Annotated in this window: 56 protein-coding genes (2 of these 56 running past the window's edge); 24 read left to right on the top strand and 32 right to left on the bottom strand. The window is 65.9% G+C overall.

The window, feature by feature from the left end:
• Positions 1 to 607 carry the 3' portion of an SDR family oxidoreductase gene (locus tag ABFX29_RS12515; protein WP_152229004.1) on the top strand. Its footprint begins 110 nt before the window's first position, so only the last 607 of its 717 coding nucleotides appear in the window; its start codon lies off the left edge, out of view; the stop codon is at positions 605 to 607.
• Between the two features lie 33 nt (positions 608 to 640).
• On the opposite strand, the gene ABFX29_RS12520 is transcribed toward ABFX29_RS12515, so the two are convergent.
• The 6 genes from ABFX29_RS12520 to ABFX29_RS12545 all read right to left on the bottom strand — a co-directional run bounded on the left by ABFX29_RS12520 (position 641) and on the right by ABFX29_RS12545 (position 5345).
• Entirely contained in the window at positions 641 to 1435 is a 795-nt protein-coding gene (locus ABFX29_RS12520; protein ID WP_152229003.1) for an NAD(P)H-dependent oxidoreductase, read from the bottom strand.
• A 1-nt stretch (position 1436) separates the two neighbouring features.
• Positions 1437 to 2051, bottom strand: coding sequence for a TetR/AcrR family transcriptional regulator (locus ABFX29_RS12525; RefSeq protein ID WP_152229002.1), 615 nt, complete (start codon positions 2049 to 2051; stop codon positions 1437 to 1439).
• A gap of 102 nt (positions 2052 to 2153) precedes the next feature.
• On the bottom strand, positions 2154 to 2948 hold the full coding sequence (locus ABFX29_RS12530; RefSeq protein ID WP_152229001.1) for a hypothetical protein: 795 nt from the start codon (positions 2946 to 2948) through the stop codon (positions 2154 to 2156).
• Between the two features lie 71 nt (positions 2949 to 3019).
• Entirely contained in the window at positions 3020 to 4177 is a 1158-nt protein-coding gene (locus ABFX29_RS12535) for a N(5)-(carboxyethyl)ornithine synthase (RefSeq protein ID WP_152229000.1), read from the bottom strand.
• Positions 4174 to 4320: a hypothetical protein gene (locus ABFX29_RS12540; protein ID WP_170287796.1), complete on the bottom strand. Its 147-nt coding sequence runs from the start codon at positions 4318 to 4320 to the stop codon at positions 4174 to 4176. Before ABFX29_RS12540 ends, ABFX29_RS12535 begins: the two co-directional genes overlap by 4 nt.
• Positions 4321 to 4379: 59 nt before the next feature.
• Complete coding sequence (locus ABFX29_RS12545) at positions 4380 to 5345, bottom strand: helix-turn-helix transcriptional regulator (protein WP_152228999.1); 966 nt, start codon at positions 5343 to 5345, stop codon at positions 4380 to 4382.
• Between the two features lie 99 nt (positions 5346 to 5444).
• Between ABFX29_RS12545 and ABFX29_RS12550 the strand changes: the two genes are divergently transcribed.
• The 3 genes from ABFX29_RS12550 (at position 5445) to ABFX29_RS12560 (ending at position 7891) form a co-directional block, all read left to right on the top strand.
• Positions 5445 to 5912, top strand: a complete 468-nt coding sequence (locus tag ABFX29_RS12550) for a VOC family protein (RefSeq protein WP_152228998.1) — start codon at positions 5445 to 5447, stop codon at positions 5910 to 5912.
• Between the two features lie 137 nt (positions 5913 to 6049).
• A complete protein-coding gene (locus ABFX29_RS12555) occupies positions 6050 to 6751 on the top strand; it encodes an EAL domain-containing protein (protein ID WP_246167660.1) in 702 nt (233 codons plus the stop codon).
• A gap of 213 nt (positions 6752 to 6964) precedes the next feature.
• Positions 6965 to 7891 carry a lantibiotic dehydratase C-terminal domain-containing protein gene (locus tag ABFX29_RS12560; RefSeq protein ID WP_170287795.1) on the top strand — a complete coding sequence of 309 codons (927 nt, stop codon included), beginning with the start codon at positions 6965 to 6967 and terminating at the stop codon, positions 7889 to 7891.
• Between the two features lie 67 nt (positions 7892 to 7958).
• Here the strand turns inward: ABFX29_RS12560 and ABFX29_RS12565 are convergent, their stop codons facing one another.
• The 3 genes from ABFX29_RS12565 to ABFX29_RS12575 form a co-directional block, all read right to left on the bottom strand.
• Positions 7959 to 8087 (bottom strand): hypothetical protein, encoded by a 129-nt coding sequence (locus ABFX29_RS12565; protein ID WP_275124643.1) that lies wholly within the window; start codon positions 8085 to 8087, stop codon positions 7959 to 7961.
• 103 nt (positions 8088 to 8190) lie between these two features.
• A complete protein-coding gene (locus ABFX29_RS12570) occupies positions 8191 to 9264 on the bottom strand; it encodes a DNA polymerase IV (RefSeq protein ID WP_487046981.1) in 1074 nt (357 codons plus the stop codon).
• 65 nt (positions 9265 to 9329) lie between these two features.
• On the bottom strand, positions 9330 to 10883 hold the full coding sequence (locus ABFX29_RS12575; RefSeq protein WP_246167658.1) for an LTA synthase family protein: 1554 nt from the start codon (positions 10881 to 10883) through the stop codon (positions 9330 to 9332).
• Between the two features lie 237 nt (positions 10884 to 11120).
• Here ABFX29_RS12575 and ABFX29_RS12580 point away from each other — a divergent pair, with 237 nt between their 5' ends.
• Together ABFX29_RS12580 and ABFX29_RS12585 are read left to right on the top strand one after the other, a co-directional pair.
• A complete protein-coding gene (locus ABFX29_RS12580) occupies positions 11121 to 12143 on the top strand; it encodes an NADPH:quinone reductase (RefSeq protein ID WP_152228995.1) in 1023 nt (340 codons plus the stop codon).
• 190 nt (positions 12144 to 12333) lie between these two features.
• Positions 12334 to 12501 carry a hypothetical protein gene (locus ABFX29_RS12585; RefSeq protein ID WP_170287794.1) on the top strand — a complete coding sequence of 56 codons (168 nt, stop codon included), beginning with the start codon at positions 12334 to 12336 and terminating at the stop codon, positions 12499 to 12501.
• On the opposite strand, the gene ABFX29_RS12590 is transcribed toward ABFX29_RS12585, so the two are convergent.
• Positions 12489 to 13694, bottom strand: a complete 1206-nt coding sequence (locus ABFX29_RS12590) for a hypothetical protein (RefSeq protein ID WP_152228994.1) — start codon at positions 13692 to 13694, stop codon at positions 12489 to 12491. The two genes, ABFX29_RS12585 and ABFX29_RS12590, sit on opposite strands and share 13 nt — an antisense overlap.
• A 63-nt stretch (positions 13695 to 13757) precedes the next feature.
• On the opposite strand from ABFX29_RS12590, the gene ABFX29_RS12595 reads away from it, so the two are divergent.
• The 5 genes from ABFX29_RS12595 (at position 13758) to ABFX29_RS12615 (ending at position 18693) form a co-directional block, all read left to right on the top strand.
• On the top strand, positions 13758 to 14216 hold the full coding sequence (locus tag ABFX29_RS12595) for a hypothetical protein (RefSeq protein WP_152228993.1): 459 nt from the start codon (positions 13758 to 13760) through the stop codon (positions 14214 to 14216).
• Between the two features lie 32 nt (positions 14217 to 14248).
• Positions 14249 to 14689: a helix-turn-helix transcriptional regulator gene (locus tag ABFX29_RS12600; RefSeq protein WP_152228992.1), complete on the top strand. Its 441-nt coding sequence runs from the start codon at positions 14249 to 14251 to the stop codon at positions 14687 to 14689.
• A gap of 14 nt (positions 14690 to 14703) precedes the next feature.
• On the top strand, positions 14704 to 15111 hold the full coding sequence (locus ABFX29_RS12605) for a VOC family protein (RefSeq protein ID WP_152228991.1): 408 nt from the start codon (positions 14704 to 14706) through the stop codon (positions 15109 to 15111).
• A 41-nt stretch (positions 15112 to 15152) separates the two neighbouring features.
• Positions 15153 to 15758: a class I SAM-dependent methyltransferase gene (locus ABFX29_RS12610; protein WP_152228990.1), complete on the top strand. Its 606-nt coding sequence runs from the start codon at positions 15153 to 15155 to the stop codon at positions 15756 to 15758.
• 910 nt (positions 15759 to 16668) lie between these two features.
• Entirely contained in the window at positions 16669 to 18693 is a 2025-nt protein-coding gene (locus tag ABFX29_RS12615) for a sialidase family protein (protein ID WP_152228989.1), read from the top strand.
• A 102-nt stretch (positions 18694 to 18795) separates the two neighbouring features.
• Here the strand turns inward: ABFX29_RS12615 and tatA are convergent, their stop codons facing one another.
• From tatA to ABFX29_RS12660, 9 genes are all read right to left on the bottom strand, one after another.
• The gene (gene tatA, locus ABFX29_RS12620; protein WP_152228988.1) at positions 18796 to 19104 is read right to left on the bottom strand and encodes a Sec-independent protein translocase subunit TatA; all 309 of its coding nucleotides are present in this window, start codon (positions 19102 to 19104) and stop codon (positions 18796 to 18798) included.
• On the bottom strand, positions 19101 to 20087 hold the full coding sequence (locus tag ABFX29_RS12625) for an alpha/beta hydrolase (protein WP_170287793.1): 987 nt from the start codon (positions 20085 to 20087) through the stop codon (positions 19101 to 19103). Before ABFX29_RS12625 ends, tatA begins: the two co-directional genes overlap by 4 nt.
• Positions 20084 to 20758 carry an N-acetylmannosamine-6-phosphate 2-epimerase gene (locus tag ABFX29_RS12630; RefSeq protein WP_152228986.1) on the bottom strand — a complete coding sequence of 225 codons (675 nt, stop codon included), beginning with the start codon at positions 20756 to 20758 and terminating at the stop codon, positions 20084 to 20086. The genes ABFX29_RS12625 and ABFX29_RS12630 overlap by 4 nt, the downstream gene beginning before the upstream one ends.
• Positions 20751 to 21707 (bottom strand): ROK family protein, encoded by a 957-nt coding sequence (locus tag ABFX29_RS12635; RefSeq protein WP_152228985.1) that lies wholly within the window; start codon positions 21705 to 21707, stop codon positions 20751 to 20753. Before ABFX29_RS12635 ends, ABFX29_RS12630 begins: the two co-directional genes overlap by 8 nt.
• Positions 21708 to 21712: 5 nt before the next feature.
• On the bottom strand, positions 21713 to 22645 hold the full coding sequence (locus ABFX29_RS12640; RefSeq protein ID WP_152228984.1) for a dihydrodipicolinate synthase family protein: 933 nt from the start codon (positions 22643 to 22645) through the stop codon (positions 21713 to 21715).
• 27 nt (positions 22646 to 22672) lie between these two features.
• The gene (locus ABFX29_RS12645; RefSeq protein WP_152228983.1) at positions 22673 to 23482 is read right to left on the bottom strand and encodes an ATP-binding cassette domain-containing protein; all 810 of its coding nucleotides are present in this window, start codon (positions 23480 to 23482) and stop codon (positions 22673 to 22675) included.
• Positions 23479 to 25599 carry a dipeptide/oligopeptide/nickel ABC transporter permease/ATP-binding protein gene (locus tag ABFX29_RS12650; RefSeq protein WP_152228982.1) on the bottom strand — a complete coding sequence of 707 codons (2121 nt, stop codon included), beginning with the start codon at positions 25597 to 25599 and terminating at the stop codon, positions 23479 to 23481. The genes ABFX29_RS12645 and ABFX29_RS12650 overlap by 4 nt, the downstream gene beginning before the upstream one ends.
• Before the next feature lie 2 nt (positions 25600 to 25601).
• Positions 25602 to 26561 (bottom strand): ABC transporter permease, encoded by a 960-nt coding sequence (locus ABFX29_RS12655; protein ID WP_152228981.1) that lies wholly within the window; start codon positions 26559 to 26561, stop codon positions 25602 to 25604.
• Positions 26562 to 26640: 79 nt separating this feature from the next.
• Positions 26641 to 28251, bottom strand: a complete 1611-nt coding sequence (locus ABFX29_RS12660) for an ABC transporter substrate-binding protein (protein WP_200907666.1) — start codon at positions 28249 to 28251, stop codon at positions 26641 to 26643.
• A gap of 207 nt (positions 28252 to 28458) precedes the next feature.
• Here ABFX29_RS12660 and ABFX29_RS12665 point away from each other — a divergent pair, with 207 nt between their 5' ends.
• The 3 genes from ABFX29_RS12665 to ABFX29_RS12675 are packed head-to-tail and all read left to right on the top strand — an operon-like array spanning position 28459 to position 31173.
• Complete coding sequence (locus tag ABFX29_RS12665; RefSeq protein ID WP_152228980.1) at positions 28459 to 29193, top strand: FadR/GntR family transcriptional regulator; 735 nt, start codon at positions 28459 to 28461, stop codon at positions 29191 to 29193.
• Complete coding sequence (locus ABFX29_RS12670) at positions 29190 to 29933, top strand: glucosamine-6-phosphate deaminase (protein ID WP_235472151.1); 744 nt, start codon at positions 29190 to 29192, stop codon at positions 29931 to 29933. The genes ABFX29_RS12665 and ABFX29_RS12670 overlap by 4 nt, the downstream gene beginning before the upstream one ends.
• A gap of 16 nt (positions 29934 to 29949) precedes the next feature.
• Positions 29950 to 31173, top strand: coding sequence for an N-acetylglucosamine-6-phosphate deacetylase (locus tag ABFX29_RS12675; protein ID WP_055243144.1), 1224 nt, complete (start codon positions 29950 to 29952; stop codon positions 31171 to 31173).
• Between the two features lie 40 nt (positions 31174 to 31213).
• Here ABFX29_RS12675 and ABFX29_RS12680 read toward each other — a convergent pair whose 3' ends face one another.
• Positions 31214 to 31501, bottom strand: a complete 288-nt coding sequence (locus tag ABFX29_RS12680) for a DUF1905 domain-containing protein (protein WP_055243146.1) — start codon at positions 31499 to 31501, stop codon at positions 31214 to 31216.
• Between the two features lie 110 nt (positions 31502 to 31611).
• Positions 31612 to 32103 (bottom strand): GNAT family N-acetyltransferase, encoded by a 492-nt coding sequence (locus ABFX29_RS12685; RefSeq protein ID WP_055243148.1) that lies wholly within the window; start codon positions 32101 to 32103, stop codon positions 31612 to 31614.
• A 37-nt stretch (positions 32104 to 32140) separates the two neighbouring features.
• Between ABFX29_RS12685 and ABFX29_RS12690 the strand changes: the two genes are divergently transcribed.
• Complete coding sequence (locus ABFX29_RS12690) at positions 32141 to 32935, top strand: alpha/beta fold hydrolase (RefSeq protein ID WP_055243150.1); 795 nt, start codon at positions 32141 to 32143, stop codon at positions 32933 to 32935.
• 77 nt (positions 32936 to 33012) lie between these two features.
• On the opposite strand, the gene ABFX29_RS12695 is transcribed toward ABFX29_RS12690, so the two are convergent.
• Together ABFX29_RS12695 and ABFX29_RS12700 are read right to left on the bottom strand one after the other, a co-directional pair.
• The gene (locus tag ABFX29_RS12695; protein WP_055243152.1) at positions 33013 to 34047 is read right to left on the bottom strand and encodes an isopenicillin N synthase family dioxygenase; all 1035 of its coding nucleotides are present in this window, start codon (positions 34045 to 34047) and stop codon (positions 33013 to 33015) included.
• A gap of 337 nt (positions 34048 to 34384) precedes the next feature.
• On the bottom strand, positions 34385 to 35278 hold the full coding sequence (locus tag ABFX29_RS12700; protein WP_152228979.1) for a Cof-type HAD-IIB family hydrolase: 894 nt from the start codon (positions 35276 to 35278) through the stop codon (positions 34385 to 34387).
• A 116-nt stretch (positions 35279 to 35394) separates the two neighbouring features.
• On the opposite strand from ABFX29_RS12700, the gene ABFX29_RS12705 reads away from it, so the two are divergent.
• Entirely contained in the window at positions 35395 to 35694 is a 300-nt protein-coding gene (locus ABFX29_RS12705; protein ID WP_066299736.1) for a type II toxin-antitoxin system VapB family antitoxin, read from the top strand.
• Positions 35687 to 36367 (top strand): LytR C-terminal domain-containing protein, encoded by a 681-nt coding sequence (locus ABFX29_RS12710; RefSeq protein ID WP_152228978.1) that lies wholly within the window; start codon positions 35687 to 35689, stop codon positions 36365 to 36367. The genes ABFX29_RS12705 and ABFX29_RS12710 overlap by 8 nt, the downstream gene beginning before the upstream one ends.
• On the opposite strand, the gene ABFX29_RS12715 is transcribed toward ABFX29_RS12710, so the two are convergent.
• Complete coding sequence (locus ABFX29_RS12715; RefSeq protein WP_152228977.1) at positions 36364 to 37071, bottom strand: DsbA family oxidoreductase; 708 nt, start codon at positions 37069 to 37071, stop codon at positions 36364 to 36366. The two genes, ABFX29_RS12710 and ABFX29_RS12715, sit on opposite strands and share 4 nt — an antisense overlap.
• 95 nt (positions 37072 to 37166) lie before the next feature.
• Between ABFX29_RS12715 and ABFX29_RS12720 the strand changes: the two genes are divergently transcribed.
• Positions 37167 to 37538 carry a VOC family protein gene (locus ABFX29_RS12720; RefSeq protein WP_152228976.1) on the top strand — a complete coding sequence of 124 codons (372 nt, stop codon included), beginning with the start codon at positions 37167 to 37169 and terminating at the stop codon, positions 37536 to 37538.
• Here the strand turns inward: ABFX29_RS12720 and ABFX29_RS12725 are convergent.
• The 3 genes from ABFX29_RS12725 to aceA form a co-directional block, all read right to left on the bottom strand.
• Positions 37535 to 38968 (bottom strand): amino acid permease, encoded by a 1434-nt coding sequence (locus ABFX29_RS12725; protein WP_152228975.1) that lies wholly within the window; start codon positions 38966 to 38968, stop codon positions 37535 to 37537. The two genes, ABFX29_RS12720 and ABFX29_RS12725, sit on opposite strands and share 4 nt — an antisense overlap.
• A gap of 166 nt (positions 38969 to 39134) precedes the next feature.
• Positions 39135 to 40769, bottom strand: a complete 1635-nt coding sequence (aceB, locus tag ABFX29_RS12730) for a malate synthase A (protein WP_152228974.1) — start codon at positions 40767 to 40769, stop codon at positions 39135 to 39137.
• A 130-nt stretch (positions 40770 to 40899) separates the two neighbouring features.
• Entirely contained in the window at positions 40900 to 42207 is a 1308-nt protein-coding gene (gene aceA / locus ABFX29_RS12735) for an isocitrate lyase (protein ID WP_152228973.1), read from the bottom strand.
• Positions 42208 to 42355: 148 nt separating this feature from the next.
• Between aceA and ABFX29_RS12740 the strand changes: the two genes are divergently transcribed.
• Both ABFX29_RS12740 and ABFX29_RS12745 read left to right on the top strand, forming a co-directional pair.
• Entirely contained in the window at positions 42356 to 43852 is a 1497-nt protein-coding gene (locus ABFX29_RS12740) for a helix-turn-helix transcriptional regulator (protein WP_211372414.1), read from the top strand.
• 96 nt (positions 43853 to 43948) lie between these two features.
• Positions 43949 to 45022, top strand: a complete 1074-nt coding sequence (locus ABFX29_RS12745; protein ID WP_152228972.1) for an SDR family oxidoreductase — start codon at positions 43949 to 43951, stop codon at positions 45020 to 45022.
• A 116-nt stretch (positions 45023 to 45138) separates the two neighbouring features.
• On the opposite strand, the gene map is transcribed toward ABFX29_RS12745, so the two are convergent.
• Positions 45139 to 45915, bottom strand: coding sequence for a type I methionyl aminopeptidase (gene map / locus ABFX29_RS12750; protein ID WP_152228971.1), 777 nt, complete (start codon positions 45913 to 45915; stop codon positions 45139 to 45141).
• A gap of 69 nt (positions 45916 to 45984) precedes the next feature.
• Between map and ABFX29_RS12755 the strand changes: the two genes are divergently transcribed.
• The 3 genes from ABFX29_RS12755 (at position 45985) to ABFX29_RS12765 (ending at position 49074) form a co-directional block, all read left to right on the top strand.
• Positions 45985 to 46872, top strand: coding sequence for an Fpg/Nei family DNA glycosylase (locus tag ABFX29_RS12755; protein ID WP_152228970.1), 888 nt, complete (start codon positions 45985 to 45987; stop codon positions 46870 to 46872).
• Between the two features lie 152 nt (positions 46873 to 47024).
• A complete protein-coding gene (locus ABFX29_RS12760) occupies positions 47025 to 48425 on the top strand; it encodes a purine-cytosine permease family protein (protein ID WP_152228969.1) in 1401 nt (466 codons plus the stop codon).
• 7 nt (positions 48426 to 48432) lie between these two features.
• Positions 48433 to 49074 (top strand): cyclase family protein, encoded by a 642-nt coding sequence (locus ABFX29_RS12765; protein ID WP_246167656.1) that lies wholly within the window; start codon positions 48433 to 48435, stop codon positions 49072 to 49074.
• A 72-nt stretch (positions 49075 to 49146) separates the two neighbouring features.
• Here ABFX29_RS12765 and ABFX29_RS12770 read toward each other — a convergent pair whose 3' ends face one another.
• The 4 genes from ABFX29_RS12770 to ABFX29_RS12785 form a co-directional block, all read right to left on the bottom strand.
• Positions 49147 to 52740, bottom strand: a complete 3594-nt coding sequence (locus ABFX29_RS12770; protein ID WP_246167654.1) for a S8 family peptidase — start codon at positions 52738 to 52740, stop codon at positions 49147 to 49149.
• Between the two features lie 432 nt (positions 52741 to 53172).
• On the bottom strand, positions 53173 to 54000 hold the full coding sequence (thiD, locus tag ABFX29_RS12775; RefSeq protein WP_152228967.1) for a bifunctional hydroxymethylpyrimidine kinase/phosphomethylpyrimidine kinase: 828 nt from the start codon (positions 53998 to 54000) through the stop codon (positions 53173 to 53175).
• 61 nt (positions 54001 to 54061) lie between these two features.
• Positions 54062 to 54544: a hypothetical protein gene (locus tag ABFX29_RS12780; protein WP_152228966.1), complete on the bottom strand. Its 483-nt coding sequence runs from the start codon at positions 54542 to 54544 to the stop codon at positions 54062 to 54064.
• Positions 54537 to 55217: a TetR/AcrR family transcriptional regulator gene (locus tag ABFX29_RS12785; protein ID WP_152228965.1), complete on the bottom strand. Its 681-nt coding sequence runs from the start codon at positions 55215 to 55217 to the stop codon at positions 54537 to 54539. The genes ABFX29_RS12780 and ABFX29_RS12785 overlap by 8 nt, the downstream gene beginning before the upstream one ends.
• Positions 55218 to 55405: 188 nt before the next feature.
• Here ABFX29_RS12785 and ABFX29_RS12790 point away from each other — a divergent pair, with 188 nt between their 5' ends.
• Positions 55406 to 55773, top strand: the 5' end (the start) of a protein-coding gene (locus ABFX29_RS12790; protein ID WP_152228964.1) for a queuosine precursor transporter. It continues 373 nt past the right edge of the window; only the first 368 of its 741 coding nucleotides appear in the window; its start codon is at positions 55406 to 55408; its stop codon lies beyond the right edge, outside the window.

The following is a 55773-nucleotide window of genomic DNA, read 5'->3' on the forward strand; positions in this document are numbered from 1 at the left end:
TGAGGTGCGGCGGGACGACGCCGTCAAGAAGCTGCGTGCCGCGGATCTAGATGCGGTGGGGGTATCCCTCGACGTCACGTCCGATGCCAGCGTGGCTGCGGCTGCCTCGGTCATCGAAGAGAAGGCCGGACGGCTCGATGTTCTCATCAACAACGCCGGCATTTCCGGACGAACCGACTCCGGAGCGCAGGATCCAACAACCCTTGACCTGGGCGTGCTGCACACGGTGCTGGACACCAACGTCTTCGGAGCGGTGAGGGTGACCAACTCAATGCTGCCCCTGCTGCGCCGCGCTGCCTCGCCGCGAATCGTCAACATGTCCAGCAACATGGGCTCGCTGGCCCTTCAAACGGGGCCCATCCTGGCTGCCTACGCGCCGTCGAAGTCAATGCTGAACAGCATCACGACGCAGTACGCCCGCGCCTTCTCCGGCTCGAACATCATCATCAATGCTGCCTGTCCCGGCTACGTGGCCACCGACTTCACTGGATTCAACGCCCCGCGCACAGCCGAGCAAGGGGCCGCGATTGCACTGCACCTCGCGACCCTCCCGGACGACGGCCCCCGCGGCGGCTTCTTCGACGACGGCGGTGCCGTGCCCTGGTGACCCCGCCACGCGGCTGAGGTCCGTGACAACCGGTCAATCGGCCCGGTGAATCCCCAGATCAGTGCGGCCGGGATGGAGATCGGCGCGCAGGGCACGGGTGCCGCGGTAGTCGCCGCCGCGCAGGCTCCGGAAGCGGCGGGGCGTCTCCGAGTCCAGGGCGTCCAGCCGCTCCCGAAGCCGCTTCACCTCCTGGTCCACCTGCGTGGAATCCAGGGCATCGGCGTCGTACACCACATGCAGGTCCAGGACCTCGACGCCCGTGTACCAGAGCACTCCGTGGGTGAGGGGGAAGAGCAGTGACTCCAGGTCGCCGCTGATGCCCCGCGGGCCAATCGACCGTTCGTCTTCCCCGGCGGTCACCAGGACGAGTGCCTTTCGCCCGGCGAGCCCGCCGTCGCCGTACCGCCGGGGCACGCCGAACTCCGGATCCAGGTCCCCGTAAGCGAACTGGTCGGTGAGCACGCGGTCGAACCAGCCCTTCAGGATCGCCGGGGGACCGTACCACCAGAGCGGAAACTGCAGGACGAGCAGCTCGGCCGCGGCGAGCTTGGACTGCTCCGCCTGCACCTCAGCCGGCAGCTGGCCGGCGGCATAGGATTCCCCGGCCTGGACTGCGAGGTTGCCCGGTACGCCTGCAAGGTCGCCAAGGTCGCTGTCACCCAGAACGGGATTAAATCCCTGGGCGTAGAGGTCCGACGTCGCCACCTGATAACGGGTCGACAGCGCGCTAACCCCTTCACGGAACAGCCGGCCATTGAGTGATGCGGCACGCGGATGGGCGGTTACCCACAGAGCGCTGCCCGGTTTCGGGGGATGGATGATTGGCATGTCAGGCCTCCTGGGTGCCGGCGGTCTTTGGGGAGCCGCCTGCGACGGCGAGAACGACCGCGGTGAGTGTGCTGCGGGCCTGGGCGGCGCTGATCCTGCCGCTCAGTGCGGTCCGGGCCAGGGCGTCTCCGGCGCCGGTGACGGCCTGGAGCCCGGCGAGGCTGGGCGGACCCGTGAAGGGTTCCAGCGCCTCCCGGTACATCGCCAGGTAGGCGTTCTCGGCCTCCTGCCGGATTCCAGTCAGGGTGGAGAAACCCGCCAGGGCGGCGACGACGTCGGCCAGTTCCCTGCCCTCGGCAAGGCAGCAGTCGATATAGGCGCCGGCAACCAGTCCCGCCACGACGGTCACGTCCGGCTCTGCGTCGGCCAGGGCGGCCGCCAGTGTTTTCCGCTGCCGTTCCTCGAACTCTCGGTAGAGCTCGGCGAACACGCCGGCCCGGTCACCGAAGTGGCCGTACACCAGCGGCTTGGTCACGCCTGCGCGTTCGGCCAGACGGCCGAGGGTGAACTCGTCGGTTCCCGCATCCCGGATCAATTCGCGGGCCACTTCCAGAAGCTGGGTCCTGCGCTCCTGCCTGGAGAGGCGGCGCCGTGTTTGGGCTGCAACGTTGGTCATGCCGGCTCCCGGAAATCGGTAACTTACTAGTGGTAACTTACCGTTGGTAACCGTTAGTGTCCAGAGGTGTTCATGTCCCGGTCAGCAACCCGGTCAGCCAGCCTACGGTTCCTCGGTGCCGGGCCGGACGCCGGACCACGACGCCGTGCCGCCGGAACCGGGGAAGACGGTTTGTTTCACGGCACTGTCACCGGCGACCGCCGTGGAGACGTAGTAAAGCGAAAGATCAGGCACCTCCGGGTTGTAGGGCCCGTACAGGCCCGGCGCGAGTGCCACGAGCCGGCCGTCCGCAAGGCTGCCGCTGAACCAGGCGGCGACGCGGTAGTCCACCGAGGCGGCATTCACGACCAACGGGTAGCCCGGGAAGGCGGCACCGGCACTTTCCGCGGCCGGCTTTGCCAGGCCGACCTCGTAGCGGGCACAGACAGAGAGGATGTCCCCGATGGTGTCCGTCCACGCGAAGGGGTCGAAGGTTACGGCAGCCCCGGTCGATGGTTCGGCCAGCGCGAGCACGCCGCCCATCGCCTGGGTCAGCCCTGCCAGCGGTGGTTCCACTACGGGCGGTGCATCCGCCGCGAGGCCCCGGAGCGTTTCATCGACAGCTCCGGCGGCCTCAGGCGATCCGGTGAAACCGAAGGTCCCGTCCTCGATCCGCACGAGGGAGATTGCCTGGTACAGAGGACCCGTGCCATCGGTCCCGAGCAGTTCGGAGCAGGTTTGCTCTTCGGTTGCCTCGGACGCCGCTCCGTCCGCTCCGGCGGACTGCCCGGCGGGCTGTCCGGTGGACGACGGCGGCGCCGACGGTGATGCGGTCTGAGAAGAAGCCTCAGACTCGGTATCCGTGCACCCGGTAAGGAGCAACAGGGCAAGGACAGGGACGGCAGCGGTTTTTCTCATGATTCCCCCGGAGAATGTGAACAGTTGTCCCACCCTAGCGGCATTGCAGCCCTGCCTCCGCCTGACTGGCGTTAGCCCAGCGCGGCGTGCGGGTAGTCGGGATGCCGCTGCTGGAACTGGAGCACATCCTTGTTCCGGATGACCCCGTCCTGGATTTCAATGGCGTTCCGGATGGTGTCGTTATCCTGCCAGGCTTCCGGCCCGGCAAGCACCGTTTCCAGGAAGGGCAGCAGCGCTTCGCTGATCTCCCAGCTGGCGGAATTCCAGAGGTAGGAGGGGCTGTGGTCGACGGCGTAATAGTCGATGTGCCCGCCCACCTGGAACATTGGATCCGCGAACGTAGTGGTCTTCGCCCACTCGAAACCCATGCCCTCATCGCAGGAAACATCCACGATCAGGCTGCCGGGCCGGAAACCGGCAAGGTCATCGGTGCGCAGGTAGGTAAGCGGTGCATTGGGATCCTGCAGGGTGCAGTTGACCACAATGTCCGCTTCGGCGAGGAACGGTGCCAGCGGTACCCGGCCTTTTTCGGTGATGACTTCACTGAGGAACGGTGCCTGCGGATCATGGTCGAACTGGATGATCCGCGCCGAGTGGATCGGTGATCCGACGGCGGCGACATCACGGTTGGTCAGCACCTGGACGTCGTGGATGCCGTGCGCGTTCAGGGCGGTGACTGCGCCGCGGGCGGTGGCTCCGAAGCCGATGACGACGGCGCTCAGCCGCCGGCCGTAGTCGCCCGTGGAACCGGTGAGGGCCAGGGCGTGCAGCACGGAGGAGTAACCGGCCAGCTCGTTGTTCTTGTGGAACACATGCAGGCCGAAGCCGCCGTCGCTCTTCCAGTGGTTCATCGCCTCGAAGGCAATCAAGGTCAGCTTCTTGTCGATGGCCAGCTGGGTGATTGCCCGGTCCTGTACGCAGTGCGGCCAGCCCCAGAGCGTTTGCCCGTCCCGGAACTCGGCGAGGTCCGCGGGCTGCGGCTTGGGGAGGAGGACGACGTCGGCCTCCGCCAGCAGCTGCGTGCGCGGCAGCATCGCTCCCACGAGCGGTTTGAGGACATCGTCGGAAACGCCGAACGTCTCACCGTAGCCCTCTTCGAGGATGAGCTGCTGCCGAAGCCCGGGATCAATGCGCTCAACGTGCAGCGGATGGATCGCCAGGCGCCGTTCAGCTGGCTTGCGCGTGCTGGCGAGAATGCCCAGCGTGAGGCCGTTCGCAGGGGCGCTCACTTTTTGCGGCTAGCGGCCTGCGTGCCGGCGGTTTTTTCGGTGGAGCCGGATGGAGCTGCCGCGGCCCTTTTGTCGGCTCGTTTTTCCTTGATGGACTTACCGGATTTTTTGGATGCTGTTTGGCGCGGGGACTTGTCTGACATGTCAGCTCCTGTAGGCGGAACCGAAGAGGTTCCTGACTTCGAACCCTACAGGTACGGTCCTAACCGGCTTGGTCCGTGCCGGGATGGGAAGCGCTGATCCGGTCTGCGAAGCCGGAGAGGGACTCGGTGAACGCAGCGGGGCCCAGCACCTTGAACGGAGCGTCAAAGCGCAGGACCCAGGACATCAGCCCCGCCCAGGACCACGAGCCCACGCGCACCCGGCAGAGGGTGCCGGAGACCTGCTCCAGTTCACCGTCGCCCAGCCACGGTGCCACATCGGCTGCGGGCAGCTCCAGGAGGAACTCGGCGTAACACGGCCACCCGGCGTCGGACTCCGCTCCCTTTTGGCGGGCGGCCAGGAACGCGGCGGCGTCCCCTCCCGGAACGGGACGCCGGGTGAACGTGCTTCCCGGGGGGAACTTCGGTGTGAGCCGGTCCAGCCGGAAGATACGCCAGTCCGCCCTGTCCAGGTCCCAGGCCACCAGGTACCAGCGGCCATTGCGCGCGACGACGGCATGCGGCTCCGCGCGGCGGGCCGGCCCGGAGGTATTCCCGGCATAGTCGAAACGGACAATCCTCCGGTCCCGGACTGCAGTGCTGAGTGTTTCAAGGACAGCCGGCTCAACCTGCGCGGCCGATGCGCCGGCGTCAGTGAAGCGGATGGCGTCGATGCGGTGCCGCAGCCGGGAGGGCATCACCTGCCGCACCGTGGCCAGTGCCCGGGCAGCGGCGTCGCCCGTGTCCACTCCGCTGGACGGCGCGCTTTGCAGCGCCACGGCGATGGCCACGGCCTGCTCGTCGTCGAACAGCAGCGGCGGGAGGTCTGAGCCGGCGGCCAGCCGGTAGCCGCCGTCGGGCCCCTTGGCTGCGGTGATGGAGTAACCCAGCCCGCGGAGCCGGTCCACGTCCCGGCGGACGGTCCGGGGCGCCACCTCCAGGCGCTCGGCCAGGACTTTTCCGGGCCAGTCCCGTCGGGACTGCAGCAGGGAGAGCAGGGCGAGCATGCGCGAGGAGGTGCCGGACATTCTCCGAGTATTCCTGAAGAAGAGGACACATCCTGTCCGCTACCAGGTCCAGGCTGGTTTCAACGGCACAAACCGTGCCGAAATGAGAGGACAGATCCCATGAGCATCACCACCACTACCCACCTGAACTTCCGCGGCACCGCCGGCCAGGCACTTGAGTTCTACCAGTCGGTGTTCGGCGGCAGCCTCACCCGCGCCACCTACGGCGACTTCGGCATGCCACAAGAGGTTCCGGGTGCGGAGAAGATCGTTTTTGGGCAGGTCGAGACCGCTGACGGCTTCCGGCTGATGGCCTATGACATCCCGGGCCAGGACAGCCCCGGCACCACCGTGACAGCAGGAACCACACGCCGCGAGAACGGCACCACGGTCACGGACCGCACGTTCTTCCAGTCCCTGCGCGGGCAGAGCCTGGAGGAAGTCACGAAGCTCTGGGACCGGCTTGCCGACGGCGCGGACATCATCGAACCGCTCGCTGCCTCCGCCTGGAGCCCCGGATTCGGCATGCTGACCGACCGCTTCGGCGTCACCTGGGTGATCGACGTCGAGGCTCCCTACAGCGGCTAAGCAGGTCCCGGGGAGGGGGCAGCGTCGGTATTTTTTCGCGGCAACACCGGTAGCATTCCTGAAAAGAATAAAACCGGGGGACTCCTATGGCATGTGGCGGCTGCAGCACGGCTTCAAAGCTCGACTTCGATTTCAGCATGGCTTTCCAGCCAATTTACGACGCCGTTGAGCGCCGTGTGTGGGGCTACGAGGCACTGGTGCGGGGCCTGAACGGTGAAGGCGCTTACGAAGTGCTGTCCAACGTTGCTCCGGAACAGCTGTACCGCTTTGACCAGGACTGCCGGGTCAAAGCAATTGAACTGGCTTCGCGGCTCTTTCCGGCAGGGGAGGAGCTCATGCTGTCCATCAATTTCCTGCCCAAGGCCGTCTACGAGCCCGCAGCGTGTCTTCGCGCAACATTGCAGGCAGCCCGCAGGTTCAGCTTTCCGATGTCCTCGATCATGTTCGAGTTCACCGAAAACGAGGAGGTGCGGGACACGGCCCACCTTACGAACATCATCACCGAATACCGTCGGCACGGATTTACCACCGCCCTTGATGATTTCGGCGCCGGTTATGCCGGACTTGGGCTGCTGGCAGACTTCCAGCCGGACCTCATCAAGATCGACATGAAACTCATTCGGGGAATCGAGGCCAGCCGGGCCCGCCGGGCAGTCGTGGACGGGATCCTGGCAATGGCCGGGGAACTGGAGATCACCGTGCTGGCAGAAGGGATCGAAAGTGAGCAGGAATTCGCGGTCCTGGAAGCGGCCGGAATCCGCCTGTTCCAGGGATACTGGTTCGCAAAGCCGGCCTTCGAGGAACTCCCGCGGGTCAGTGCAATGCTGCCGAGGGCCTGACGGAGCCTCTTCAGTCCCGCACCTAACTTGCCAGCCTAATCCAATCCAAGCCAGGGTCAAACGATTATTTTCCATCCGGTAAAAACTTGGTTTTAAACCCGTTCCATTTCCGGTTTTTACGGCTAAGGGTGTTGGTACTGCACCTGATCCCCCCAATTTGAGCGAGGGAATATGAGTACTGCCGCATTATCCGAAACTGGACAGAGGTCCCCGGTGGCTTCTCCGTGCGACACACTGTGGTGGACGCTCCTGATTGAGGCGGAACGGAAGGGAGCCGGCGACGAAATAGTCCGGCACCTGGTCGGCCCGCTCAGCGCCCAGGCCCGAACCTGGGGGAGCATACGGTTCGGATTCGTACGGAATTTTGATTCGGTCAACCCTCAGGCGCGGCTGCACCTTCGCGCTCCCCGCGAAGTGGTGGACCGGGTATGGAAGTTCGCCCACGCGGTTGCCGAGGAGCGCGCGCCGCAGATTGGCGCAGTCGAGCTGACCGAACTGCAAAGCATAGTTTATCCGCCGAAGCAGGGGCAGCCCATGCCGGAAGCCCTGGAAACGGTTTTCGCCCGCTACGGCGGGGAGGAAGGCCTGCGGCTGGTGGCGGAAATAACCGAGCTTGCAGCTGATCTGGCCATCTGGGCGGTTAACCGGTTCCCTGCCGGAAAAACCCGGGAACCCCTGGCAGCCCTGCTCCTTTTTGATGCCTGCCACAGCATGATGTGGGGAACCCGGTCAACGCGGTGGCCCGACCGCAGGACCGTCAGCTGGGACTATTACTGGGACGCTCACCTGCACGCGTGCACCTCTGCGTTAGGCAACCGCGCCGAGCGCGGCCGCCGGACGATGAGGGACCAGACCCTCCCCGGCGTCAGGTCCGCTCACCGGACTATGGCTGCACTGGTATCCGAACCATCGGTGGAGGTATGGCGCAAACGGTGGGTGCGGGCTATCGACATGTACCTGTTTCGGGCGGACAAAAAGCGGGTTAGCCGCAGTGCGCACCAAATGGTGCTGACCGAGAGCATGCTGCTGTGCAACCGGATGGGGATTTCCCTTCAGCAGGAGGCCGTGCTCGGCTTCCATGCACAGGCCTGGAGCAAGGATCGTGAAAAGGCAGGCGCCCGCCGGCCTGCTCCTGCCTGAACGAAAGACAGAAAACACAAGTGCCGGCCCGCCTGATCCCAGGCGGCCCGGCACTGATGTTTGTGTATCAGTTCTGGTCGTCGTCCTTGTTTCCGTCGGCGACGTCCTTGATCTTGTCTTTTGCCTGGTCAACCTTCTCCGGGTTGTCCTTGGCGGCGTCCTTCGCCTTGTCTGCCATTCCGCCGAGATCTGCCATTGGCTGCACCTTCCTTCGAGGAAGCCGGGATCCGTCGGCCCCGGCCGGTAAACCCATCGTGCACCCGGCCGGGGCCCAGTACTACCCCTTTACGATTGCGGGTTCACCATCCGCCTCTCGTGGGGGTGTGTCCCTTCCGGGCGTCGTCCGGCATTGTCATTTCCGCCCGCAGCCCGAGCAGGCGGATCGGCCGTCCGGGTTCGATGGCGCCGGCCAGGTCCAATGCCCGGGCCAGTATCTCTTCCCGGTCGGAGGTCACCGGGATTTTCCGTGCGTGGGTCTTGGTAACGAAGGGCGCATACCGGACCTTCAGCGTCAGCCCGATCACCGGACGCCCTTCAGCAGCCACATCCGCCAGGACATCGGCGGTCAGCCGCGTGACGGCGTCGCGCACCTGGTCAGCTTCGGTGAGATTCTCCTGGAACGTTGTTTCACGGCTGTGCCCGCGCGCCACCCACGGAGTGTCGTCCACCTCGCTGGTCCCGTCGCCGCGCCCGAGCGTGGCGTACCAGGGACCCATCTTCGGGCCGAACTCCGGAACCAGGGCCTGCGGATCTGCTGCGGCAAGTTCAGCGACGGTGCCGATGCCCAGCTTCGCCAGCCGGGCAGAGATCTTGTTCCCCACGCCCCAGAGTTCCCTGGTGGGTTTAGTGCCCATGACGTCCAGCCAGTTCTCCGCGGTGAGCCGGAAGGTGCCGGCAGGCTTGCCGAAGTCAGTGGCGTTTTTGGCCCGGATCAAAGTGTCTCCGATGCCCACGCTGCAGTGCAGCTGCGTCTGCTGCAGGACCTCGGACTGCAGGTCCCGGGCGTAGGCCTCCGGGTCCTCGGCTTCGATGCCCACGAATGCTTCGTCCCAGCCGAGGACCTGCACGACGGCGCCGGGTTGGGTCCGCAGCGTTGACATCACGGTTTCCGAGGCGGCGAGGTAGGTCTCGGCATCCACGGGGAGGAACACGGCGTCGGGCACTTTTCGGGCCGCGACCCGCAGCGGCATGCCGGATCCGACACCGAACGCCCTTGCCTCGTAGGAAGCCGTGGACACCACCGCGCGTTCTGTCGGATCACCCCGGCCGCCCACGATCACCGGTTTTCCCGCTAGCTCAGGGCGCCGCAGCACCTCGACCGCCGCGATGAACTGGTCGAGATCCACGTGCAGCACCCAGGGGATTGAGCTCACGGGCACCAGTGTGCCGGAAAAGCGCCCCTACCGGCACCGTGGCGCGTGGTTTCCCGGAACGGGAGCTAGCGGGCCAATGGCTGGCCGGCCCAGGCCTCCGCATAGAAGAGCGGGGACAGGGAATCGAGCAGTTCAGCGTAGGTCTCCGGGTCTGCCGCCTGTGCTGAGGTGTCCGGAACCACCGGGGCAAAGGCGGAGACACCGAGCCCGGCTTCGCGGTCCTTCAGGGTCAGGCCGGCCACTTCAAGCAGCGTGGGGTACATGCTCAACTGGTCAACGCCGGGGCGCAGCGGTTCTTCGCTGCCGCCGGGGATCCAGATGCGGTTGAAGATGGTGCGGTTGGGGTGGTGGTCCAGCTGCTCGTGGAAGGCGTCGCCGGCGCTCATGTGCTTGAGGTGGTCGCCCATGATCACCACGGCGGTGTCCTCAAGGTAACCGGCGTCCTTCATATGGTTCACGAACCCGGCGACCTGGGTCATTGAGCAGTCGAAGGCGGACGTGACCACGTTCTCCGTGTCTACGTTGCAGTAGTCGTAGATGTGCACGGGCTCGTGGGTGTCCAGCGTAAGAACGGTCAGGTTGAAGGGCTGGCCGGTCGCCTGGGACTGGGCGTGCAGCTCATCCACCTTGTCCTTGGCGTTCGCCATCAGGCGCTCATCGCTCAGGCCCCAGTCGCTGCGGAAGCTCTTCTCTTCCTCGCCGGCGGCACGCCAGTCCGCCAGGCCCTTGATCTCGGAGTATCCGTGGGTGGTCAGGAAGTCGTCCTTGGCGGCAAAGGACGAATTGGCGCCGCCCAGGAACGTGCTGGTGTAGCCCTGCTCCGCGAGGACGTCGCCCAGGCAGGTGGCGCCGCCCAGGTAGGAACCGGTGGTGGTGCTGTCCGCTGACTTGCCGGAGGAGCTGCTGCCGTTGAACCCGGATCCCTTCAGGGGGATGCCGCACTGGGTGGAGACCAAGCCGGCCATGGTCCAGCCGCCGCCCTTGTACTGCTGGAAGTTCTCCACGCTCTGCCAGCCTTCGGCTGCGGGAGTTGCCTCCTTCAGCGGAAGGAAGGCGTCCTTTTCGAAAAGCTGGTCGTCCGCGAGGGTCTGCTCACCGGACTCAAGGTAGATCATCACCAGGTTGCGCTTGTTCTCGCTGCCGGTGACGACGGGAAGCTTGTAGTAGTCGCCGACGTCGTAGGGAGAGGTGGCGGCCTTAATGTACTCAGCCATGCTCACCTTGGTGGCAAACGCCGTCGTGCCGCCAATAACGACGGCGCCAACCAGCCCGGTGGCGACGCTGCGCACAATCCACTTGGCGCGGGGCGAGGGCTGGTAGGCGCGGGCCCGGTGCTTGCGGCGGCGCCGCTGGTGCAGCACGGCGACGGCCGCGGTGATGAGGATTGGAGCCACGCCAATGGCGAGGATGCTGGTGGTGACAATGCTGCCGCCCCCGCCGTCGGTTTCCACGGAAACCAGGTTCAGGAGAAGCTGGGCCACGGAGATTCGGCCCCAGAAGTAATGGATGACGGCGGCGGAGGCCGTCATGGCCAGTCCCAGCCAGATCAGGATGTAGACCAGGGCATGCCCCACGACGACGCCGCTGCGGCGGGTCATATGGCGAAACCGGTCAGACATGGGAACTCCTGGATTTCCTGAGCTGCCGCGTTAGGCGGGACACTCTTGACAAACAGCCCGTCAGCGGGCATTAGCAGACTAGTACCGTTACGATACCCGTTCAACCATGGTTAACCTGATCGTTACCCCTTATTCAGGGGGCAACTTCACACCGGCCGGCACCTGGAAAATGGTCGCAGGGCCGCGAATCTACGCGAAGCGGGAATAGATCAGCTCCCTTCGCGCTTGTTCCTGCACATGAAATCCATCGTCTACTCCGACACTGGAGATTCCTCAGTCCTGTCCCTGGCCGAGCGCAGCATCGCGGAGCCCGGACCCGGTGAAGTGCGGGTCCGCGTCACCGTCTCCGGGGTGAATCCCACCGACTGGAAAGCCCGTGCAGGCGCCGGTATCGCGTTTGATGAGGTGGTGCCCAACCAGGACGGAGCCGGAATTATCGACGCCGTCGGTGAGGGCGTTTCCGGCCTCGGGGTGGGGGACCGGGTGTGGATCTTCCTCGCCGCCCATGAACGTCCCACCGGCACTGCGCAGGAATACACCGTCCTGCCCGCAGACCGTGCGGTTCCCCTGCCCGAAGGCATCGGGTTCGACGTCGCCGCGAGCCTGGGCGTCCCGGCCATGACCGCGCACCGTGCCCTCACCGTCCACGAGTTCGGCCCCGTCCGGCTGGCACCCGGCTCCCTGGACGGACGCAGTGTGCTGGTGCAGGGCGGAGCCGGAGCGGTGGGCCACGCCGCGATCCAGCTCGCCGTCTGGGCCGGAGCCACCGTGATTGCCACGGTGAGCAGCGACGCGAAGGCCGAGCTGGCCCGCGCCGCCGGGGCACACCACATTGTGCGCTACCCCGATCCCGCCGAAGCCGACCGGATCCGCGAGATCGCGCCGGACGGCGTCGACCACATCGTTGAGGTGTCCCCGGCGCAGAACGCGGCGCTCGACGTCGAGGTGATCGCCAACCACGGCAGCATCGCCTACTACGCGAACAATAATGGTGAAGAGTTCACCGCACCGATCGTTGCAAGCTTCGCGAAGAACGTCCGCTGGCAGGGCGTCCTTGTATATACCGAAGGCGAAGCCGCCCACCAGGCCGCCGTGAAGGACATTACGGAGGCACTGCGCGACGGCGCCCTGCCGGTTGGCGAAGAAGCTGGCCTGCCGCTGACCTGGTTCAGCCTGGAAGAGACCGCTGCCGCGCACGACGCGGTTGAAAGCGGTGTGACGGGCAAGGTCCTGATCCGTGTGGCGGACGAGGCCGCGTAAGCGCAAGAGACCGGAACACCGGGCGGGCCGCGGCGATCGGCCCGCCCGGTGGCGTAGGGTGGCACGAACGTATCCAGGAGCGCCGGGCAGTGCAGCACGCTCACCGGCAGAAACCTAAGGGGGACTGACCATGTCAGGCGAGCGAAGGAACCGGAAACCGCTTAACCCGGACAAGGTTCCCCATCCCCTGATGAGTCTTTCCTTTTTGCTGTCGGCTGTGCTGATCGCGGCGGGCGGGCCGTTTGTCTGGTGGCGGATACTGGCAGCGGCCGCGATGATCGGACTGTGCATCTTCGGGCTGTATCAGTGGAGCCGCGTGCGCCGTGAAGAGTCCGGCCGGAGGAATCAGGCCGGCTGAACCATCCGACGCCGGCTCGACGGCGGAGCGAAGCACCAGATAAGAAGCGCTGCGGAAACCAGCGGCGCGAGGAAACCCGCCGCGGCCACCACATTTAGGGCCATAAAGGACGCGGCCAGGCCGGCCCCCGCCGTCGCGCAGACCCGCAGCGGAAGGGAACCCGGCAGGAGCCGGGCGAACGGCAGGACGAGGGCGAATCCTAGACAGACCCCGGCCGCCACGCTCAGCGGCCACTGCGATGGGTGGCCCGCACCCGCCAGCTGGGCACCGGCTTCCGCAAAGAGGCTGGCGACGGCCAGCACCAGCGACACGAGGATGACCCGGCCGTGCCGTGGCATCAGGACCGCTCCCAGTGCCACAACTACCGGAACTGCGTTGAGCGCCCCCGCAGCCAGGCCGAGGTTCATGGCGGCCGTTGAATCAGCCGCCAGCGAGGACCAACTGCTGCCTGACAGTGCAAACCAGGCGAAGCCGATGCCGAGGATCAGGGTCACAAAGCCGGCAGCTGTTACGGCGGCCCGCAGCGTGCCCGACGCCGGAACCGGGTCTGGGAGTGGCCGGCGGGCAGGGTGGGCACCTGCTGGGGCGCCTGAGCGCAGCGCGATAACCAGGACGGCCGCCGCAGCCAGGGGAGCGGTCAGGGCAGCCGTTAGGTACAGCAGCGCGAAGCAGAGGGCGGCTGCGGCTGCGAGCAGGAAAACCTGGGTGTTCCGGGCGTAGCGCGGTTCCCATACGGTCCTGACCGGTCCGGTGAGGGCCGCCGCTCCCACAAGCCATGCTGCCCCGGCCAGCAGCGCGAATGACGATTCGAACCAGCCAAAGGCCGTTCCGGCGTCGGCCAGGGTGAATCCGGCGGACCAGCTGGCCAGTGCCAAGGCTGCCAGTGCCAGCGCAGGGACGGCCGTCATCGCCGTGAAAAGCGCGGTTTGTGCGCTCATGCTGCCGGAACGGAACCAGAGCACCAGAACCGCAAGCGTCAGCAGAAGCGGACCGAGGAAGGCCGACGCGACGGTGTGGAGAATATCAGCGCCCGGCCAGAGGAAGGCATTGCTCAGCACGAGGGCGGTGGCGGCAAGGTAGGCGGCCAGCGATCCAGCAGCGCACACTGCTGCCCAGTTGCCGGTGGCATATGCGCCCAGCCGCTGTGCCCTTCGCTCCCATGCCGCGGAGAAGGATTCGAAACTCGCACTCATGGGCGTCAACCTACCTCCCACTTGGTCCTTTGCACAGAGCGGACCGGATGGCAGGGTTGAGGCATGAACTCCACAGCACCCGGCTCCGCAGACGCCCGGCCTGCCCTAAGCCCCGGCATGGCCCGGACACTCCAGCCCAGCGCGGCGGTAGCCTTCACCGTGCTCGGTGCCGGCCTGTGGTGGGGCTGGTTCGCGTGGGACACGGTCGGGATCAGTTCCGGAACGGAGCCGCAGTCCGGCCCCTACGAGGCGTGGCAGGTTGTGGGCTGTGTGGTGGCCTGGATCGTGCTGACCTGGCTGGGGAAGAAGGTTCTCCGTCCGCTCCTGTTAATCCCTGCGCTCCCGGTTGGATTCACCGCCGCCTGGATTCTGACCGCTGCCCTCAGCGATGACTCGGGGCTGTGGGCCGTGGGCGCCATCCTGGTGGCTGCAGGAACGCTGGCCGGGAATGCCCTCCTCGTGTGGGTGATGAGAGCCATTGACCGGAGGCGCGGGCAACGCACACGAAGCGCGGCTCTCTAGTCTGCCCCGCGCTGCGGGTCTACGGTATGTCCATGCCCAGCAGTACAGCCCATGACCAGCGGCTGCGGGACCTTGTGGTGCTCCGCCGGGTACGGGACCGGATCGACCGGGAGTACGCCCAGCCGTTGAACGTTGAGGCGCTCGCCCGCGACGCGCACATGTCCTCCGGACACCTCAGCCGCGAGTTCAAGCGGGCCTTCGGCGAGGCGCCCTATACCTACCTGATGACCCGCCGGATCGAACGCGCCATGGCTCTGCTGCGCCGCGGCGACCTCTCCGTCACCGAGGTGTGTTTCGCCGTCGGCTGCTCATCGCTTGGCACCTTCAGCACCCGCTTCACGGAACTGGTCGGGGTGCCGCCGAGCACCTACCGGCGTGAGCACGGCGACGCGACAAAAGGCATCCCGTCCTGCATCGCGAAGAACGTCTCCAAACCGGTCAGGAATCAAGAAGCGCCGTCCGCGTCCCGGTAACTACCGTTGCCGGCATGAACCTGAACATATCCAACAGTTTCCTGCCCCAGACAGACCCCGACGAGTCCCTCGCCTTCTACCGTGATGCCCTCGGCTTCGAGGTGCGGAACGACGTCGGCTACGAAGGAATGCGGTGGATCACCGTGGGCCCGGCGGACCAGCCGGAAGTCTCCGTGGTGCTCTATCCGCCGTCGGCTGACCCCGCCGTGACGGAAGAAGAGACCCGGATGATCGCCGAGATGATGGCCAAGGGCACGTTCGCCACCCTGGTCCTCTCCTCGCCGGACGTGGACGCCGCGTTCGATGCCGTGCAGTCGGCCGGCGCCGAAGTCATCCAGGAACCGACCGACCAGCCCTACGGCATCCGCGACTGCGCCTTCCGCGACCCCGCCGGCAATCAGATCCGCATCAACGGCGTATAGGCATCGAAGGGATCGGGCGGCCGGGCCGCTAGGCTGGGAGCGTGCGCAAAGAAACCCTGTGGGAAGCCAAGAAACGCCAGAACCCCGAGCACTCAACCTGGTACATCCAGCGCTTTGAGCAGATGCGGGAAGAGGGTGCAGACCTGGCCGGCGAAGCCCGGCTGGTCGACGCAATGCTTCCCCGCGGAGCCCGGATCCTCGATGCCGGCTGCGGCCCGGGACGTGTGGGCGGCGAGCTTGCCCGCCGCGGGCACAGCGTCGTCGGCGTTGACGTTGACCCGGAACTGATTGCGGCCGCGCAGAAGGACTTCCCGGAGCTTCCCTGGTTCACCATGGACCTGACCGAACTGGACCTGCCAGCCGAGGGCATCACCGAGCCGTTCGACCTGATCGTCAGCGCCGGCAACGTTATGGCGTTCCTGGCTCCCGGCACCGCGCCGGATGCCCTGGAAAGGATGAAGCGGCATCTGGCACCGGGCGGGCGGATCGTCGTCGGCTTCGGCGCCGGCCGCGGCTATGACTTCGGGACCTTCTTCGAGGATGCCTCGTCGGTGGGACTGACTGTCGAGCAGAAGTTCTCCACCTGGGACCTGCGCCCGTTCGACGTCGAATCGGACTTCCTGGTCGCCGTCCTGGGCCGCCGCTAACTTCGGCTGCCGCTGCCCCGTGCTGCTGTGAACGCCGGGGCTGCCGCTGACTTCCGGGCGCCGCTGACTTTCGGCGCCGCTGCCTCCGATCTCCTGTGAACGCCGGGGCTGCCGCTGACGCATGGGGCCGCTGACTTCCGGGCGCCGCTGACGCATGGGGCCGCTGACTTCCGGGCGCCGCTGACTTTGAGAAACCCCGGAATTCGATCTGACGCCGAGGGATGAGCTGGCGGCGCATCCTTCGGGGAGATAACGCTCTTTTGAGGCCGGCTGCCGCATCCCTCGGGGAGATAACGTCCCTTTGAGCACGCCAAAGGGACGCGAACTCCCCGAAGGATGGCGAGCGGTGCCTCTAAACGACGCGAACTCCCCGAAGGATGAAGCAGGCAGGGTCTAAGGGCGCGGTATCTCCTCCGCGGATGTATGCCTGCCCGGCCCTGGCCCGGTCCTTCGCGCGCGCTGCCCCCGCACCCCAGCTCCGCCACGCCGCACGCCTCACCTGCCTCACCCGCGCCGCTCTTAGCTCCGTACCCGCGCGCTGCCCCCGCCGCGCCGCGCCCCCGCCTCATCCGCGCCGCTCTTTGCTCCGCCACGCGGCACCCGCGCGCTGCCCCCGCCTCCGCCACCCGGCACCCGCGCGCACCCCCGCCTCCGCCACGCGACACCCGCCCGCTGCCCGCGCCGCCCCCCGCTGCCCGCACCGCCCGGCCTAATTTCCCCGCCCGTCACACCAGTTTGAACACGACCCATTGTTCACAGCCGCACGCCTTTCTACAGTCATAGGATGTCCAACGTTGGATTTCATGCCAGGGAGTGATTCCAGGGCAGGTCCGGTGGCGGACTGGTGCCGCCGCCGCCCGGCAGCGGGCCTGCCGCCGGCGGGTTACTGCCGGCTCTTGAAAGGACCGAGATGTCCCGATCACCCCTGCTTCGAAGGCCCGGCCGTCTAGCCGCAGCTGCGCTCGCCGCCGGCGTCGCGCTGTCCAGCCTCCTGGTTGCCGGGCCGGCAGCAGCCGCGCCTACTGATCCGCCCGGAACCTTTAGCGAACAGAACCTCGGTGCCACAGTCGTGAGCCCGTTCGCCGCTTACCGCATTCCGGCCCTGAGCTACCTGGGCAACGGCGTCGTGGTCGCCGCCTGGGACGGTCGGCCCAACAATGCCGCTGATTCGCCCAACCCCAACTCGATCGTCATGCGCCGCAGCACCGACGGCGGAGCCACCTGGGACACGCAGCGCACCATCCTGGCCGGGAACCTGGACACGGCCAACAACGGCGCCGGCAAGTTCGGCTACAGCGATCCCAGCTTTGTGTACGACGCCGAGACCGGAAAGCTGTTCCTGTTCTCCGTCTATTCCAAGAACGCGGGGTATGCCAGCAGCACCTTCGGCAACGATGACGCGAACCGGAACATCATCAGTGCGCAGGTCTCCGAATCCAGCGACGGCGGACTCTCCTGGGGTGCGCCGCGGCTGATCACCAGCATCGTCAAGCCCGGAAGCAGCGCCACGAATCCGCAGCCCGGAGACGTTCGCAGCATGTTCGCCAGCTCGGGGGAGGGCATCCAGCTGCGCTACGGGCCCTACGCCGGGCGGCTCATCCAGCAATTCGCCGGTGACGTGCGTCAGGCTGACGGAACCAACGCCATCCAGGCTTACAGCGTGTACTCCGATGACCACGGAGCTACCTGGGTCAAGGGCGCCAATGTTGGTACCCGCATGGACGAGAACAAGACAGTCGAACTTTCCGACGGCCGGGTAATGCTCAACTCCCGGTCCAACAACGCCGCGGACAACGCCCGCAAGGTAGCCATTTCCACTGACGGCGGCGCATCCTACGGGCCCGTCACCCTGGACACGGCGCTGACTGATCCTGCCAACAACGCGGCGATCGCCCGGCTCTTCCCGGACGCTCCCGCCGGCAGTGCCGACGCGAAGAAACTGATCTTCACCAACGCGAATAATCCGGACAGCAGGCAGAACGTGTCCGCCCGGGTTTCCTGTGACGACGGCGCCACCTGGGGAGTGCCGCGGACCATCCGATCCGGGTTCTCCGCGTATTCGACCGTCACCGGGCTGGAAAACGGGCAGATCGGCGTCCTGTACGAATCCAGCTACAGCAACGGCATCATGTTCGCGAAGTTCAGCGACAGCTGGCTGAACAGCTGTACGCCGCCCCCGGCACCGAGCACCACCACCGTTGCCGGCGTGAGCATTTCCGGTACCCGCTCTGACACCTCGCGCGACCTTGCCGCCAATCCCTACACTGCGGGCCAGAGCGTCAGCTACAGCTTCACCGTCAAGAACAACAATGCAGGCACGGTGACCGTGACGCCGACGGCGGGCAACTTTGCGCCGTTTACCGCTCCGGGAACGGGCAACTGCCGTTACCTCTCCCTGGCTGCGGGGGCCTCCTACGTCTGCACCACCCCGGCGCACACCGTAACCGCCGAGGAGGCGGCACAGGGGTACTTCGTTCCGGAAACCACGTGGGCGATCTCCGGAGCGGCCGCAGGCACCGATAAGGTCCTCGGGTATCCGGTGGCCCTGAAGGGAGGCATCCAGGCTCCGGCCGGTTCCCTCGCCGAAGTCAGCATCACGGGCAGCCACACCGACACGTCGCGGAACGTCGTCGCGGATCCGTACGCCGCGGGCGAGACGGTTTCGTACCGGTTCGAAGTCAGTAACACCGGCCCGGCCACGGCAGCGGTGGTCCCTACCTCCGGTAACTTCAGTCCGTTCGTTCCGCCGGGGACGGGTAACTGCCGCTACTCTGCGCTGCCGGCGGGAGCCGGATACACCTGCACCGCACCGCGCTACACGGTCACTGCCGCCGATGTTGCCAGGGGATACTTCGTCCCGGACACAGCCTGGAACGTTACCGGTGCGTCCAGCGCCGCGGGCCGGGTGCTGGGTGAAGCCGTCCGCCTAAAGTAAGCCACGGAAAACGTAAGGGGANNNAACCGGCGGCCCTTGGACCTTCCGGAGAGCACGTCCCGGAGCGCCTCCCGAACGGACTCCCTCCCATCGAGAGGACAGTTAGGGCTCTTTTGGCGCCTCATACGAGCCGTAACTGTCCTCTCGATGGGAGGCGGGCGCCGCGGGAGGCGCCGCAGGGGCAGTCGGGGCCGGAACAGGAGCCGGCGGAACCGGAGGGATCACGGCACCGGTCACCGGGTCGGTCGCCGGCTTGGCCGGAACATCGTCCTCCTTCAGCTGCCGGACTTCGGACTTGAAGATCCGCAGCGACTGGCCAACACTGCGCGCCAGGCCGGGGAGCTTGGGAGCGCCGAAGAGAAGAATCGCAATGACGACGATGATGACAATGTGCCAGCCTTCAAGCCTCATGAGCAGGTGCCTTTCGTAGCGGTGGTCAGCGGAAAATCGATGGATGTGCCGTGCAGCGCCCGGATCAGGGCACGGTTACGGTCCAGCAGGCACTGGGCGCCCACGGCTGAGTCCGGGCAGTTCAGCTCGAAGCCGTGATAGGCGCCCGGATAGACATGCAGTTCAGTGCGGACGCCGGCCTGCAGCAGCCGGGCCGCGAACGCAATGTCCTCGTCACGGAACAGGTCCAGCTCTGCTGTCTGGATCAGCACCGGCGGCAGCCCGGAAACATCCTCAGCCAGGGCGGGCGCCGCGTATGGCGGCACCGGATCAGCCCCGCCCAGATAGCAGCTCCACGCGAACTCGCTGTGGGTCCGGTTCCACGTGGGGATGCCGGTGAACTCGCGGGCGGAAGCGGAGGTGTGAGCCGGATCCAGCATGGGGTACATCAGGTACAGGAACGCCACGGGCAGCCGGTCCTGGTCCCGGTTCAGCAGAGCCAGCCCGGCGGCCAGTCCGCCGCCAGCGCTGGAACCGGCGACGGCGATGCGCCCTGGATCCACGTTCAGCTCCCCGGCGGCGGCGAACAGCCAGCGCAGCCCGGCGAGCACATCCTCCAGCGGAGCCGGATAGGGATGTTCAGGGGCAAGGCGGTAATCCACCGCGGCCACCACGGTTCCGGTGCGGAGCGCGAGGGAGGAACAGTAGGCCGTATCCAGCTCGGCGCTGCCGGCGATCATCCCGCCGCCGTGGATCCAGTAGACGGCAGGGTGCGGGCCGGGGCCGGGAGGCGTAAAGACACGAACTGCCACGCCATGCGCAGCATAGTCGCGAAGCTGCACACCGGAATCAACGACGGCGGCGGCCGGCGCCTCCGCGTGCGCCCGGAAGCCCGCAAGTTCGGCCAGTGACACCGGCGGCGGATGCTCCTCTGAAAACGCGAGCCCGGGCAGCAGCTCCGGATCCACCCGTTCGTGGAAAGTCCGCTCCCGTAAAGACTTCACGGTGCCAGCGCGTCCGCGAACCAACCGGTAATCGTTGCCGGATGGGTAATGGCAGTGCCCACGACGACGGCGAACGCTCCCGCGTCCATCGCGGCCCGCCCCTGTGCGGGGGTATGGATACGGCCTTCGGCAACCAGCGGCAGCCCCAGATCCAGGGACGCGATCTCGGCGAGCAGTTCAAGGTCCGGGCCATCGGTTTTGGGCCGTTCGCCGGTGTACCCGGCCAAGGTGGTGCCGAGAATGTCCGCACCCGCTTCGGCGGCAGCGACGGCGTCGGCCGCCGATCCGCAGTCGGCCATGACCAGCGCGGGGGAGCCCTCGTGCACTCCGGCAACGGTCTGCGCCAGGGTCAGACCGTCCGGACGTTCCCTCCGGGTGCCGTCCAGGGCCACAATGTGCGCCCCGGCCCCGGCGCAGGCCAGGGCGTGGTGCAGGGTGGGAGTGATGAAGACGCCGTCGTGCCCGTCCTTCCACAGCCCGATCACCGGAACTTCGACGGCGGAACGCACCCGGGCGATGTCGCTGAGGCCCTGGACCCGCACCGCAGCGGCACCGCCGATCACGGCGGACTGGGCCACCTGTGCGGTGGTTCGCGGGTCCCGCATCGGTTCGCCGGGGTAGGCCTGGCAGGAAACGATCAGGGAGCTGCGGAGGGTTTCGAGATTAAGCATGGGAGCCTTCGGTTGCGGGGATCAGCGTCAGGGCACGGCGGGCAGCGCCGCGGATGGCGGCGGTGGTGCCGAGCTGGGCGGGAACGATCCTGAGGCCGGCCAGCGGAGGCAGCAGCTCGGCCCGGGCCTGGTTTTCCATGGTGTCCCACCAGAGCGGACCGGCAAAGGCCAGGCCGCCGCCGACCACCACGATGTGTGGATCCAGGACGTTGGCCAGCCCGCCGATCGCAGAACCGGCCGCCGCTGCCCCGCGGCGCAGAGCTTCGGCAGCCGCCGGGTCGCCGTCGGCCGCCAAGGCATAGACGCCGCGGGTGTCCACGGCGGTGCTGCCGCCGAGGCGGGTGTACAGCGCGAAGATGCCCGGGCCGGACGCGACAGCCTCCACGTGCCCGGCGCCGCCGCAGCTGCAGGGCAGCGGCTGCCCAGACTCGACGGCGAACGGCGAGGCGAGGTGCCCGGTATGCCCGGCGGCGAAGGATGCGCCTTCCAGCGGCTGTCCGTTCAGCACGTAGCTGCCGCCAACGCCGGTGCCCATGCCCATAAACAGGACACTGGGAACGCCGGCACCGGCGCCTAGCCAGCTCTCACCCAGGGCATGGGCGTGAACATCGTTCAGGGCCGTGGCGGGCAGGCCGGTGCGTACAGTGAGCTCGGCAGCCAGGGCGGTCCCGGCCCAGCCGCGGATTGAATCCGTGGCAGAGAGCACGACGCCGCGGGCTGAGTCGATCACGCCGGCCGAGCCGACGCCGAGTGCGTCCACGTGCAGCCCGCGGCTTTCAGCCTCTGCCTGCAGCGACGTCACCAGCGCGGCGGCGGCCTGCAGTACCTTGCCCGCACCGGCCCGCGACGGCGTCGGTACCGCGGAGGAGAACACCACGTTCCCGCCGGCGTCGAGGATTCCGCCTGCCGTTTTGGTGCCGCCCAGATCGATCCCGAGAACGTGCCGCATGGGAATCAGAGTAGCCCGCTGCGTTCGAGGATGCCGCGGATGGCCGCGGTCTCGGACTCGTTCAGCGATGTCATGGGCGCGGACATCACGTTGGTTTCGATGACGCCCAGCAGCATCAGGGCGGTCTTGAACGCACCCAGCCCGGCCGCACCGGGGGAGACCCGGCCGGGGGTGGGCGTGTAAACAATGTCGAAGAGCCCGGCGAGGCGGTCCTGGACCCGTGCGGCCTCGGCAAAGTCACCGGCCTTCGCGGCTGAGTAAAGGGCCGCGTAGCCGGCCGGGTCCACGTTGCCCAGGCCCGGCACCACGCCGGCGGCGCCGCCCAGCAGGGCGCCGTCCACCACTACCTCGTGGCCGGTGAAGACGGCGAAGTCCGGCAGGCCGCGGGTCGCCAGCAGCAGCTGGCGGAAGGAAACGTCGTCGCCGGAGGAGTCCTTCACACCGGCCAGCACGCCGTCCTGGGCCAGCTGCACCAGCAGCGGCAGCGGCAGCTTGTAATGGGTGCGGACGGGAACGTCGTAGGCGAACAGCGGCACGTCCAGCGCGGCATGCAGGGAGCGGAAGTGGGTGTCGGTTTCGGCCATGTCGGAGATGGCGTAGAACTGCGACGTCGCCACGATGGCGTCTGCGCCCAGGCCCACCAGGCGGCGACCTTCCTCGATGGTGCGGGCCGTGGTCTGCTCGCAGGCACCGGCGATCACGGGGACTTCACCCGCGTTGACGCCGGCCACTGTGCGGATGACCGTGTCCCGCTCGTCGTTGGTGAGGTAGGGGACCTCACCGGAGGAACCGAGGATAAAAAGCCCGGTGACGCCGCCGTCGAGCAGGTATTTGGTCAGCTTTTCCAGCGACGCCGTGTCAACGGCGCCGTCCGCCGTGCGGGGCGTGACGACCGGCGGGATGACGCCGTGGAAGCTGGGCTTGGATGCGTGTGACAAGTGGTTCTCCAGTGCTTGGTTCTAGTTCTAGACGTGCAAAAGGCTGGGAGCCGCGCCGAGCAGGCTCTTGGTGTAGTCGTTGGTGGGCCGGTCAAAGACCTCGGCGGCCGGGCCCTCCTCGACGATCCGTCCGTAGTACATGACGCAGATGCGGTCGGAGACGTAGCGGACGGTCTGGATGTCATGGGAAATGAAAACCATGCCCAGGTTGAGTTCCCGCTTCAGGTCTGAGAGCAGGTTCAGCACCTGCGCGCGGACCGAAACGTCCAGGGCCGACGTCGGTTCATCGGCCACGATCACGGACGGATCCAGGGCCAGGGCCCGGGCGATCGCGACGCGCTGCCGCTGCCCGCCGGACACCTGGTGCGGGGTGACCTCCGCGGCGGACTGCGGCAGCCCGACCAGGCTGAGCAGCTCCTTGACCCGGGCCGTGCGGGACGCCTGGGTGCCGATGCCGTGGACCTGCAGCGGATCGGTAAGGATGTCCTGGATGGTCATGCGCGGGTTCAGCGCAGTGGCCGGGTCCTGGAAGACGACGCCGACGGCGCGGCCGAAGGTCTTCTTCGAAGAGGAGGCCCGCGTGCTGACCTTCTGGCCGTTGAACAGTACTTCACCTGCCGTGGGCTCCTGCAGGCCCACCAGCACGGAGGCCAGGGTGGACTTGCCGCAGCCGGATTCACCCACGATGCCCACGGTTTCCCCGCGGCGCACGGTGAAGTCCACCCCGTCCACGGCCTTGACGATGTTCGGGCGGAACAGCGAGCCGGTGCGGGCCCGGTGATGGACCTTGATGCCCTTCAGCTCCAGGACGGGGGCGGTGCTGTTTTCCGTGCTCATGCTTCCTGCCTTGTGCTTGTGCCGGATTCCACCAGGTCCTGTGAACCGGCGGTTTCGTGGCTGGCCCAGTAGTGCGTGCTGTCCCCAACCTGGACGAATTCAAGGACCTGGTTCGGATCGGCGTCGGGCCGCAGCGAACGTTCAGCGAACCTGTCGCCCGCCGCGAAATCCCGGGGCGAGGGAACAGTGCCCTGGATCTGGTGCAGGCGTTCGGCGCCGGCCTCGATGGAGAGCACCGCACCGAGCAGGCCGCGGGTGTATTCGTGCCGGGGGTCCTGCAGCAGGTCCGAGACGTCGCCGGATTCAACCACCTGCCCGGCGTACATCACCGTGACGCGGTGCGCCAGGGACGCCACCAGCGCCAGGTCGTGGCTGACGAACACCATGGCGAAGCCAAGCTGCTCACGCAGTTCGTTCAGCAGGTCCACCACCTGTTTCTGCACGGTCACATCCAGCGCTGTTGTCGGTTCATCCGCCACCACGATCTTCGGCGAACGGGAGAGCGCCATGGCAATGAGCACGCGCTGGCGCTGGCCGCCGGAGAGCTCATGCGGGTAGCTCTTGAGCGTGCGGTCCGGGTCCAGCTTCACCAGTTCCAGCAGTTCGCGGGGGCTCTTGCGGCCGCCGCGGCGGGTGAGCTGGGCCATCTGGTCCTTGATGAGCATGGACGGGTTCAGGGAGCTGAGGGCGTCCTGGTAGACCATGGCGATCTGCTCGCCGCGCAGGCCCTTGTAGAGCCGGTCGCGTTCCTTCGGAACGTTGGTGAGCAGCTCCTTGCCGTTGAACCGGATGGAACCGCTGAGCTGCGCGGTGCGGGGGAGCAGGCCCATGATGGCAAGCGACGTGATGGACTTGCCGCAGCCGGATTCGCCGACCAGGCCCATGGTCTCGCCTTCGCGGACGGTGAAGCTGACCCGGTCCACAATGGCGGTGTCGCCGTAGCGTTCCGGGAAACGGATGGAGAGGTCCTTCACTTCCAGGATTACCGGCGCATCCGCTGCCACGGCGGGCAGGCGGTCCGTGCGGGAAGCCTCGACGGCGGCAAGCCGGTCCAGCTCCACAGCGAGGGCTTCGAGCGAGCCGGGTTTGTGGACGTTCGCGCCCACGGACGGTGCGCCGGCGCCGGAATCCGGTGCGGCGCCGTCGTGCTCCGTCAGCGAGGTGCCGGCAGCGTCCAGGGTGGAAGGCTGGGCGGGGGTGGCAACGGCGCCGACAGCAGCGGGAGCCTGCGCGCGCGGCTTGCGGCTGCGCGGGTTGACCATGGCGTCTGTAAGGCCCTCGGCCAGGATGTTCAGAGCCAGCACGGTCAGCAGGATGGTGATGCCGCCGAAGGTGGTGGGCCACCAGGCACCGCTGAAGACCACATTGCGGCCGTCGGCCATGACGTTGCCCCAGGAGGCTGCGGGCTGCTGCACGCCTGCACCCAGGAACGAGAGCGACGCTTCCAGGATGATCGCGTCGGCGACCATCACGGTGGCGAAGACCAGCACCGGGGCGGCGCAGTTGCGGGCAATGTGCTTGAGCAGGATGTAGGTGCGGCCGGCGCCGATCACGCGTTCGGCACGGACGTAGTCCTCGCCGTACTGGGCGAGCACGTTGGCGCGGACCACGCGGGCCAGCTGCGGCGTGTAGACAATGGCGATCGCCAGGATCAGCACCGGAACGGTGGAGCCGAACAGGTTCAGCGAGTGGTCCCGCAGCGCGAACAGCAGGGCAGCTGCCAGTGCGATGCCGGGGAAGGCCATCAGAATGTCCAGGATGCGCATCACCGTCTCGCTGACGGCTTTGCGGGAGGTCGCGGCGATGGCACCCAGGATCGAGCCGAGGACCAGGGCCAGGGCAACGGCGCCAAGGCCGATCGCGATTGAAACGCGGGCGCCGTACAGCAGGCGGGAGAACACGTCATAGCTGGACCCGTCGGTACCGAAGAGGTGTTCGCCGCCGGGCGGGAGCACGGGTGCGCTGGATTCGTTCTCCCCGAAGGGTGCGAAGAACGGCCCGACGATGGCCACCAGGACAATGAAGCCCAGGAAGCCCAGCGCCAGTTTGGAACTGAGGTTCAGGGAAGTAAAGCGGGCTCCGGTATTGCTGAGCCGCTCGGCCAGTGAGTTGCGCATGGTTACACCGTCCGGATTCGGGGGTTGATGGCCAGGTAGAGCAGGTCAACCACGATGTTGACCAGGACGAAAGCGACGGCGATGGTGAGCACCGCGCCCTGCACGAGGTTGGTGTCCGACGTCGTCAGGCCCACCACGATCAGGTCGCCCATGCCGTTGAGGCTGAAGATTTTTTCGATGACGACGGCGCCGCCGAGCAGGTAACCCACGCGCAGTCCCAGCACGGTAACCGGGGTGACCAGGGCATTGCGGAGCACGTTGCGAGCGACCACGGTGCGGTAGGGCACGCCGTTTCCGATGGCGGTGCGGACGTAATCACGGTCCAGTTCCTCCACCATGGAGGTGCGCACCACCCGGATCAGGGAGGCGGAGACCGGAATGCCCAGCGCCAGGGCAGGCAGGGCCATGGAGTAGAGCCAGCCGACGAAACCGTACTCGTCTGCCCAGGCCAGGCCGCCGGTGGGGAAGATGGAACCTTCGGGCAGGGCGAACCACTGGATCAGCAGAATGGCGAGCCAGAAGGACGGGGTGGCGATCGCCGCGATGGAGAAGATGCGGATGGCCTGGTCCGGCCAGCGGTCGCGGTACAGGGCGGCGGTGATGCCGAGCGTCAGGGCCAGCACCACGGCGAGCAGGATGCCCAGGAAGGTGAGCTGCAGGGTCACCGGGAACGCCGAGGCGATCTTGGTGGCGACGGATTCTTCCGGCGGGTTGGTGACCCCGAAGTCGAGGCGGATCACGCCGCCCAGGTAGCGGAAGAACTGGACCACCAGGGATTCGTTGAGCCCGCGTTCCTCACGCCAGGCGTCCTTGGCGTCTTCGGTGGCGTTTTCACCCAGGACGGCGGTGGCACGGTCGGCGGGGATCACGGACAGCACAACGAAGACCATCACCGTGACGCCCAGGAGCATGATCGGCAGGACAGCAAGCCGGCGCCCTAGCAGGCGGATAAACATTGTCACTCAAGCACTCCAATGCGGGGGAATAAAGCAGGCGGGGCGCCCGGGAGGCACCCCGCCGAGGATGTGCTGTCTCCAGCAGTTACTTTCGGCCGACGCCGACGAAGGAGACGCCGGTAGTGGGCAGCGGCGCGAACCCGTCCAGGGCATTGGCGTCCCACGCGGTGGGCAGCTTGCGGTGGAACAGCGGGTAGAGCGGAACCTCTTCCGAAACAACGTCCACTACGTCGGCGTGGATGGCCTTGGCTTTCTCCGGGTCCAGCTTCACGGCCTCGTCCAGCTTCGCCTGGACATCGGCGTACTCAGGCGTGGTGTTCCAGCCCGCGCGGTTCTCCATCCAGGTGGCCCCGCGGTAGAACCAGCTGAGCAGGATGTCGCCGTCGTTGCCGAAGACCGAGGGGTCGCCCGGGGCGCAGAGCACGTCGAAGTTCTTTCCGCCCACCTTTTCGGGTGCGTAGACGGCAGCGGACTGGAGGATTTCCAGGGTGGTGCTGACGCCGATGGCGTCCCAGTATTCCTTGATCAGCGGCACCACGCGGGTCACCCAGCCGGTGTCGGTGGAGGTCAGGGTGATAGTGATGTTCTCCATCCCGGCTTCCTTGAGCAGCGACTTGGCCTTCTCGGCGTCGTAGCCGTAGACGGCCGCGGCTTCGCTGTAGGAGGGGTGGCCCTTCTGGAAGTAGGAGGTGGCTGCGGAAGCATTGCCCAGCAGGGCCTTGGTGATGACGGCTTCGGTGTCGATTGCGTAGTGCAGGGCCTGCCGGACGCGCTTGTCGGTGAACTTGGCGCAGTTGAACATCAGGAACAGCAGGCCGAAGGACTGGACGGATTCAACCTCAACCTTGGTCGCCAGCTGGTCCACGTCCAGGTAGGGAACATCCTCGATCACCTGGGTGCGGGAAGGAACGGAGGCCACGCGGGCGGCCGGGTCGGCCAGGAGCAGCCACGTCATGTCAGCAACCCGGGCCGGGTACTTGCCGTTGTAGTCGTCGAACTTCTTGAAGACGATCCGGTCTTCCTTGACGGCGGAAACCAGGCTGTACGGGCCGGAACCGACCGGCTTCAGGTCGAAGCCGGCGGGGTCGGCGGTGACCACTGACTTCGGGACGATCTTGATGACCGAGATGCGCGGGCTGAATCCGGGGAACGGGTACTTCAGCTTGAACTCGACGGTGGTGTCATCCTTGGCGCTCACCGTGTCAATGAAGGGGATGAATCCTGCGAAGAGTGACTTGTTCGCCGGATCCAGCACGCGCTCGAAGGAGAAGACAACGTCCTCGGTGGTTACCGGATCCCCGTTGTGGAACTTCGCGCCGTCGCGGAGCTTCACTTCCCAGGTGGTGTCATCGATCTTCGCCGGCTCTGCTGCCGCCAGGGCGAGGTACGGTTCGCGGGTGGCAGGGTGCAGTTCGGTCAGGCCCTCGAAGATGTGCAGGTTCGCCGCCTGCGGTGTTGCACCCGTGGAAATCATCGGGTCGAAGCCGGTGGAGAGCTGGTAGGAGATACCGGCTTCGATGGAACCGGTGCCCTCGGCTGCGGCAGCGGTGCCGGCCGGAGCGGGGCTTCCGCCGGGGCTGCAGGCAGAAATCGTGCCTGCGAAAGCGGCGGCGGCACCCATGACGCCAGCCAGCTTGAGGAAATTGCGGCGGCTTGAATCGTTCAGCAGGCCGCTGGTTTCAAGAGAATTGTTCATCTGTTGCCTCGCCATCCATGTCACTTATCGGACGTAGGATGTCCGATGCTTGTTCCGAGAACTGTAAGGTTCCTCACATAAGAACGTCAAGCGATCTCAAGACTCTCTTTTGCAACTCTGTCCTAAAGATAGGACATCCTATAACCTGTGGTGCTATCGGCTAAGTTTTATTCCATAGCCCGTCTATTCGCCTTCCCAGGAGGACTTATGAGCCTGCCTCATGCTTCACTGCCGCCGGCGCGGTTCAGTGCCCAGAACCGCTCGAGGGCCCTGCAGGCTGAAATCATGGAACTCATCCTGGAGCGCGACCTCAAGGCGGGAGATGCCCTTCCCACCGAGGCGGAGCTGGCCGCGGCACTGGGAATCGGCAGGAATACGCTGCGTGAAGCGCTCAAGGTCCTGCAGGCCCTGGGAGTGGTGGAGATCCGGCACGGTTTCGGGATGTTCGTTGCCCCGGCCAACTTCGATGCGCTGGCAGACGGCCTGACGTTCCGGGGGCGGCTCTCGCTTCGGCACGAGGGCAAGGAAGCACTCCAGCTGGTGGACGTGCGGCAGGCGCTGGAGGCAGGCCTCATCGGCGAAGCCATGGACCTCTGGACTCCTGAGCACCTGGAGGAGATTGAAGCTACGGTCCAGGAAATGGAAGCCGCGGCCGCCGATGGAAAGACCTTCACCGAGGTGGATGAGCGCTACCACTACCAACTTTTCGAGCCCCTGGGCAACGAACTGCTCTCAAACCTGATGTCTGTCTTCTGGCAGGTCTACCGCAAGATCCATCTGGAGCTCGGCGGAGATCCGCTGGTCAACCTGCAGGAGAACGCCGCCGTGCACCGGGGAATCCTGGAAGCGGTCAAGGCGGGGGACAAGGAACTGGCCTCTGAGCGGCTCCGCCGGCACTTTGACGGTATCCGTGCCCAGCTGGCGAAACTGCGTGACGCGTGAGGGCCGGCACCGTGAACCGTCCCGCCGCTCCACTGGTGCGGAACCTGGAACCCCAGGACATAGGCCCGGCCGCCGCAGTGCTGGTGCTGGCTGCGCTGAACGCGCGCCGGGATCCGGTCATAGGCGTTGCCACCGGATCATCGCCTTCTCCGCTCTACGATGCGCTGTCGGCCAGCGGCGCGGACTTTACCCGTGCCGCCTGGTTTGCGCTGGATGAGTATGTGGGGCTGCCCCCGGGGCACCCGGAAAGTTACGCCGAGGTGCTGCGGCGGGAGATTATCGGGCCCCTGGGGCTGGACCCGAAGACCGTGCACCTTCCGGACCCCCATCGGGAGGACCTCCAGGCCGCCTGTGACGATTACGAGCGCAGGATCGCGGCAGCCGGGGGGATCGACCTGCAGATCCTGGGCATCGGACGCAACGGCCACCTGGCGTTCAATGAACCGGGCGGGGCACTGGACTCCCGCACCAGGGTAGAAGTACTGACCGAGGACACCCGACGTGCCAACCAGCGGTTCTTCGACTCCCTCGACAGTGTGCCGACCCGCTGCCTGACCCAGGGCCTGGGCACCATTCTCGAAGCCGGGCAGCTGCTGCTCATCGCCCAGGGGGAAGACAAAGCCCCTGCGCTGCGCGCAGCACTGCACGGGCCCGTGAGCCCGGAGTGTCCCGCGTCCGTCCTGCAGCTGCACGGCCGGGTCACGGTCCTGGCCGACGCAGCAGCCGCATCCCTCCTCTAGCCGAAGGGCCATCCATATGACGGTCACGAATCCTGTCCCGTCCTCCGCCGACCACCCACGCCTGGTGCTCCGGGGTGCCGCAGTTCTCGAGACGCTGCTTCCGGATGCCGCAGTGGTGCTCGACGGCGGCGTGGTCACCTATGCAGGTCCCTCCGGCGGTCTGGCACCTGCTCCGGCAGACGACGTCGTGGATCTCGCTCCGGGGCAGGTCATGGTTCCGGGGCTGGTGGACCTGCACTGCCACGGAGCCTTCGGCGTCGACTTTTCCCGCGCGGACGCCGCAGCGATCCGCGGTGCAGTTGCCAGGCTGCACGCTGCCGGAAGCACCACTCTGATGGCGAGCCTGGTCACCGATGAACCTGAAGTCCTGCTGCGGCAGGTGGCGCTGCTCGCCGGGCTGGCCGAGGAGGGCCTGATAGCGGGCATCCATTTGGAAGGTCCGTTCCTGTCTGAAGTCCGCTGCGGGGCCCAGGATCCGCGCTGGCTGCTTGCGCCGGACCTTGAGCTTGCGGAGGCATTGATTCGGGCCGGGCGTGGCTGGCTGCGCACCATGACCTATGCGCCGGAGCTTCCCGGCGCGGACGCCCTGGTGGAACTGCTTGCCGGGCACGGCGTGACCCCTTCCCTGGGGCATACCGCCTGCACGGCCGAACAGGCGCACGAATCCCTGGTCAGGGCGCGGCAGCTGCTTGCCGCATCCGGGCAGTCCGGTGCCCGGCCCACGGTCACGCACCTGTTCAATGGAATGGATCCGATGCACCACCGGGCACCCGGGGCCGTTTCGGCCTGCCTGCGCGCTGCCAAGGCGGGCAACGCCGCCGTCGAGCTCATCGCGGACAACACGCACCTGGACCCCTACCTGGTGGCGACCATGTTCGATCTCCTCGGGGCCGGAAACATCGCCCTGGTTACCGATTCGATGGCAGCAGCCGGCCTGGCTGACGGACAGTACCGGCTGGGTCCGGCCGAAGTCCTGGTCCAGGACGGCGTAGCCCGGCTGGTATCCACGGGCTCGATTGCCGGCGGAACTGCGGCGATGGTGGACCTGGTCCGGAACTCCGTGGGCGCCGGGGTTCCCCTGGCGGACGCCGTCATCTCTGCCGCTCCCGTGCCGGCCGGAGTGCTGGGCCGCGGGCAGGAGCTGGGGTCGCTGGTTCCCGGAGCTTCCGCTGATCTGATCGTGCTGGATCAGGCGCTGGTACCTGTTCGGGTGATGCGCCGGGGCAGCTGGCTTTCCTAGCCGCCGCTGGCTTTCCTAGCCCCGGCGGACATCCCGGCGGTTAGCTGAGCCGCTCGGTGAGGCGGACGGTGACCGTGTCTCCGATGTCCTTGCCCAGCTTTTTGCGCAGCTTGGCGCTGATCGAAAGCATGTGACCGCCCTGTCCGGTGGGCATAAGGCCGCCGCGCACAGGTTCGTTGTCTACGGTGGCTGCGACCTTCACGGTCTTTCCGGTCCCGAAGAACTCGGCCGATCCCGGCATTTCCACACAGGACCAGACATCTCCTTTGACCTTCACTCCGATCGGGGCGGTGAAGGTGTGGTCTAGCGGGCCCGGGACTGTCGCCATGCGTGTTCTCCTCTTGAGGTCCGGCGTCGCTGCCGGTCCGTTCACCCTATCGGGTTCGGGTGGGTAGAGGAACGGGAGGAGGTTTGCCGATGGCTGTCTGGGCCGCGCGGTTATTTGCCCGAGGCATCGATCCGGTAGAGCAGGACAGCTCCGTCTCCTGACAACCCGTCCAGGACTGCCCCGTTCGCTTCTAGGGTCCGCTGTGATGCCGTGTTGCCGGACAAGCAGGTGGCCAGGACATGATCCAGTCCCAGCCCTTGAGCTTCCCTGAGTATCCGGCCAACCGCCCAGGTGGCCACACCCCGTCCGCGGGCAGATGGTCTGATTCCGTATCCGATGTGCCCCGCCCTTGAGATCAACGGGTGTCCTGAGTGCCGCAGTGCGATGCCTCCGAGTACCTGCGGGCCATCGATGATCCACCGGTAGCTGCACTGACTATCCGCAGTGAGACGTGCCAGCCATGCCGTAAATCCCGAAGGGGAGATCACCTCATCACCGGGGGCGATGCCGAAGCCATCCTCGTGCAGGCCTGGTCCCCACTCCCCATGTGCTTCCAGCCAAGAACCGTGCAGGTCTGCGGTGGGCGTGATCAACCGGAGCATGCCGGAACTCTATCGGTCGTGCTCCTAGGATGGTCAGATGCCAACGAGTTCCCGCCACATTGCCAGCAGTGACGGCACCACAATCTCCTACATGGTGTTCACCGGAGAGGCTCCTGCCGTGGTTCTTCTCCATGGGCTGGCGGGGAGCAGCCGTGAATTGCTGGATACCGCCCAGGCCCTGTCCGGCCGTGAAGTCATCCTGATTGACCAGCGCGGACATGGGATGAGCACCCGCACTCCAGCTGATACCTCGCGTGAGGCGTTCATGGACGATGTTCTGCGGGTGGTCGCGGCTGAGGGGCACCGCGAGGTCGATCTGGTGGGCCATTCCATGGGAGCGCACACCGCGATGCTCGTGGCTGCGGCCCGGCCGGAACTGGTGCGCCGTCTGGTGTTGCTGGAGTGCGGTGCCGGGGGTATGCCTGCCGGCGAGGCGGAATCGGTGGCCAAATTCTTCCGGTCCTGGAACGTCCCGTTTGCTTCTAAGGACTCCGCCCGCTCCGTCCTCGGAGAGGGTCCGCTGCCGGATGCGTGGATAGCAGACCTTGAGGATCGCGGAGATGGACTCTACCCGCGCTTCCAGGCGGAGGTGATGGCACGAACTCTCGCCGGCCTCATGGCGCCGCGGTGGGAGGAATGGCAGAGCATCACCGTTCCGGTGCTGGCGGTGTTCGCCGAACACGGAATGTTCAGTGAGGAAGAGAAACGTCTCTTTGTCGCCTCCGGAAACGATGTTTCCCGCGCGGATCTGACCGGGGGCTCACACGATGCGCACCTCGATGCGTTTCACCGGTGGGCGGACGTCCTGCGCTCCTTCATCGCCGTTGGGTGAGCGCAACACGGGCATGACAGCGGCCCGGCGGCCAGGTGCCTGAAGCACCTGCCGCCGGGCCGCCGTCGTACGTTTTGCTACTTCTTGGCCGGAACCAGTTCCGGGTGGTGGATGGCAGCCACCTGCGGGTGGGCGCGGAGCCAGCCCTTCAGGACATTGGCGCCGTAGGAAGCCAGCATCGGGTTCTGCGGGTCATCAGAGATGCCGCGGGACTGGGCAGCCAGGGCCGGGGGCAGCTGCACCGGATCAATGACTGAATCCAGGCGCGGGGACCAGAAGAACGGAATGGCATAGCGGTCGACGCCGGGCGGCGGGGCCTGCACACGGTGAATGGTCGCGGAGAGGTAGCCCTGGGTGGCGACTTCCAGCATCTCGCCCAGGTTCACGACCAGCGCACCGGGGATCGGCTCAACCGGAATAAACTCGTCGGATTCGTGCGGCTTGACCTCCAGGCCGCCCACCTCGTCCTGCAGCAGCAGGGTCACAAAACCGTAGTCAGCGTGGGCACCAACACCCTGGGTGCCGGCTTCCTTCACGACGCCGCCCACGTAGTGGATGAGCTTGGCCATCCAGGCAGGGGTGCCCTCGAACGGTTCGGTGAAGTGGTCCTCCGGCAGCTCCAGCGAAACGGAGATGGCCGCGAGCAGTTCGGCACCGACCTCGCTCATCAGTTCGGCCCACTCCATGGACGTCTCGCGCAGTTCCGGCAGCACGGTGTCCGGGAAAAGGTTGGGTCCCTGCACCAGCCAGTACGGCTGGTCTGCGGGGTAGTCGGCCACGGGCTCGCGCTCCGGACCGAAGTCGACCTGCTCGCGGGCATCGGGGCGCCCCTGGGTCAGCTCGGTGCCCAGCCGGGTGTAGCCGCGGAAGTGCGGGGACTTGCGGTTGTCCAGCTCAAGGCGGTCCTCAAGCGGCAGGTCGAAGAAGCGCTTGGTGACATCGAAAAGGTCCTTGACGCGTTCCTCGCCTGCACCGTAGCCGACCAGCTGGAAGAACCCGATCTTGTGGGTCGCTTCGCGGAGCTTGTCGATGAATTCGGTGTTGAAGGTGCCGTCCGCGTTGCGGGCCGTGCTGAGGTCCAGGACAGGAATCGATGTGGGGTTATCGCTCATTCCGGAAACGTAGCACCGGGCCCTGTCAACTGGGAACCAAATGTTACGCAACATGGCGTCATTCGGCTCTGACCTGTGGTTTTGCCGTGTTGCGCGTGGGGCGTGGCGTAATAAAGGCGGTTTGGGGCGCTCCTGCCCGGGAGCGGGGTATGCCGTGGCTGCTCGTCCCCGGTTCTCCCGGGCCAACCTTCGGGGAGTTGCCGTCCCTTAGTGCCGCTTCAGCCCAACCTTCGGGGAGTTGCAGGCCTTCCAGAGCACGCAGAACGGCGATACCTCCCCGAAGGTTCCCGGAAACCCCCTCGAAACTGCGAGACCTCCCCGAAGGTTCCGCCTGCGCCTAGCCCACGGTCGAGTCGTCCGCGGCTTCGACGGCAGCCATCTGCGTCCACCGGCGCAGGAACGCCTCACCGGCGTCGTCGTGGATTCGTTCCCCTGCGGTGAGCACCGGATACGGCTTGGCAGGCACGCCGTCGGCCGGCCGGACGTCCACATGCGCGACGTCGTAGCCCAGCGCATGCAGCTCATCGGCCATTGCATAGTCGGTCCGTGAATCCCCAACTGTCCGCCAGGTCCGGGGCACAGGGGTTCCGGCGTCCTGGAGCAGCGCCAGTGCGCGCCGGGCGCCGAGGTCCTTGCCCACACCCAGGGCTTCGATGTCCGTGGAGATGATGGTGGGGTCGATCCGGTAATCAATCGAGTCGTCGGAGTCCGGGGCATGGTGGTCCAGCCGGCACACGCCCATGTCGAACCGGGACATCAGTTCCAGCGCATCGGCGTCGAACTGCTTCTGCTCGGCCAGGTAGTCGGCGTTGTCCACGTCGACGTTCTGTTCCACGGAAACCATGGACCGCTTGGTCTCGTCGAAGAACATGTGGCCGGTGTACTTTTCCGCCACCAGGTCCCGCACCGCGGACGCGTACGACGCCGGCAGGGCCAGTTCCTCATCCACGCTCACCGTGCCCGGCCCGGACCCGTTAAAGGAGAACCAGGCGCCGCCCTTCTCGCAGATGGCATGCAGTGTCACGTCCACCGGCAGCCCGGCGGCGATCATCGGCTCCATCACCTGCGTGCGGATGAACTCATCGGAGCGTCCGGTGTTGAAGACCACCGGCCAGCCGGCCGAAGCGAGGGCAACCAGGTGTCCGATAACGGCGGGGGAGACGGTCCGGGTCAGCGGGGACGCCACCGGGCCGTCGACGTCGAGCAGCAGGCCAAAACGCGCAGAAGTCATGCTTAAGTATCCCCGGACCAGCACGGGAACCGTATCCGGCCCCGATCCGCGTAATCCTGCGGCTGCTGCCGGGGAGTCCTGTTTCCTTGGATGCGGAACTTCTCTACTCTGGATTAGTGATCTTCAAAGCTGTTGGCGATGTGCGCCCCTACCCCGACCACGGATACGTAACACCCAAGGACTGGGCAGCGGTACCTCCCCGGCAGGTCCGGCTGGACGAACTGGTGACCACCAAGGCCACCCTTGACCTCGGCGCTCTGCTGGCTGAGGACTCGACCTTCTTTGGAGACCTTTTCCCGCACGTAGTGCAATGGAGGGGCACCATGTACCTGGAAGACGGACTGCACCGAGCGGTCAGGACAGCTTTGCACCAGCGGACCATACTGCACGCCCGCGTGCTGGTAATCGATGACTAACGAGCCCCCTCGAGGGCAGCGCAGGGAAGCCGGGAGCGACCCCACCGAGTGGCACGGCCACCGGATTGTGACGGAGCAGGACCTTGGTGCCGTCTTTGATGAAGACGGCGACGACGCGGCCGAGCTCCGCGCCAAGCGCAAGCGCAGGTTCCACGGCGTGGTGCTGGGCGTACTGATTGGACTGCTGGTCCTTGCGGCAGTGGTTGCGCAGGGAATCAGCGCGGGATGGATCAGCCTTCCCCGGCCGGAGGCACGGCCGGCGGTGGAATCAGGGTGCCCGGCAGGACCGTATTTGTACCAGTCGCCGGAGACGGTGACGGTGAACGTCTACAACACAACCGCCACCCCCGGCCTGGCAGGCCAGGTGGCTGAGGCACTGAAAACCCGCGGATTCTCCATTGGAGTGGTGGGCAACAGCACGGTGAACCGTGAAGGAATGACGGCCATCATCCTGTCCGGGCCCGACGGCGAATCGGGCGCGTTCACGATGCAGCAGCAGATCCCGGACACCCAGTACATCCAGGACGACCGCGACGACGCGTCAGTGGACGTGGTCATCGGCTCCGGGTACAGCAACCTGGTTCCCGTCGAACAGGCCCAGGCCGCTGCGCCCGGGCCGATCACCTGCCCGTGGAAGAGCAGCGAACCCTCCGAAAACGCGGAAGCAGGCTAGCAGCCGCTGCCGTCGACGGCGCAGGCACCGCTTTCGGGGACGATGGGCTGCAGCGGCTGGCGGCTTTCGGCCCAGGCCTGTGAGAGCGCCTGGCTGAATACCTCTTCGGGCTGCGCCCCGGAAATGCCGTATTTGCGGTCCAGCACAAAGAACGGCACCCCGCTGACTCCCAGGGCACGGGCTTCGGCGATGTCCGCGTTCACTGAATCGGTGTACTCGCTGCCCGCAAGGACGCTGCGCACGGTTTCGGGGTCCAGCCCGGAACCGGCACCGATCTTGGCCAGCACATCGGGGCTGGAAATATCCTGCCCCCGCTCAAAGTGGGCTGCGAGCAGCGCTTCCTTGACGTCCGCAGCTGCTTCGGCGCCGCGCAGGTCCCGGGCAAGGTGGATGAGCCGGTGCGCGGTGAACGTGTTTGCGACCTTCAGCTCATCAAACCGGTAGTCCAGGCCTACGCCTGCGGCCTGGGCGGTAACGTGGTCCAGCATTCCTGAAACCTGGGCCGGGTCCATGCCCTTGACCTTGCTCAGGTACTCGACTTCCGAGCCCTCGAAGCGCTCGGGCAGCGTGGGATCAAGCTGGTAGCTGCGCCAGCGGACTTCCACGTCTCCCGCGTGATCGAAGCGGGACAGGGCAGCTTCAAAGCGCCGCTTGCCAATGAAACACCAGGGGCATCCGATATCGGACCAGATTTCTACCAACACAACTTCGGCAACAACGGTGTCCGGGAGTTCTATTCCCCGCGGTTCCGGCGCCGCCACCGTTTCCCGCGCCCGGTTCCTGTGGCATGATCCCGGGCATGAGAATCACCAGGCAGGTACTCGTCCTAGATGCACCGGACCTCAACGTTGAAAGCACGTTCTGGGCTTCGCTGCTCGGCGGAACAGCCGTTGAAGCAGACGAGGACTGGCAGAGCATCCAGGTGGACGGGGAGAAAGTGCTCGCCATCCAGCTGGCGCCGGACCACATCCGGCCGCAGTGGCCGGACGGCCAGCCGCAGCAGATGCACCTTGACCTCCACGTCGAGGACCTGCCTGCGGCTCATGCCGAAGCGCTGTCGCTGGGCGCTGAGCTGCTGCAGGCGTCCCCGGACCGGGACGCTCCCACGGGGTTCCAGGTCTATGCGGATCCGGCAGGGCACCCGTTCTGCCTGTGCTGGGGCGAAGGCTAGCTGCGCGAGCCAGCTTCCGCCGTCGTGCCTTTACCGGCTCCGGTCTCATCAACCAGCTCCGCGCGCTCCCGGCCGGTGCCGCGGACCCAGATCCGGTAGGCCACAAAGAGGAAGCCGATCCACACCACGCCCACGATCAGCGCGACGCGGGTATCCGGCATGATGCCCAGCAGCACGACAATAAAGACCATGAACGCCAGCGCCGCGTAGGAGGCAACCGGCCAGAACGGCACGCCGAATTCCGACGCCGGCAGGGACCTGCGCTTGATCTCCCGCTTCATGGCGATGTGGGAGAGCAGGATCATCAGCCACACCCATACGGTGGCGAACGTGGCAATGGAGGCGATGAGCAGGAACAGGGACTCGGGCAGTACTGCGTTGAGCACGACGCCGACCAGCAGGACGGCGGCCATGACCGCCACGGTCATCCACGGCACGCCGCGGCGGGAAATTCGGGCGAATGCTGCCGGCGCCTGGCCCTGCTGGGCGAGGGAGAACATCATGCGCCCGGCGCCGAAGGTGTCTGAGTTGATCGCTGAGAGAGCGGCCGTAATGACGACGGCGTTGAGGATATGCGCGGCGGCCGGGATGCCCAGGGAGTCGAAGATCTGCACAAACGGGCTGGTTTCCCCGTCGATCTGCTCCCACGGGAAGATCATCATCAGCACGGAGAGGGCACCTACGTAGAAGAGCAGGATGCGCACCGGCACGGTGTTCACGGCAGCGGGGATGGCCTTCTTGGGGTTCTCCGCTTCACCGGCGGTAATGCCGATGGTCTCGATGCCGCCGAAGGCGAACATCACCACGGCGAAGGACGCCAGCAGCCCCCAGAACCCGTTGGCGAAGAACCCGCCGGAGCCCAGCAGGGTATCCAGGCCGGGGTTGGCTGCGCCTTCAAGGCCAAACCCGAAGACGATGATCGCCGCGCCGCCGGCAATCATGGCAATGATCGCGGCCACCTTGATGATTGAGAGCCAGAACTCAGTCTCCCCGAACACCTTCACGCGCATGAGGTTCAGGGCGGCAATCAGGAGCACGACGGCGAGAATCCAGATCCAGCGCGGTACCTCCGGGAACCAGAAGCCCATATAGATGCCGAACGCCGTGACGTCCGCGATGGCCACGATCGCCATCTCGAAGGCGAACGTCCAGCCCGTGATGAACCCGGCGAACGGGCCGAGATAGCGGCTGGCGTACTGTCCGAAGGACCCGGAGACCGGATGCCGGACGGCCATTTCCCCCAGTGCGCGCATCACCAGGAAGACTGCGGCTCCGCCGATGATGTAGGCGAGCAGCACGGCTGGTCCGGCAGCCTGGATAGCTGCCGCGGAACCGTAGAACAGTCCCGTGCCGATCGCGGAGCCGAGTGCCATAAAGCGGATGTGCCGGACGTTCAGTCCGCGGGCCAGTGCGTGGCCGAAGGAAGACATGGAGAAACACCTTGAGCTGGGGGAGTAGCCGCAGCAGCGGCCTATCAATGCTACGCCTCCCAGCAGGCAGCGGCGTCGGGACGTGGCGCTGCCCACAAGTGCCGCTGCACGCACAGAAGCGGGGACCGGACGCTTTCGCATCCGGCCCCCGCCCTCGGTCCGGAAGTTAGGCAGCTGCCGCCGGTTCACGCGATTCGTGCAGGAACCGGGCGTAGGCCGGAACGGTCAGGAAGGTGGGGAACTGCTCGCCGCAGGCCACTTCCTCGAACAGCTCCAGGGCGTCGTCAAAGCGGTCGCCGTCGAAGCGTTCCAGCTTGGCGAACTCTTCTTCCATCAGTTCCTGGACCCAGTGGGGGGTCACCACGTCGCCCTCGTCCGTGACGGCGGAGGAGTGGATCCACTGCCACACCTGGGACCGGGAGATCTCCGCGGTGGCGGCGTCTTCCATCAGGTTGTTGATGGCAGCGGCGCCGTTGCCCCGCAGCCAGGACTCGATGTAACGGATGCCCACCTCGATGTTGCTGCGGATGCCGGCCTCAGTGATCACGCCCGGAGTCGCTGCGATGTTCAGCAGTTCCTTGTCGTTCGGGATGACGTCCTCGCGGGAACGGTCCAGCTGGTTCGGACGGTCGCCAAGTACGCCGTCGAACACCTCCATGGCCACGGCTACCAGGTCCGGGTGGGCAACCCAGGAGCCGTCGAAACCGTCGTTCGCCTCGCGGGTCTTGTCAGCGCGCACCCGCTCCATGGCGACGTCGTTCGCTGCCTTGTCCCGGCGGTTGGGGATGAAAGCGGCCATGCCGCCGATTGCGTGGGCGCCGCGGCGGTGGCAGGCCCGGACCAGCTGCTCGGTGTAGGAGCGCATAAACGGAGCGGTCATGGTCACCATGGAACGGTCCGGGAGGATGAAGCGCGGGCCGCGGGTGCGGAAGTTCTTGATCACGGAGAAGATGTAGTCCCAGCGGCCGGCGTTCAAACCGGCAGCGTGGTCCCGCAGCTCGTAGAGGATCTCTTCCATCTCGAAGGCTGCGGTGATGGTTTCGATCAGCACGGTGGCGCGGATGGTGCCCTGCGGGATGCCGAGCAGGTCCTGGGCCAGGATGAAGATGTCATTCCACAGGCGGGCTTCAAGGTGGTTCTCGATCTTCGGCAGGTAGAAGTACGGGCCGCGGCCTTCAGCGATCAGCCGGTGTGCGTTGTGGAAGAAGTAGAGGCCAAAGTCCACGATTCCGCCGGCGATCGGCGTGTTGTTCACCAGCATGTGCTTTTCCGGCAGGTGCCAGCCGCGCGGCCGCACCACAATGGTGGGCAGGTCCGTCAGGCGGGTGCCGGTGACCTTGTATTCCTTGCCCTCGGGGGAGGTGAAGCCGAGGCGGTTGTCCAGGGCGTCGCGCAGGTTCAGCTGGCCGTTGACCACGTTGGACCAGGACGGGGTGGAGGAATCCTCCATGTCCGCCAGCCATACCTTCGCGCCGGAGTTCAGGGCGTTGATGGTCATCTTGCGGTCCACGGGGCCGGTGATTTCCACCCGGCGGTCTTCCAAGCCAGGGGCGGTGGGAGCCACACGCCATGAGTCGTCCTCGCGGATGTGGCGGGTCTCGGGCAGGAACGACGGGTCGGCGCCGTTGGAGATCTTCTGCCGGCGGGCCTGGCGCTGCTGCAGCAGTTCCTGGCGGCGGGTGTGGGTTGCCTGGTGCAGCGCCTTGACGAAGTCCAGGGCCTGCGGGGTGAGGATCTCCTCCTGCCGGCGGACCGGCGAAGCGGTGAGGGAAATACCGTTCAGGGTGATGGGATCGTTCATGGCGTGCTCCTTGGCGTGTTTCAAAAGTTTGGGGTTCCCGCCCGCCCCATCGAGATAACAGAAAGTGCTCTTTTCGAGGCTCTAACGGGCAGTTTCTGCTATCTCGATGGGGAGGAAGGAGTGGTGCTGGTTAGTGGAACTGGGCGGTTTCGGTGGAGCCGGCCAGTGCCAGGGTGCTGCCCTCGGGGTTCAGGGCGGTGGCGATGGCGTCGAAGTAGCCGGTGCCGACTTCGCGCTGGTGACGGGTTGCGGTGTAGCCGCGGTCTTCGGCGCCGAACTCGCGCTCCTGCAGTTCCACGTAGGCGCTCATGCCGGACCGGGCGTAGCCGTGGGCCAGGTCGAACATGGAGTAGTTCAGGGCGTGGAAGCCGGCGAGGGTGATGAACTGGAACTTGAAGCCCATGGCACCGAGTTCGCGCTGGAACTTGGCGATGGTTTCATCGTCCAGGTGCTTCTTCCAGTTGAAGGACGGCGAGCAATTGTACGCCAGCATCTGGTCCGGGAACTCGGAGCGGACAGCTTCGGAGAACTTGCGGGCCATCTCGAGGTCAGGGGTGCCGGTCTCCATCCAGATCAGGTCTGAGTACGGAGCGTAAGCCTTGGCACGGGCGATGCAGGGCTCAATGCCGTTGCGGACCTTGTAGAAGCCTTCAGCCGTGCGCTCGCCAGTGATGAACTCCTGGTCCCGCTCGTCGACGTCGGACGTGATCAGGGTTGCGGCCTCGGCATCGGTGCGGGCGATCACCACGGTGGGTGTGTCTGCGACGTCGGCTGCCAGACGGGCAGCGTTAAGGGTGCGGATGTGCTGGCTGGTGGGGATCAGCACCTTGCCGCCAAGGTGGCCGCACTTCTTTTCCGACGCGAGCTGGTCCTCCCAGTGAACGCCCGAGGCGCCGGCCTGGATCATGGACTTCATCAGTTCGTAGGCGTTCAGCGGGCCGCCGAAGCCGGCTTCGGCGTCGGCCACGATCGGCACCAGGTAGTCATCCACGGACTGGATGCCTTCGGCGAACTCGATCTGGTCTGCGCGGAGCAGGGCGTTGTTGATGCGGCGGACGACGGTGGGAACCGAGTTTGCCGGGTAGAGCGACTGGTCCGGGTAGGTGTGGCCGGAATTGTTGGCGTCAGCGGCAACCTGCCAGCCGGAGAGGTAGATGGCCTTCAGTCCGGCCTTGACCTGCTGCACGGCCTGGTTGCCGGTCAGGGCGCCGAGTGCGTTGGTGTAGCCCTCGTCGCCGGCGTTGCGGAGCTGGTCCCACAGCTTCTCGGCGCCGCGGCGGGCCAGGGTGTGCTCTTCCTGGACGCGGCCACGGAGCTTGACGACGTCTTCGGCAGTGTAATCGCGCTCGATGCCGTCCCAGCGGGGATCGGTGGCCCAATCCTGGGCGAGCTGCTCTGCGGTGCGTGCTGTCTGTTCGTGGCTGGGTACCTGCGTCATTGCCTTACGTCTCCTAGGTTGCGGTGCGTTGCCGGCGGTGCGTGGATCCGGCATTTCCTTGCTGTGCAATCAACACTCGGGCAAAAACAACCCCCTTTCTAGTGGTTATCTATGGAAAGAAACGCAGTTCTTCGCTTATTGTGAATTTGTGACGAGCGCAACATGGAACCGGCCCATTTCAGCCGGCACAGCGAACGACGACGCCGCTGCCGGCTCTTCGCTCGATGTCATCTCCCTGGGCCGCCGGGTACGCCACCTGCGCAAGGCCAAAGGCATGACGCTCGATGACCTGGGTGCCGCCGTCGGGACCGTGGCATCACAGCTCTCGCTGATCGAAAACGGCAAGCGTGAGCCGAAACTTGGCCTGCTGCAGTCCCTGGCCAAGGCGCTGGACGTGAGTATCGACCAGCTGCTCGGCTCGGAGCCGCCCAGCCGGCGCGCGGCACTTGAAATCGAGCTGGAACGTGCCCAGCGCGGACCGCTGTACCAGTCCCTGGGCCTTCCGAAGGTTCGCATTTCTTCGCGTTTGCCCCTGGACGTGCTCGAATCACTGGTGGGTCTGCAGGCGGAACTGGAACGCCGGCTGAACGAGCAGGTGGCCACGCCGGAGGAAGCCCGCCGCGCCAACGGCGAGCTCCGGGCGATGATGCGGGAGCGGAACAACTACTTCCCGGAGTACGAACAGGCGGCACAGAAGGTCCTGGATTCGGTGGGGCATACCAACGGTCCGCTGTCCCAGCACGTTATTGCTGACATTGCCGCGCACCTGGGCTTTAGCCTGCACCACGTTTCCGACCTGCCGCATTCCACGCGCTCCGTGACGGACCTGAAGAACAAGCGGATTTACCTGACCCAGTCCCAGCGTTCCGAGCACGACCCGCGATCGGTGCTGCTGCAGGCGCTGGGCCACTACGTGCTGGATCACCAGACCCCGCGCAGCTACGGCGAGTTCCTCAGCCAACGGGTGGCCACTAATTACTTCGCCGCCGCGCTGCTGCTGCCGGAGAAGGCCACCGTGGAGTTCCTGCAGCGGGCCAAGGCTGCCAAGGAAATCGCCGTCGAGGACATCCGTGATGCCTTTGCCGTTTCCTACGAAACAGCGGCGCACCGCTTTACCAACCTGGCCACGGAGCACCTGGGCATCCGGACGCACTTCCAGAAGGTGCATGAGAGCGGCATTGTCTACAAGGCGTATGAGAACGACGGCGTGACGTTCCCTTCCGACCACACCGGTGCTATTGAGGGCCAGCCGATCTGCCGGTACTGGACCAGCCGCGAGGTGTTCTCAGTGCCGGACAAGTTCAGTGCATACAACCAGTACACCGACACCCCGGCCGGCACGTTCTGGTGCACCGCGCGCACCGAGCGCAGCTCCGGCGGCCTGTTCTCGCTGAGCATCGGCGTTCCGTACGCGCACGTGAAATGGTTTCGCGGCCGGGACACCACGGAGCGGTCCAAGTCCCGCTGCCCGGATCCGGACTGCTGCCGCACGCCGCCGGCAGAGCTGGCCACTGAATGGTCCGGCATGGCCTGGCCGAGTGCCCGGGCCCACTCGCACCTGCTGGCCGCCCTGCCGCCGGGCGCATTCCCCGGCGTGGATGAGACCGAGGTCTACAGCTTCCTTCAGTCGCACGCCGGGGACTGAGTGGCCCTTTGGGAAAGCGCTCGTGCCGGAGCGTGGAATGACGGCTGCCGCCGACCTGGCATCACTGCGAGGAAATCGGGAAGATAGGGTGAATAAATGGTCACCGAATCCAAAAAGACAGCGCTGGTAGTCGGCGGAAGCGGCATCGCCGGATCGTCCATCATCAGGCGGTTGAACCAAGAAGGTGGCTGGACGGTACTTTCCCTGTCCCGGAACCCTGTGAACGGCCTGGCCGCCCGGCACATCCCCGCCGACCTGCTGGCAGTAGACAGCCTCGCGAATGCCCTCCGCGAGGAAAAGCCCACTCACGTGTTTTTCACCGCATGGGCCCGGCAGGACACTGAGGAAGAAAACATCCGCATCAATTCAGCGATGCTGCGGAATGTGCTGCAGGCCCTCGAACACGCCCCGGTGGAACACGTGGCACTGATGACCGGCCTGAAGCACTACCTGGGCCCGTTTGAAGCCTACGGAGCGGGGCCGGTTCCGGACACACCATTCCGGGAAGAAGAACCACGGCTGCCCGTCGACAACTTCTATTACGCGCAGGAAGACGAACTCTGGGCAGCTGCTGAAAAGCAGGGCTTCCGCTGGTCGGTGCACCGCTCGCACACCGTGATTGGACACGCCGTCGGTAACGCCATGAACATGGGTCTGACCTTGGCGGCACAAGCCACTATCTGCAAGAAACTGGGCAGGCCCTTCATCTTCCCGGGCTCTGAAACCCAGTGGAACAGCCTCACAGACGTTACCGACGGGAACCTTCTCGCCGAACACATAGTTTGGGCCGCAACCACCAACGAGGCCGGCAACGAGGCCTACAACGTGGTCAACGGTGATGTCTTCCGCTGGCGCTGGATGTGGCCGAAACTGGCCGCCTACTTTGGAGTCGAAGCCGAAGGGTTCAAGGATTCGCCTCGTCCCCTGGAAGAGCAGATGCAGGGAATGGACCGGGTGTGGGCAGAAATAGCCGCTGAAGAGGGGCTCAGCGAGGCGAACCTGGCCCGCATTGCGTCCTGGTGGCACACGGATGCCGATCTGGGCCGAAACATGGAGGTCCTCGCTGACATGAGCAAGAGCCGCCTCGCAGGATTCACCGGCTACCGTCGAACTGAAGACAGCTTCCTGCAGCTGTTTGACCAGTACCGCGCGGACAAGATCATTCCCTGATCAGTTCCCGCCCCTGAATCGAGATGACAAAAACTGCCCGTTAGACCCCCCTAATCGGGCAGTTTCTGTCATCTCGGTGCGACCGCCGGGGGGCGGACACTCGGCGGGCTGCCGGGCTATGAGGCCGTGGGCAGGGTCAGGATCTCGGCGCCGTCGTCCGTGATGATGACGGTGTGCTCGGAGTGTGCGCTGCGGGCGCCGGTCTTGCTGCGCAGCGTCCAGCCGTCGGCGTCGAAAGTGAGCTGGTCGGTGTCTGCCATGACCCACGGCTCCAGGGCGAGCATCAGCCCCGGCTGCAGCACGTAGCCGCGGCCCGGACGTCCCGTGTTGGGGATGTGCGGGTCCTGGTGCATGGTGGAACCGATCCCGTGACCGCCGAACTCGGTGTTCACCGGGTATCCGGCCTCGGAGAGCACGGTGCCGATCGCGTAGGAAAGGTCGCCGATCTTCGCTCCCGGCCGGGCTGCGGCAATGCCGGCGGCCAGCGCCCGTTCGGTGGCCTCGATCAGCTTTACGCTTTCGGCCGGCCTGCTGTCTCCGACAATGAAGCTGATCGCGGAGTCAGCAGCAATTCCGTCCTTGGACACGGCCAGGTCCAGGCTCAGCAGATCCCCGTCCTGCAGCTCGTAGTCATGCGGAAGGCCGTGCAGCACTGCGTCGTTCACGCCCGTGCAGATGTAGTGCCCAAAGGGGCCGCGGCCGAAGGACGGCGCGTAGTCGATGTAGCAGGATTCGGCGCCGGCTTCCTTGATCATCTGGCCGGTCCACTGGTCGATTTCCAGCAGGTTGGTGCCCACGGTTGCCCGCTTCTTCATGGCCTGGAGGATGTCTGCGACGAGCCGGCCGGTAACCCGGGCCTTCGCCACTTCAGCTGCGTTCAGGATCTCGATCATGTGGTGCCTTTCGGGGGCAGGAGAATTGGCGTCTGTTCTGCATTCTGGCAGACCGTCTAGGGTGTAGGCATGCCCGAGATGCCCGAAGTGCAGGGACTCGCCGATTTCCTGCGGACCAAACTGCTGCCGGACGGCGGACCGCCCGCACAGGTTTCCGACGTCGAAGTGCTTTCCTTCGCCGTGCTGAAGACCGCTGAAGTGCCCCTGGGCGCGCTGCAGGACGGCCCCGTGACTGCCGTGCAGCGCCGCGGCAAGTACCTGATCATTACGGCCGGTGGCGTGCATCTGGTGATGCACCTGGCCAAGGCAGGGTGGCTGCGCTGGTCTGATGCGCTGAAGCCCGGGACACTCCGTCCGGGCAAGGGCCGGATGGCGCTGCGGGTCCGTTTCGCCGCAACGGAACCCGGTGGGGACGAACCGGGTTTCGACCTCACCGAGGCGGGAACCAAGAAGTCCCTGGCTGTCTATCTGGTCCGGGACCCCGCGGAAGTCCCGGGCATTGCCCGGCTGGGTCCTGAAGCGTTCGACGTCGACAAGGAGACGTTCGCGCAGCTGGTCGCCGGGCACCGGGGCCAGATCAAGGGCCTGCTGCGGGACCAGGCCGTGATTGCCGGCATCGGCAACGCGTACAGCGATGAAATCCTGCACGCGGCCCACCTGTCCCCGTTCGCGAACGCGTCAAAGCTCAAGCCGGAGGAAGTCCAACGGCTCTACGAAGCGATGCGCGCTGTCCTTGAATCAGCGATCGACAATGCTTCAGGCCGCCCGGCCGCGGAATTGAAGGATTCGAAGCGCCGGGCGCTGCGGGTCCATGCCCGTACCGGGGAGCTCTGTCCCGTTTGCGGCGATACCGTGCGTGAAGTGTCCTTCGCGGATTCTTCCCTCCAGTACTGTCCCACCTGCCAGACCGGCGGAAAGCTGCTGGCGGACCGCAGGATGTCCCGGCTGCTGAAGTAGCGTGACGTGCGGGTCTGCAGTGTCAGGCGCGGAAGTGCGGCGGAATTGTGACGGCCGCCACCAGGAGGTCATGTAACTTATAGACAACACATGTTGCTTATAAGAAATCTATTGGTGGAATCTCACCCGGCCCCGCACCCCCTAGGACACTCATGAACCTCTACCGCCGCCTTGACCGGCACCTGCAGCAGAGCAACGAGGGCTCCGGCCCCGTGCGCGGCACCCTGTCCGCGCCGCGCATTGGCATGATCTGGCTGGCAGCCAACTTCGTGGTGACAACGCTGCTCACGGGCACCCTGATTGTTCCCGGTGTCAGCTTCGGTGCCGCGGTCTGGATGATCATCCTCGGCACACTTCTGGGCGCCGTCGTCCTGACCTTGATCGGCAACATTGGTACGCGCACCGGCCTTCCAACAATGGCCATCACCCGCGGAGCTTTCGGCGCCAGGGGAAGCCTGGTGCCAGTGGCGGCGAACGTAGTGATACTGATGGGCTGGAGCTGGGTCCAGGCAATGCTGGCCGGCGTGACGGTCAACTATGTAGTGGAGCAGTTCACCGGCTTCTCCAGCCCGGTGCTCTTCGCGGTGCTCTGCCAAACCCTGGTAGTTTTCCTTGCCATCCTGGGCCACGGCGGCATTGCCAAAGTGGAGCCGTGGCTGGCCGTAGTCATTCTGGCCATCATGGTCTACGTCTTCGTCAGCGCCTTCACCACCTTCAGCCCCGCCGAGTTCGGAGGGATTGAGGTGGATGAGTCGCTGGGATACACGAACTTCATGGTGCTGGACATCGTGATTGCCACGGCCATTTCCTGGACAGTGCTCTCTGCCGACTTCAACCGGCTGGCCAGGTCCAGCCGTGCCGGGATCATCGGATCCGGCGTCGGCTATACCATCTCGACGACGCTGGCCATGGTCCTGGGCGCTACGGCGATCGGCTACGTGATTCTCTCCGGGGACGCGGCTGCCTCCTTCGACCCCACCGTGATCGTGAGCGCTTTCGGCACTCCGCTGGCGATCGTGATCTTCATGTCCGTCATGGCCACCAACACCATGGTGGTCTACGGCATGGTCACCTCCGTGGTGAATGCGCAGGTACGGTGGAAAGCCCGTTTCCTGCCAACCTCGCTTGCCGTCGGAGCCATCGCCATTGCCGGCTCAACCTGGATGGCACTCCTGGACCAGTTCACCGGATTCCTGGTCATGATTGGGGCGTTCTTCGTTCCCGTCTTCGCGATCATGATCGTGGACTACTACATCATCAGGCGCGGCAGCTACAGCAGGGACATTCTTCGTCCCAGCGGAGGCGCGTACTGGTACACCGCCGGCGTCAATTGGGCAGCCATTGCGGTGTGGGCAGTGGGTGCGGCGGCCTCCTATGTGCTGACCTACGTCTGGCCCAGCCCCGTGGGTGCCACCATCCCGGCCTTCGTGCTGACCTTTGTGCTCTACTTCGCTGTGTCAGCCAGGAAACGTGCGCGGACCGCAGCCGGTCCGAAGCTGGAGTCCGCCGAAGGGGACGGACTGCTGTCCCGTGCCCCGGCGGCAGCGGAATAGGCCCGAATTGGCCATCGTCGACCTGACCCACGTCGTTTCCTCCGGAATGCAGGTCTTCCCCGGTGACCCGGAGGTGGAGATCAGCGGTGCATTGAGCATCAGCGCGGACGGAGCCCAGGTGGCGCGCCTGCATCTGGGCAGCCACAGCGGAACCCATTTCGATGCACCGTGCCACAGCATTGAAGGCGGCCGCACCACCTCCGAGGTTGGGCTGGAGGAGCTGACGGGCGAAGCCCTGGTGCTGCACCTCCCTCGCCTGGAACCGGATGCCGAGATTTCCTGGCACCATCTGGCCGGCCAGGTTACTGGAACAGTGCCGGGGATAGTCCTGCTGGCCACCGGATGGGACCGCCTCTTTGGCACAGGGGAGTACCTGTTGCACCCCGTTCTATCCCTGGCTGCGGCGGAAGAGCTGTGGAGCCGTGGCATGCGGGTGCTGGCGGTTGACACCCTGAACCCGGACCGGACACTTCAGCCCGGGCAGGAGTTCAGCCTGCTGGTCCATGAGCTTGTCCTTGGATCCGACGGGCTGATCGTCGAGAACGTCCGCGGTGCGGCTACGCTGCCTTCCCGCTGCCGGGTGGGGTTCTTCCCCCTTCATCTCGCCTCGGCGGACGGAGCACCGGTACGGGCCGTCGCCTGGGTCTAGCGCACTGGCCACAAAACAAGAGCGGGCCCGGGATAGTCTCCCGGGCCCGCTCCTTGCTAGCTGGCTAATGCACTAGCGGCTGCACTTCACTGCGCCGTAGGACGCGGTGTAGTCCACCTTTTCAGCCTTGCCCTTACCGAGGAACTTGTAATGGGCGCTCACTTCACCGGCGGCAACGGACAGCTGGCGGGTCTTGATGACCGCCGTCGTCGTCTGTCCCGGCTCGAGCTTCATGACCTTGGCATTGCCGTGCGGGGACTTCAGGTCGATGTCCGCGCGGCGGTCGCCGTTGTTCGTGAGGGTCACGGTGATCTCGGCCTTGAACGCGTTGCACTTGCTGGCGGCGCTGACCGGGTTCACCACCTTCTCGGGGACAACAACCGGCAGGATCTCGGCACGTTCGCCGAGGCCCGCGGTACCGGAGAGGTCTCCGGTGGCGTTGTGCAGGTGCAGGAACAGCGCCGAAGCTTCGGTGGTCTCCTGGCTGCGGTTGACGGTGAGCTTTCCGCCGTCGACGTCGGCAAAGAGGGCGTCCGGCGAAGCACCGGAGAACCACAGGGCCGGGTTAGCGGCGTCGAACGGAATGAACTCCGTCGAATCCACCGGGACAGTCTGTCCGGCTTCATTGACGTTGTACAGGCTCCACGTCACCACCTTGTACTGCAGCGGCAGCGATCCGGCAGCCGGATCCAGCCCCAGGGCAGCGACGCTCACCGGCAGGGTCACCGTGTTGCTGTCGAAGGTGTTGGTGTCCGTGTTGCCGAGCAGGCCGTTGGCGCCGGTCTGGTCAACCAGGGTTGACGTGCCATCCGGGTTCAACCGGTAGGTGTTCACCAGGACCAGGTCCAGGTCATCGGCCCGGCCGGTGGCCACGAGGTAGTCGGCCGTGCCGTCCATATTGGTGTCGATCTCGACGTTGACCTCATTGTGGCCGCCCAGGATGGGCCAGTTGTCCCACGTGCTGAGGCCGAAGTTGAGAACGCCGTCCAGCGGGTCTCCGCCCGCGGCCTTCACGGCCGGGACGGTGGTGGAAGCACCGACTGCTGAGAGATCCATGGAGTTCATGGATTCAAGCGCCAGGTCATCCCGCTTGTCGCTCTGGGCGCCAAGGACCAGCGGCGAAACCAGGGAGAGATAGGTGGATGCGTCGCTTCCCTGGAGCAGGTCGCGTCCCGTGAGGGTCACGTCCGCTGCCAGCGCCTCGGAATCGGCGAAGCTGATCTCCGTTCCGGCGGTCATGTCCGACGTCGGCTTGGGGGCCGAGTAGACGGGCACACGCAGGGTGGGGATGCCGGCACTTGCCAGCTGGACGCGTCCGGACACGTCAGCGAGGAACTGGCGCGGGAGGCCCAGCTGCTCTGCGTCAGCTGCGGGATCGAGCGTCTTTGCCAGGGTGGCCGGATCAGCGATGGAAAGCGTCACGTCCACCGTCGCCTTGGCATTTGCGCCAACGCTGACGGTCGGCGCCGTGGTGATTTCCACGCCGGGCATGGTCGATGCCGGCAGGTAGCTGACGTCGAAGTTGCGCGGCCGGTCCGACTTGTTCTGGACCGTGACCTTGCGGGTGACGGTCAGTGCGTCTGCACCGACCTCCAGGACGCCGAAGTTGACGCTGGTGAGCGTCTGGTCCTCGGAGTCGTAGGCCATGACCTTGGAGTTCACGGCATCAAGGACATCCACGCGTCCGGAACCGACACGGTTGGGACCGTGCACAGCGCCGTTGGCTGCCAGGACGTCATGGGTGGCCGTGTTCATGATGGTGTTCTTGACTTCGTACGGCGTGTAATCCGTCGCGGCGTACAGCAGGGCTGCCAGGCCGGCAACATGCGGAGTCGCCATGGACGTACCGCTGCTGACCGAGGCGCCGTTGCCCGAACCCACACTGGCCGAGCCGATCGAGGAACCGGGAGCAGCGACGTCGGGCTTCACCACGCCGTTGGAGCCGTGCAGGCCACGGGAGGAGAAGGAGCTGACGGTGTCCAGTGCGTTGGACGGCCCGGACGCTGCACCCATGTACGCCGGGTCGAGCTGCAGGGTCAGGGTTCCGGCCACTGCGGCCGGACGCAGCCGGTCGGAGGACTCACGGTTGAGCTGGATGCCCGGGAGGGTGGTGTTGCCACCGATACCGGCGTCGAACACGTCACGCGGGGAATCCAGGACGACGCCGGTCGCACCGGCGGCCTGGGCATGGTTGAAGCGGGCGCCGGATCCACAGGGGAATCCGCCGGTTTCGTCTTCCCACTGGATCCAGACCCATTTGTCCGTCAGGGAGCCGGCGGGGAAAGGGTTGCAGCCGAAGGCGTTGGAGGCAGGTGCTGCCACCACGTCGCCGGTGAGCCGCTCAGGCGTTACTGCCGGATCGGAGTAGTTGAAGTTCACCGAATACTGGCCGGCAGCTGAACCTTCCAGTTCTGCCGGGGCCAGGACATCGGCGCGGTCCAGGGAAATCTGGGAACCGATGGTGCTGGCCACGGTCAGGGAGGACTTGGCGTTGCCCGGGGAGCCGCCCACGTTGTAGACGTCGCCGGCGTTGCCTGACGCGACGACGGAGAGGATGCCCTGTTCGGTCAGCTTGTCCACGATGTCATTCTCGGGATCGTCCACCGGGGCGTAGTCGGAGCCCAGGGACATGTTCACAACCTGCGCGCGGTCGGAGAAGTCGCCGTCGCCGTTGGGATCCAGAACGTAGTCGAGGGCCTGGCCCACTACCTCGGAGGAACCGGTGCAGCCGAAGACGCGGATGCTTACCAGCTGTGCTTCCGGAGCCGAACCCGGGCCGATGCGCATGTCATTGACGGTCTGCGCCGTCAGCGAGGAGTAGTCGCCCCTGAAGGTGCTGCCGTCGGCCAGGGTTCCGTAACCGGCGGCGGTGCCGGCCACGTGGGTGCCATGGCCCTGGCAGTCCATCGGGTTGAGGTCCGGCTTGGGGACCGGCTGGTAGTTCGCAGCGGACGGGTCGGCGTTGTAGTCATCGCCCACCAGGTCGTAGCCGCCAATGAACTTGATCGCGTCGATCAGGCCGCTGTCAGCAGCGGGGATGACCGGGGACGCCTGGGCCGCTTCGTACGCTTCGATGGTTCCGGGGCCGCCGAAATCACTGTGCGTGTAGTCGATGCCGGTGTCCAGGACGGCGATGGTGATCCCGTCGCCGGTCTGCTGGCGTTCGACCCAGGCGTTGAGCGCGCGGGTATCGATGTCCGCGCCCTTGTTATCGATCGTCTTGGGAACGATCCGGGTGATCTTGGCGACGTCGTCGCGCTCTGCCAGCGCCTTGATGGCTTCGGCATCGCCAACGATGCCCACGCCGGGAAGGCTGTTGGTGGTGGTGTAGAGGGTGCTGGCGTCCGCTTCCGCGGCCACCGACTCAGCCTGCGACTCAATGGCCGACCGGATCTGCTGCACGCGCGGAGCGTCGACTACCGGATCCAGCTTGCCTTCCTTGACCGCGTCCGGCTGGGTTTGCTCGAAGGCGCCCTCGCCGGTGAACTGAACGTAGACGGAGACCTCGCCGTCGACGCCGCGGAGGCTCGGGGATACCTTCTGCTCCGCAAACTTCTGTACTGCGAATCCCTGGGCAGCGTTGTCCGTGCCGGCGGGTTCGGTTGCCTGGGCCGGTAGGCCAAGGCCTGCCGTGAGTGCGAGGCCGGCAACTGCGGCAGTAGCCACAGCCCCTGGCCTGTGATGAATGGACCGTCTCATTTTGCTCCTTGAACATTCCGCCGCGCGTTACCGGAAGAATGCCGTGGAAGACCTAGAGACTAGGAATCCTTGAACAAAATCCACCGGCTGCTGACACACGTGACAGCTTTCCTTTTGTGCCCCCAACCCCCGTTTGGGGTGTCAGCATGCACCTTCGGCCCCCGAAATGCCTGCAGCCGTAGGCACACCCTAAGGGAGTAAACGCGTAGGTCAAAGGTTTAGGGAAACCGGCTGAATTACAGGGCGGAGGTATTGACACGCCTGCTCAGCACTGTTTGTAAAGTTGCAGGAGTTGAATGTGGAGAACGGTTTCCCTCCGGGCAGCAAAAGAGCGGCCTTTACACCGGGAAATCGGTGGAAAGGCCGCTCTTGGGGATTTTGGAGAATGCCGGAATGCTGTTAGAGCGCAGGGCCGCTGGCCGCGCCGCCCTGCCACAGGGCATCGAAGGGTGTGTGGGAAGAAACCCGGTTGCGGATGCCTTCCGTCACGAACGCCTTGGCAGTGCGGGCCGCTTCAAGGGGGGTTGCGCCCTTGGCCAGCTCGGCGGTGATGGCGGCAGCCAGTGTGCACCCGGCACCGCTGACGGCGACGTCGCCAACCTTGGGCGCGCGGAGCACCTCCATGGTCTCGCCGTCATAGAAAACGTCAACGGCGTCCTCGCCTTCCAGCCGTACGCCGCCCTTGGCGAGCACAACGGCACCCGAGGCCTCGTGGATGCGCTTTGCTGCCTCCTTGAGGTCTTCCACGGAGTCGATCGAATCCATACCGGCAAGCGACATGGATTCGAAGTGGTTCGGGGTGACGAAGGTTGCCAGCGGAAGGATCTGTGCCTTCAGCGCCTGGTCGGTATCCAGGGCTGCTCCGGGCTCCTGGCCTTTGCAGATCAGAACCGGATCCAGCACGATGTTCGTCCAGGCCTGGCTCTGCAGGGCCTTGGCCACTGTGTCGATGGTTGCCGGGGTGCCCAGCATGCCAATCTTCACGGTGCCCAGGTCATAGGCGGTCTGGATAGCCTCCAGCTGGTCTGCGATCACCTGCGGGTCAACCGGAACGAAGCGGTGGTTCCAGTTGTCCTTCGGGTCGAAGGAGACAATGCAGGTCAGGGCCGTGATGCCGTAGGTTCCCAGTTCCTGGAACGTCTTGAGGTCGGCCTGGGCGCCAGCCCCGCCGGTGGCTTCGGAGCCAGCGATCGTGAGCGTGACGGGGGGATGTGTTGTTGAAGACATGGGTCCATCTTCTACCTAATCCGCCGCGGCCCGCCACCCGGTTTCGCTGCAGGCCGCCGTACTAGTAGCGCACGTCCATAAGGCGCCAGACGGCAAGCCGTCCGGTGGCAGCGGAGACCCCGATCGCCAGCGCCATCAGCAGGGGCACGCCAATGGATCCGGCAATGAACCCGATGACTGCCCAGGCAAGGATCGTGGGCACCAGGAAAAAGGCCAGTACATGAAGCCACTGGTTGGGGACGTCCCGCAGCAGCAGCCCCAGGGCCAGGCCCACCGGAGCGGCGGTCACCAGGCCGATGCCGGCGGCGTAGAACGCGGCAATCACGATGATCCAGAGATAACCCCAGAAATCCCGCGAGGTCCCCCAGCCAATCGCCACCGTGGCTATCAGGGCAACCAGCAGGCAGGCGATGGCATATCCGGTGACAAACGCGGTGGGGCCGAATGTTACGCGGGGCGCGAGCAGGAAAGGCGCGCCCCCGGCGGAAGGGGAACGTTCGGCATCCGCCGGGGAGACGCCGTCGTCATCCGCTTTTTCAGTCATGCGATCGCGCTCCTCGCAGCAGCTTCACCACATCTTCCACGATATTGCGCACTACGGGTAGGCGGGAGAGGATCACCAGCTTGGCCACGAGGGGAGCGGTATTTGTGACCAGGCGCCGGGAGCGGGCCTGACCGGGCGAGGAATCGTAGACCCAGAACAGCGTCACGCCCATCTGGACCAGCCACAGCAGTTCGGGCAGGTCATCGCGCACGGCCAGCGGCGGCTGCGGCCGGGCAGCCTGCACCGCCTGGCGGTAGACGGCGATCGACTTGCCGCGGCCCACCTGCTCGGCGTCGGCCGGCGTGGAGGACTTCCGGGTGCCAGGGGGCACCGGCAGGGCTGCCGTCTTCAGGAACTGGTGTCCCAGCGAGTGGTACGGAGCCAGCACGTCAAGGTTCGCCTGCAGGATGACCCGCAGGTGCTCGCCGAGGTTGTGGCCCTCGCGCAGCTGGGGCAGGGCCGCGGAGCGGTGCTGGTTCTGCAGCGACCGGTAGAGCTCGGCGACGATCGCGTCCTTGGAGGAGAAGTAGTAGTAGGCGTTGCCCACGGAGACGCCGGCTTCTGCGGCGATCCCGCGCATGGTGGTCCGCTCAAAACCGAGGGTGCGGAACTGTCTTGTTGCTGCCTCAGCCAGCCGCTGCCGGGTGGCCTCACTCTTCGACCCCGCGGCCATCGATCCCCTGTTCCAAGTTGCCTACCGGGACATTAGAGCACATTTTTGAACACGTTCAAAAATGTGACGGCACCAAAAACGTGGCAGAATTGACGCTGGTCCTCAGGAGGGCCGCCCGGGACAGCGGGCAAGTGCTAATACAGCCGGGCGGGAGCCCAGGCGAACCACTAAACCGAAACGGGAAATCCATGTCTTCACCAACCCCGGCCGCTGCCCGCCAGGCACGCCAGACCCCCAGCTACGCCTCCCGGGGCAGTTCGCATTACGACCTGATCCTCACCCTCATGTGCGTGGTGATCATCATTTCCAACATCGGCGCGTCCAAGGGCGTGGTGCTGGGTCCGGTCTTCGGCGACTTCAGCATCATCACCGACGGCGGGTTCTTCCTCTTCCCGCTGGCGTACATCCTTGGCGACGTCATCAGCGAGGTTTACGGCTTCAAGGCCGCCCGGCGTGCCATCTACATGGGCTTCGCGATGGCTGCGTTCGCCGTGCTGTCCTTCGCGGTGATCATTGCGCTGCCGGGGTTCGACGACGCCTACGGGCTGGAGAAGCA

This window comes from Arthrobacter gandavensis (assembly GCF_039528575.1).
GTDB lineage: Bacteria > Actinomycetota > Actinomycetes > Actinomycetales > Micrococcaceae > Arthrobacter_B > Arthrobacter_B citreus_B.

Coding starts and splice junctions, on each gene's coding strand:
- ABFX29_RS12520 (WP_152229003.1), bottom strand. CDS start 1,435: ATGCCAATCATCCATCCCCCGAAACCGGGCAGCGCTCTGTGGGTAACC.
- ABFX29_RS12525 (WP_152229002.1), bottom strand. CDS start 2,051: ATGACCAACGTTGCAGCCCAAACACGGCGCCGCCTCTCCAGGCAGGAG.
- ABFX29_RS12530 (WP_152229001.1), bottom strand. CDS start 2,948: ATGAGAAAAACCGCTGCCGTCCCTGTCCTTGCCCTGTTGCTCCTTACC.
- ABFX29_RS12540 (WP_170287796.1), bottom strand. CDS start 4,320: ATGTCAGACAAGTCCCCGCGCCAAACAGCATCCAAAAAATCCGGTAAG.
- ABFX29_RS12545 (WP_152228999.1), bottom strand. CDS start 5,345: ATGTCCGGCACCTCCTCGCGCATGCTCGCCCTGCTCTCCCTGCTGCAG.
- ABFX29_RS12550 (WP_152228998.1), top strand. CDS start 5,445: ATGAGCATCACCACCACTACCCACCTGAACTTCCGCGGCACCGCCGGC.
- ABFX29_RS12555 (WP_246167660.1), top strand. CDS start 6,050: ATGGCTTTCCAGCCAATTTACGACGCCGTTGAGCGCCGTGTGTGGGGC.
- ABFX29_RS12565 (WP_275124643.1), bottom strand. CDS start 8,087: ATGGCAGATCTCGGCGGAATGGCAGACAAGGCGAAGGACGCCGCCAAG.
- ABFX29_RS12575 (WP_246167658.1), bottom strand. CDS start 10,883: ATGTCTGACCGGTTTCGCCATATGACCCGCCGCAGCGGCGTCGTCGTG.
- ABFX29_RS12580 (WP_152228995.1), top strand. CDS start 11,121: ATGAAATCCATCGTCTACTCCGACACTGGAGATTCCTCAGTCCTGTCC.
- ABFX29_RS12585 (WP_170287794.1), top strand. CDS start 12,334: ATGAGTCTTTCCTTTTTGCTGTCGGCTGTGCTGATCGCGGCGGGCGGG.
- ABFX29_RS12590 (WP_152228994.1), bottom strand. CDS start 13,694: ATGAGTGCGAGTTTCGAATCCTTCTCCGCGGCATGGGAGCGAAGGGCA.
- ABFX29_RS12595 (WP_152228993.1), top strand. CDS start 13,758: ATGAACTCCACAGCACCCGGCTCCGCAGACGCCCGGCCTGCCCTAAGC.
- ABFX29_RS12600 (WP_152228992.1), top strand. CDS start 14,249: ATGCCCAGCAGTACAGCCCATGACCAGCGGCTGCGGGACCTTGTGGTG.
- ABFX29_RS12605 (WP_152228991.1), top strand. CDS start 14,704: ATGAACCTGAACATATCCAACAGTTTCCTGCCCCAGACAGACCCCGAC.
- ABFX29_RS12615 (WP_152228989.1), top strand. CDS start 16,669: ATGTCCCGATCACCCCTGCTTCGAAGGCCCGGCCGTCTAGCCGCAGCT.
- tatA (WP_152228988.1), bottom strand. CDS start 19,104: ATGAGGCTTGAAGGCTGGCACATTGTCATCATCGTCGTCATTGCGATT.
- ABFX29_RS12630 (WP_152228986.1), bottom strand. CDS start 20,758: ATGCTTAATCTCGAAACCCTCCGCAGCTCCCTGATCGTTTCCTGCCAG.
- ABFX29_RS12635 (WP_152228985.1), bottom strand. CDS start 21,707: ATGCGGCACGTTCTCGGGATCGATCTGGGCGGCACCAAAACGGCAGGC.
- ABFX29_RS12645 (WP_152228983.1), bottom strand. CDS start 23,482: ATGAGCACGGAAAACAGCACCGCCCCCGTCCTGGAGCTGAAGGGCATC.
- ABFX29_RS12650 (WP_152228982.1), bottom strand. CDS start 25,599: ATGCGCAACTCACTGGCCGAGCGGCTCAGCAATACCGGAGCCCGCTTT.
- ABFX29_RS12660 (WP_200907666.1), bottom strand. CDS start 28,251: ATGAACAATTCTCTTGAAACCAGCGGCCTGCTGAACGATTCAAGCCGC.
- ABFX29_RS12665 (WP_152228980.1), top strand. CDS start 28,459: ATGAGCCTGCCTCATGCTTCACTGCCGCCGGCGCGGTTCAGTGCCCAG.
- ABFX29_RS12675 (WP_055243144.1), top strand. CDS start 29,950: ATGACGGTCACGAATCCTGTCCCGTCCTCCGCCGACCACCCACGCCTG.
- ABFX29_RS12680 (WP_055243146.1), bottom strand. CDS start 31,501: ATGGCGACAGTCCCGGGCCCGCTAGACCACACCTTCACCGCCCCGATC.
- ABFX29_RS12685 (WP_055243148.1), bottom strand. CDS start 32,103: ATGCTCCGGTTGATCACGCCCACCGCAGACCTGCACGGTTCTTGGCTG.
- ABFX29_RS12690 (WP_055243150.1), top strand. CDS start 32,141: ATGCCAACGAGTTCCCGCCACATTGCCAGCAGTGACGGCACCACAATC.
- ABFX29_RS12695 (WP_055243152.1), bottom strand. CDS start 34,047: ATGAGCGATAACCCCACATCGATTCCTGTCCTGGACCTCAGCACGGCC.
- ABFX29_RS12700 (WP_152228979.1), bottom strand. CDS start 35,278: ATGACTTCTGCGCGTTTTGGCCTGCTGCTCGACGTCGACGGCCCGGTG.
- ABFX29_RS12710 (WP_152228978.1), top strand. CDS start 35,687: ATGACTAACGAGCCCCCTCGAGGGCAGCGCAGGGAAGCCGGGAGCGAC.
- ABFX29_RS12720 (WP_152228976.1), top strand. CDS start 37,167: ATGAGAATCACCAGGCAGGTACTCGTCCTAGATGCACCGGACCTCAAC.
- ABFX29_RS12725 (WP_152228975.1), bottom strand. CDS start 38,968: ATGTCTTCCTTCGGCCACGCACTGGCCCGCGGACTGAACGTCCGGCAC.
- aceB (WP_152228974.1), bottom strand. CDS start 40,769: ATGAACGATCCCATCACCCTGAACGGTATTTCCCTCACCGCTTCGCCG.
- aceA (WP_152228973.1), bottom strand. CDS start 42,207: ATGACGCAGGTACCCAGCCACGAACAGACAGCACGCACCGCAGAGCAG.
- ABFX29_RS12745 (WP_152228972.1), top strand. CDS start 43,949: ATGGTCACCGAATCCAAAAAGACAGCGCTGGTAGTCGGCGGAAGCGGC.
- map (WP_152228971.1), bottom strand. CDS start 45,915: ATGATCGAGATCCTGAACGCAGCTGAAGTGGCGAAGGCCCGGGTTACC.
- ABFX29_RS12755 (WP_152228970.1), top strand. CDS start 45,985: ATGCCCGAGATGCCCGAAGTGCAGGGACTCGCCGATTTCCTGCGGACC.
- ABFX29_RS12760 (WP_152228969.1), top strand. CDS start 47,025: ATGAACCTCTACCGCCGCCTTGACCGGCACCTGCAGCAGAGCAACGAG.
- thiD (WP_152228967.1), bottom strand. CDS start 54,000: ATGTCTTCAACAACACATCCCCCCGTCACGCTCACGATCGCTGGCTCC.
- ABFX29_RS12780 (WP_152228966.1), bottom strand. CDS start 54,544: ATGACTGAAAAAGCGGATGACGACGGCGTCTCCCCGGCGGATGCCGAA.
- ABFX29_RS12785 (WP_152228965.1), bottom strand. CDS start 55,217: ATGGCCGCGGGGTCGAAGAGTGAGGCCACCCGGCAGCGGCTGGCTGAG.